Origin of the sequence: Legionella saoudiensis (assembly GCF_001465875.1) — a bacterium.
GTDB classification, from domain to species: Bacteria; Pseudomonadota; Gammaproteobacteria; order Legionellales; family Legionellaceae; genus Legionella; species Legionella saoudiensis.
The window spans coordinates 519,042-576,712 of sequence record NZ_LN901324.1; the positions used below are offsets into that span (position 1 = coordinate 519,042).

Sequence of the window (57,671 nt, forward strand, 5' to 3'; positions counted from 1 at the left end):
AGTTAATTCAAATAAATCATGGTCACATTGATCGGATAAATGTTCTTGGGCTTGCTGCACACTAATCTTATCATTTGGTGCATAAGTTAAAACCAACTTCTCAATGACTTGTGCGCAAGCCAGCATGTTACCTTGAGTATAATGATGAATAACATCGGGCACTAAGGGATCGAAGGTAAATGTATTAGCTCGTAGCTGATTTGCAATCCAACTTTTCATGTTTGCTGGATTTAAAGGGTATGCTACTGAAAGAATAGCTTGCTCGTGAGAGGCTAACCATTGCAGTTGTTTTGCGGGTATATTAGGAGCGCGAATAATAATAAAGCAACGCGTATTAATTGAGTTTAAATAATTAGTAAGAATCTTTTTGCCAGTGGCATCCAGCGATTTTTTATCAAAATAAATATTTAATAAAACGGCATCAGAAAATAAGGAGTAGCTATTGGCTTCTTCCTGGACATTATTCCAGTCTTCTGCAGATTGAATGGTGATGACTTTCTCATCATATTCATAATTTTTTTTAATTGCTGCTTTTATCACACCTAATGAGTTATCAAGAAGGTAAGTATCCTGTCCAACCAGCATATAGAATGGGGCAATTTTTTTTTGTACCTGCTGAGCAAGCATTTGCTGTTTAATTTGCATGGTATTTCACTAGTTAATTAACAGGCTGAATTCCATTGACATTTAGTTCTACATCACGATGACTGAGCTGGTTAAGCAGTTGGATGGCAGCATCTTGCTTCATTTCACTTATTAATATGGCCTCTTCATCGGTAGAGCCCAAAATACGATCATTATTTATGGTAATTTGACGCGTGACTTGCACTTGTTTAGGTACTTTTAGTATTTTTCCCTTGCGGGTTTGCAGCATAAACTCAATGAGTAAGGTGACTGTAAATTGTCTGGGATTGGTACTTGCGCCAACACTAATGATTTGACGCGAAATAAGCTCACGATTGATGACTAGCCAATATTTAGCTAGAGCTGGATCTGATTCCACATGAACATTATATCCTTCTAGTTGCGCTTGAAGTATTGCAATAAGTTCCTTATCTTGCTCTTTAGTAACAATTGCAACATCATTGAGCCAACTTGGAATATTCAGCATACCACGAAGGTGAAAGCCGCATGCGCAGAGCATGAGGCTTAGCATTAATGGTATGAATAATTTTTTCATTAGGCAACAACCAGGTTAATTAATTGCCGATGGGCTACAACAATTGCTTTTTTAACAGTTTTATCAGCGATAAAGTCATGAGCATGCTCTTTCGCTGCTTCGATAAGAGCATCTTCAGCCGCATCAACGCTTGCTGTAAATTGGGCTCTTAGCTTACCGTTAACCTGAACTACAAAATCAACTTCTTCAGTCTTTAATGCCCCTTTATCAACTCTAGGCCAATTAGCATCAATGATTGCCTTTTCAAAACCTAATTGCTGCCATAAATGGTGGGTAATATGAGGGGTAATTGGTGCAAGCAAGCGTAACAAAATACTCATGCTGGAGTGAATAAAGAATTTATCCTCTTCAGTTTCTATTGAGTATGCGGAAATTTCATTAAATAGCTTCATGCAACCAGATACAACTGTATTAAATTGATTTCGGTCATAGTCATGAGTTGCTTGAGCAAGAATCTGATGCACCACATGCCGTGATTTTTTCAAACGACTATCGGCTTGTTGCCAATTCACATGCCCATTGCCGCCTAGAATAATATCATTAATATCAACGAACATATTCATGTGCTGGTATGCATAAGCCCATACTCGTTTTAAGAAACGGTGAGCTCCTTCAACCCCAGCATCAGACCATTCGAGCGATTGTTCCGGAGGCGAGGCGAACATAACAAATAAACGCGCTGTATCTGCACCATAAGTGTCAATGAGTTGGTTAGGATCAACAATATTACCAACAGACTTAGACATTTTATGACCGTCTTTTAATACCATACCTTGAGTCAATAAGGCTTTAAATGGCTCATCGGAATTTACTAAGCCTTCATCGCGCATCAGCTTATGGAAAAAGCGAGCATAAAGTAAATGCATCACTGCATGCTCAATCCCGCCCACATATTGGTCTACAGGAGTCCAATATTTAGCACGATCATCTAACATAGCATTTTCTTGGCCTTTACATGCAAAACGTGCGTAATACCAGGATGACTCAACGAAGGTGTCAAATGTATCGGTTTCGCGAGTAGCGTCCTGTCCACATTTGGGGCAGGGTACATTAACGAACTCGGGGCATTGGGCTAAGGGTGAGCCTGTGCCTGTAAATGATACGTTCTCAGGTAAAACTACCGGTAAATCAGAGTCTGGAACTGGGACAGTGCCACATTGCTCACAGAGAATCATTGGTATTGGGGTACCCCAGTATCTTTGTCTGGAAACGCCCCAATCACGTAAGCGATAATTAATGGTTGCCTTACCCGCATCATTCTCTTCAAGGAAGTGGGTAATGGTTGAAATAGCTGTAGTTGAATCTATCCCATCAAACTGGCCTGAGTTAATTAGGGTACCTTCGCCGGTGTATGCTGATTTTTTAAAATCATGATCTGCATCGCCAGCAGGCTTAATTACTTGTTTGATTGGCAGATTATATTTTTGCGCAAATTCCCAATCTCTTTGATCGTGAGCAGGAACGGACATTACCGCCCCAGAACCGTATTGCATTAATACGAAATTGGCGATCCAAATCGGAAGTTCTTCGCCGGTAATTGGATGAACTGCGGTCATGCCTGTTGCAATTCCACGTTTTTCCATGGTAGCCAGTTCTGCTTCTGCCATTTTGGTGCCTTGGCAGCTAACAATAAAATCGGCTACTTCTTGGCTGTTCGTTGCTGCTTCTTTCGCAATAGGGTGGTCGCTGGCAACTGCAAGATAGGTTGCGCCCATTAATGTATCAGGACGAGTAGTATAGATTTTCAACCGCTTGGGATAGTTATTAACGTTGAAATGGATTTCTGTACCTGTGGAGCGGCCAATCCAGTTACGCTGCATTTGTTTTACTTGAGCAGGCCACTCATCTAAAGTATCTAGTGAACTTAATAATTCATCGGCATAGGCGGTGATTTTAATAAACCACTGAGAAATTTCTTTGCGTTCAACTAGGGCACCAGAACGCCAACCGCGGCCATCAACTACTTGCTCATTTGCAAGAACAGTTTGATCTACGGGATCCCAGTTAACTACAGCATTTTTTTTGTAAACTAAACCTTTCTCATATAGGCGAATAAAGAACCATTGCTCCCAACGATAGTATTCCGGCGCACAAGTGCAAATTTCACGACGCCAATCATAAGCATTGCCTAAACGCAAGAATTGCTTCTTCATCGATTCAATATTCTGTTTAGTCCATACTGCAGGATGGATGCCATTTTTTATCGCAGCATTCTCGGCAGGTAGGCCAAAAGCGTCCCAACCAATTGGTTGCAGTACGTTTTTCCCTAAGGCCCTCTGGTAACGTGCAATTACATCACCAATGGTGTAATTACGGACGTGCCCCATATGTAACGTTCCACTGGGGTAGGGAAACATGGATAAACAATAAAATTTCTCTTTGTTTAAGTCTTCAGAAACATTGAAAGACTGTTTTTTATGCCAATACTGTTGAGCTTGTTCCTCAACTTCTTGTGGTATATAGGTATTATCCATGGTTCAATATTATTTAATAAGTAACTTTAAGATCGCTAAGGATAACTCCTCTTGTGCTTGCCAGCAATAGAAAATCGGGCTGCCGCATGCATAAAAATTTCTTGACATTTTATAGGCATCACGTTAGGACTGGCCAAAAGGGCGGCTATCTTTAATTCTCGGCGAGTCACGATTTCAAGTTAGAGAAGGCCTGGAAGTTAAATTTGGAAATTATTGCTTAACTATAGGCCCATAGCGCGGTCTGAAGTTTCTTAATTTACCAGAAAGCATTAAAAAACTTCACTCTAAGGCATCATGGAGTTACGCCTTTTGCCGAAACCACATCAATAAAGTAAATGATAGAAATACCGCACAAAAGATAAACGCCGGCATTTCACTCCATCTAATCCAAGGAGTTACTCCTACCGCCGGGTAAACGCTACCTTGTAAAATCCCAGCGCTAAAGGGTGGAAGCATTTCGGTTATCTCGCCATTGGCATTAATTACAGAAGAGAGTCCATCATTATTTACTACAACCTGATAGCGGCCGGTAAGAACTGATAAAATCTGGGCCATTTGTAGTTGTTGATAGCTAGCCAGGGAGTGGCCAAACCATCCATTATCACTGATAGAAACAATCCACTGAGCCTCTGGCATTTGCATTCTCAGGATATAAGGATAGGCAATTTCATAACAAATAAGGCTTGCAATCGGGTGGTTCGCTATTTTAACCAGTGATTGGTGGATTTTTCCTGGAACGAGATTAGCATCTGGCAAATTAAACCAACGATTAATCGTCTGCAAGGGTTTGGGAATATATTCGCCAAAAGGAACAAGTTGTCTTTTTAATACTTTTCCTTTTCCTAATCCTAAGGTAATGACCGAATTATAGTAATTAGCTTCACTATCATTGGTAGGTTGTAATATGCCTAACATAAGGGCACTATTTGCTTTGATTGCCTTATCATTGAGGTTATGCAAGTACTTATCCAAATAGCTTGCGGGCAGTGGTAGTGCGGATTCTGGTAAAATAATTAATTGCTTACCCAAAAGCTTATTAATTGCCTGCTCATAGTGTTTTAACATATTCCAAAACAAGGCTTCATCCCATTTATCACGCATGGATAAGTTAGCCTGGACTCCTCCAATAGTGATGGGGTCTTTTTGTATTTGTGTCCAATTAATATTTTTGAATGCAAAAGGGCTAAGCATCATTAGAATAAAGACAACCACGTAGAGAGAGCGTTTTTTGGAGTGCTCCTCCTGCACTGTAAGCACCAAAAAAGCTGAAAGAAAGGCACAAACTAAGCTTAAGCCATAAATCCCTAAAAGAGGAATTAGGTATTTAATTGGTGTATCAATCAGAACGGTACCCACAAATAGCCAAGGAAAGCCACTAAATAAAGTCGCTCTAAGGTATTCACTGATACACCATAAAACAGCAAAAAGCACAGCAGATAATAATTTACCGTGTTTGAATTCAAGAATTTTGAAGGAATAAGCAACCAGTGCCGGGAAAAGTGACAAATACATAATAAAAATTAAAGTCACTAGCCCAGAAAGAAAATAATTTAACTGGCCATAGTCATGAATACTGACAATAACCCAGGACACGCCTAGGCCGAAGTAGCCTATCCCATAAAAAAAACCGAGGTATGCGCTTTGTTTCTTAGAACAATTTTTTAAACTTGCATATAAGAAGGCCAGGCTTAGAATCGTTAATCCAGGCATGTGAAAGGGAGCAAAACCCAATGCCGCTACCAGCCCTAGAATGAGCATCAATAAATATTTAATGTAGCCAATACGTATGGAACTACTTAGTGGGATGGAATTGGCTAAAGCAGTTTGCTTCATATGCTGTCATAAAATTGGAAAATCATAAGATAAATGAGTACTGTTTTCAGGTCAAGAAATTTGAAAAAGCTATTTTGAATATAGATTAACACGGCTCACTTTGCAATTAGCAAGTTTTTGTGTAGGATGATCCCCGACTTACAATGGAGAGGGATTTATATGTACAATGTCATGATTACGGGTGCAGGGAAAATTGGTAGTTTAATTGCCTGTTTATTAACGGAAAGCGGCTCTTATCAAGTCCATTTAGTCGATGTTGATTTTAATGGGTCTGATGTAAAGCGATTACTCAGTGCTTTACCCAAAGTAAAAACAGTAGCTTTAGACGTTACCGATGAACAAGCCACAAAAGCCTATATGGAAAAGAATAATATTGTGGCGGTTATTTCAAGTTTACCTTATTTCTTAAACACACATGTTGCCTCAGCAGCCAAAGCAGCTGGAGCTAATTATTTTGACTTAACTGAAGATACGTCTGTTACTGACGCAGTAAAAGCAATTGCTAAAAATGCTGAAACTGCCTTCGTTCCTCAATGTGGATTAGCCCCAGGGTTCATTAGTATTGCGGCAAATAGCCTTATGCAAGAATTTGAAGAGTGCCACCATGTTAAAATGCGTGTAGGCGCATTGCCTCAAAATGCAAATAATGCATTGCATTACTCACTAACCTGGTCTACTGATGGGGTAATCAATGAGTACGGAAATCTTTGCTATGGTATTAAATATGGCAAGGAAGTTACCTTATCTCCTTTAGAAGGTTTAGAGGCGATTCAAATTGATGGTTGTGAGTATGAAGCATTTAATACTTCGGGTGGTTTAGGTAGTTTGGCAGAGTTATATGCTGGCAAAGTGCAAACTATGAACTACAAAACAATGCGCTATCCTGGGCATTGTCAAAAAATGAAGTTCTTAATGAATGACTTACGCTTAAATGAAGATAGAGCAACCTTAAAGCGTATTTTAGAAAATGCCATTCCCAAGACTTATCAAGATCTAGTCATCGTTTATGTTACTGTCGAAGGGATGAAACGTGGTGAGCTGACTGAAAAGAACTACGTGAAGAAAATATACCCACAAGTTATTGCAGGATTAGAATGGTCTGCAATTCAAGTAAGTACCGCCTCTGGTGTTTGTGCCGTAGTTGACCTGGTATTAGGACAAGCTAATGAATACAAAGGCCTGGTTTATCAAGAAAACTTCCAATTATCGGCAGTATTAGAAAACCGTTTTGGTCGTTATTACGCTTAAGGCAACAACGTAACCCCTATTAGACGAAGTCCTAATATGGGTATCAGTGCCACAATATTCCCGTATTAGGACTTTGTCTAATACGGGCTACAAATTTAAGTCAATCCCGTTTTATCCTATATAAAAAGTTTTCAAGGAGTTATACATGGAATTATTAAGGCAATTACACATTCAAGATACCAATGCCGGAGCTTTTAGTGGCCAAGGCTGGCAGAGCACGGTCCATGCAGATACTTTTTCCTCTTTTTGCCCAACTAATAATGAAAAGCTCGCTGAAGTTGCTTCTTGCACTATGGATGATTATGAACAAGTGATGATTCGTGCACAAAGTGCTGCTCAAGCCTGGAGAATGGTTCCCGCTCCAAAGCGTGGGGAAATCATTAGACAAATCGGCCAAATTCTCCGTGAGAAAAAAGATTTACTTGGAAGCCTGGTTTCTTTAGAAATGGGTAAATCGAAACAAGAAGGGGATGGTGAAGTTCAGGAAATGATTGATATTGCGGACTTTGCAGTAGGCCAGTCACGCATGCTTTATGGTAATTCCATGCATTCTGAGCGCCCTAATCATAGAATGTATGAGCAATGGCACCCTTATGGTATTGTTGGTGTTATTTCTGCCTTTAATTTTCCGGTGGCTGTTTGGGCTTGGAATGCTTTTTTGTCTGCCATCTGTGGGAATGTGACTCTATGGAAACCTTCTGAAAAGACGCCACTTTGTGCGATAGCAGTTCAGCATCTATGTAATCAAGTTTTAAAAGCAAACAACTGCCCAGAAATTTTTAGTTTAATCATTCCACAAGGACATGCGGTAATCGACGCAATGGTTAATGATAAGCGTATTCCTTTAATTTCTTTTACAGGTTCCACCGCTGTAGGAAAACAAGTTGCTGCAAAAGTTGCCGCCCGCTTAGGGAAGACTATTTTAGAGTTGGGTGGTAATAATGCCATCATTCTTGATGAATCAGCGGATTTACACTTGGCAATTCCAGCGATTGTTTTTGGTGCTGTGGGAACAGCTGGTCAACGATGTACTACCACACGACGTTTATTTGTTCATGAGTCGCAGTACGATTTTATTATTGAAAAACTGCGCTCTGCCTATGAGCAAATAACAATCGGTGATCCTTTAGATACTCATAATTTAATGGGCCCTTTAATTGACAAACACGCAGTAGAGCAGTTTAAAAAGACGGTTGCCCGTGTTAAAGAGGCTGGAGGTAAAGTCGTATTTGGTGGCGAGGCTTTGAATCAATCGGGCTCTTTTGTACAACCAACTTTGGTTTGTAATGTAAAAAATGATTGGGATGTTGTGCAAGAAGAGACTTTTGCGCCTATCTTATATGTGATGTCGTATCGTTCTTTAGATGAAGTGATTGAGATGCATAATAATGTTCCTCAAGGTTTATCTTCTGCAATGTTTACTCAAAACTTAAAGCATGCAGAGCGCTTTTTAAGTGCTTGGGGTAGTGACTGTGGGATCGCAAACATCAATATAGGTACTTCCGGAGCTGAGATTGGCGGTGCCTTTGGTGGGGAAAAAGATACGGGTGGGGGGCGTGAGTCGGGTTCAGACTCTTGGAAGGCTTACATGCGCCGTCAAACCAACACGATTAACTGGGGTAATGAGTTGCCATTAGCTCAGGGTATTAAATTTAATCTATCTTAAATTATTGGTCCTGCTGCGCAGGGCCTTGAGTGTGAATGATATTCATTAATTAATGAGGGAAAAATAATGCAGGAACCATTTTTCATAAAAAAAGTCGCGGTTCTCGGTGCAGGGGTTATGGGCGCACAGATAGCAGCACATTGCGTCAATGCTGGAATAGAGACTCTACTCTATGATCTGCCTTCTAAAGATGCGAATACCAATGCATTAATTGACAAGGCAATTGCCAATTTAACCAAATTAAAACCAGCTCCGCTTGCTACAGCACAAACAGCTGCGCTGTTACAAGCACGAAATTATGAGCAAAACTTAGCTGAGCTGGCTGAGTGCGATTTAATTATTGAAGCAATTGCAGAACGTTTGGATTGGAAGGAAGATTTATACAAACGTATTTCCCCTCATTTAACTAAACGCTCGATTTTAGTTAGTAATACTTCAGGACTTAGTATTAATACACTTTGTTCTGTATTACCCGAAGCACACCGAAAAAATTTCTGTGGCGTTCATTTTTTTAATCCCCCACGTTATATGCATCTTGCGGAACTTATTCCAGCAAATACTACAGATGCAAAATTAGTGGACCATTTAGAAGCTTGGCTAACCAGCTATTTAGGTAAAGGCGTGGTTCGCGCTAAAGATACCCCTAACTTTATTGCCAATCGTGTGGGGGTGTTTTCTTTATTAACTACTTTGCATCATGCCTCTGCCATGAATATGGGACTCGATGAAGTTGATGCATTGACTGGCCCTTTATTAGGTCGACCCAAATCTGCAACGTTCCGCACTATGGATGTGGTGGGTTTAGACACTATGGAGCATGTAGTCCGCACCATGCAAGAACAATTAAAAGAGGATCCTTGGCACTCAAGCTTTAAGTTACCTGAGTGGTTATCCGGGTTAATTAAAGAAGGGCATTTAGGTCAAAAATCGGGCCAAGGTATTTATCGAAAAAATGGTAAAGTGATTGAAGTGTATGACATTCAATCAGCAAGCTATCGCCCATCAAAAGCAGAAGTAAGTGACGAGCTTAAAGCCATCATGGGAAATGCAGACCCTGTTGCGCGTATGCAAGGTTTAATGACCTCTAGTAATAAGCAAGCTAAGTTCTTAGCCGCGTGTTTTAGAGATCTATTCCACTATTGTGCTTATCATCTAGAAGCAATTGCTGATAACGTAAGAGACGTAGACTTGGCAATTCGCTGGGGTTTTGGCTGGATGCAAGGACCATTTGAAACGTGGCAATTATCCGATTTAGCCAAAACAACTCAGTTTATTAATGAAGCCATTAAAGACAAAGCGACACTAAGTATTGCACAATTACCCGGATGGCTTTTTGAAATCGATGCGTTTTATAAGCAAGAAGGAGCTTATTCACCACACCAAAATAAATACCAACCGCGAAGCGAATTGCCTGTCTACACGCGTCAGTTTTTCCCTGACCGCGTAATTAAAGAGCCAGCGCGTACAACCCCTGTCCTTTATGAAAATGATGGGGTACGTTTATGGCATTTACAGGACGATGTTGCTGTTCTTAGCTTCAAGAGCAAAGCCAATACTTTAGGGCAGGCTGTTTTGGACGGCTTGGAAGCATCCTTGGATGTTGCTGAAAAGCAATGCCGTGGGCTTATTATATATCAACAGGACGCGGCAAATTTTAGCTCTGGTGCTGACTTACGCTATGTCATGAAACTGATCCAGGATAATAAGATGCAGGCGCTTGATGACATGATTGCACAATTTCAAGCCGGAGCGATGCGTTTAAAATACAGCTCAATTCCAACAATTGCCGCCTTAAGAGGTCGGGCTTTAGGTGGTGGCTGTGAATTCATGATGCATTGTGACGCAGTTGTTGCTGCATTTGAATCATATCCTGGTTTAGTTGAAGTAGGTGTTGGGGTCATTCCTGCTGGTGGTGGATGTAAGGAAATGGCGATGCGTGCTGCCAATATTCCTCATGCTGATTTAATGGCAGTTATCCAAAGCTACTTCCAACAAATTGCTATGGCGCAAGTAGCTGGCTCCGCTACCGAAGCAAAACAAATGGGGTATTTACAAAGCACCGATACGTTTGTAATGCATGCGGATGAAGTTCTTTATGCTGCGTTAAATAAGGTTAAATTGATGCATGCGGAAAATTACCTTCCACCTTTACCAAGACAGTTTAAAGTCGCAGGAATTGAGGGACTGGCTAGATTACAAACAGGTTTAGTGAACTGGCTAGAAGGTGGATTTATTTCACAGCATGATTATTTCTTATCCACTGAATTAGCAAAAGTACTTTGTGGTGGCAACCTCAATCAAGGGACGTTAGTTGATGAGGCTTGGATGTTGAAATTAGAGCGTGATGCCTTTGTTACTTTAGCCTCAACGCCAGCAACACAAGCTCGTATCAGTCATTTATTAGAGACTGGTAAGCCATTACGTAATTAAATGCAAAATTATCTCCTCTCAAAGCTTAGTCGAGAGAGGAGGAAGCAGAAGGAAGATTAACCAATGACTAATGTATACATAGTTGATGTATTAAGAACTCCAGTAGGAAAGGCACCACGTGGTGTCTTTAAACATACGCTGCCTGATGACTTATTAGCACATACCATAAGAACCCTAATGAGTCGCCACCAGGATGTTGATTGGGAAGAAATTGGCGATGTTGTGATTGGTTGTGCTATGCCCGAAGCAGAACAAGGTATGAACGTAGCACGTATTGCCTCTTTGCTTGCAGGTATGCCACAGTCAGTTCCTGCAATGACAATTAACCGTTTTTGCTCTTCAGGAGTGCAAAGTATAGCAACTGCTGCAGCATCGATCCGCAGCGGTGAAATGCAACTGGCTCTTGCGGGTGGCGTTGAAAGCATGTCTATGGTGCCATTAGGCGGAAATAAGTACACAGCAAATCCTGCAATTTTTAATGATGAACACGTTGCTATTGCTTACGGGATGGGGATAACCGCGGAAAATGTAGCTAAGCAGTGGGAGATTACTCGCGAACAACAAGATGAATTTGCTGCTGAAAGTCATAAAAAGGCAGTTGCTGCACAATTGCGCGGTGACTTTAAAGCCGAAATTACGCCAGTGGAAATTACAGTGCGACAACCGGACTTAGCTAATTCAACAACAAATATTAAGAAAAAGATGATTGCTGATGATGAGGGCCCCAGAGCTGATACCTCTTATGAGGTGATTTCTAAATTAAGACCTGTTTTCGCGTTAAAGGGCACAGTTACAGCCGGCAATAGCTCACAAACCAGTGATGGAGCTGGTATCGCATTACTAGCAAGTGAAGAAGCAGTCCGTAAATACAATTTAAAACCAATGGGGCGATTATTAAGTTATGCGGTAGAAGGTGTGCCACCCGCAATTATGGGTATTGGACCTATAAAGGCTATTCCTGTTGCCTTAAAGCGTGCAGGATTAACACTAGATCAAATCGACTGGATTGAATTAAACGAAGCTTTTGCCGCTCAAGCTTTAGCAGTGATTAAGGATCTAGGCTTACCTCGTGAGAAAGTTAATCCTTTAGGTGGTGCTATTGCATTAGGACATCCTTTAGGGGCGACTGGAGCAATTAGAACAGCAACCTTATTGCACGGCTTACGTCGTACTAAAGGTAAATATGGTATGGTAACTATGTGTATCGGCACAGGTATGGGGGCTGCTGCAATATTTGAAGCATTATAATACTCATATTTTGGAAAACCTGGTTGCTGTGCAACCAGGACTTCCTTAAACAGCAGCTTCAGTTTGCAAAACTGCTCCTGTTATCAACAACTAATGGTGCTTACTTAAGACTTTTGAAAGCATCACCAGGAAGCCTGAATACCGAGAACTCCCCTGAATAAATGAACCTCCAGGAGAGCCTAAGCGAAAAAAGCGGTCTTAAATATGAAGGGATTAATTCTTATCGCGGAATATAATGCGACCTTTAGATAAGTCGTAAGGAGTTAGTTCCACTTTAACTTTATCACCAGTTAAAATTCTAATGTAGTTTTTGCGCATGCGACCAGAAATGTGAGCAGTAATAATATGCCCATTTTCTAATTCAACACGAAACATAGTATTGGGCAGGGTATCTATAACTGTGCCAGCCATTTCTATATGATCTTCTTTTGCCATAGGTCTCTCAAATGATTACCAAATTGATTAATTAATGTTTTCAAAATGAAAACATGACTCTCCGGCAAGTATACTGCTAAAATGAAGACAATGGCAATTATGCAATGCCGAAATTTAAACTATAGGTATAAATTGTAAATTAATAGTACTAAATGGGTGTTCTCCTGTAACCCAGGGCTCACATATTTATGATGTTGAAAATTATCCAAGTTGTATTGTTTTAATCTAAGGTTTCGGCTACCATTGTTCCCTTTACTATAAAACTGTATTTTTTGCCTCCGATTAAATGGAAATTGCTAATACTTTATAAAACAACTGGAGCATCAAGTGAACCGTATTTTGCTATTTATCCTAATTAGTATTGCTGGTGTTGTTAATGCTGCACAATTTGGGCCTAGAGTAAAACCTACCTGTCCAATTCCTAGAATATCCATGAATGTGGATGATTTTCGAATAGTGTCTACAGGGGCTACTTCAGTAATTGAAGATGAGAAGGGCCGTGAATGGAATGTGTACATCTACAGTAAAAACATAACGATAAATAAAGAAATCATTAAAGAAGTAATTTTCAATCCCGCAAATGAACTACCTCGACAAGCAAATGATGTATTTGGTGCTTGGTTATGTGTTTATGAAGGGAAAGCTAACGATGTAACATTTGAAGGCAGTTCAAGTTATATAACACCCTAAGTTAAATTTATCGGAGTAGCCTGGTTGCTTGCAATCAGGTTTTCCTAACTTAAGAAATTTCGCAATCGCTAGGAGAATGAGGCTTGCCAAACTCCTTGCCGAGTCGGATACTCCAAAGTATCTTTTAACAAGCGCATAAATTCACTCCGACTAATAATTTCCGCACCTAAGCTTAGTAAATGTGGCGTAGGAAGTTGGCAATCAATAAAATCAAAGCCCCACTCTTTCATTGTTTGGCATAAATAATATAAAGCAACTTTTGATGCATCCGTGACTTTATGAAACATTGATTCACCAAAAAAAGCATGCCCAAGACTAATACCATATAATCCACCAACTAATTCACCATCAAGCCATACCTCAAAAGAATGGGCAAAACCCAGCATGTGCATTTGTGTATAGACGTCAATCATATCGTTAACAATCCATGTATTATCTGCACGACCTGAGTGGGTCGCACAAGCACATATCACTTGGTGAAATACTGTATCAATAGTTATTTTAAATGGTTTTTTTAGCGATTTTTGTAAACTATGTGATACCTTAAATGCAGTAGGGCGCAAAATAAGTCTTGGATTTGGCGACCACCATAAAATAGGCGATCCCGGGCCATACCACGGAAAAACGCCTTGTGAATAAGCTTGCAAGATACGTTTGGGGTTCAAGTCGCCACCGATAAGTAATAATCCTTGTTTATCGCTGGTTTCAGGATCTGGAAATACGAAATCTTCGTTAGGGTCTATTACCATTTGTACAATTTCTCCATGGAGCCCATAAAATCCGTGATTGGAAGTATATTGAATATATTCTACAATTACTATAAATAAGCAAGGGGAAATCAATTGCAATTAGACTATCTTTACAGTTTGGGAAATATTTTAATTCTTCTTAGTCTGAGCTGCAGGAAAGTTCTTTTAATCCGTATTATCTTTGCTTTATCAGATACTTCATTTCTTATGTATGGAGTATTAGCTCACATCCCCCCAATGGCTTATTGGGCCATTGCTTCCTTACTTATTAATTTCGTACAAATTGGTTTTTTGATACGGGATATGATGCCTAAATATTTAAGTGATGAATTACAATCAATAAAAAAAATATTTTTTGACAGCATGCAAACTAGTGATTTCTTACGCTTAATTAAATTAAGTCACCGGGGGACAGCAAGTAATTCAATCGTGTTAGAAAAGAATAAGCCAGTAAAAGCCTTAATGTTGATTATTAAAGGTCAAGTATATATTGATATTCAAGATTCAATCTTAGAGCTGGGGCCGTATCATTTTATTGGTGAAATGAGCTATTTTAGTGATGGTAATGCCAGCACGACAATCCATGCACGGGAACCGGTAGAGTATTTATATTGGAATTACAGCGACTTACGACGTTTACAAATCAAAAACCCTCCCTTATTTATGAAAATGATTGAAGCTATGGGGAAAGATATTATGTTGAAAATGTTGAACCGCAATAAAGAAACTCCCAAATCGGCAAATCAATAAATTTAGCGGTTATCATTATTAAAAGAGAGGCTCCCCTGTAGAAAGGGGAGGTGGGACGCTTATTCGAGTTCCAGATCCAAATACTGCTCAGCATCAAGGGCTGCCATACAGCCAAAACCTGCAGAAGTAATTGCCTGACGATAAACATGATCAGCAACATCGCCGCAAGCAAAGACTCCAGGTACTGATGTACTGGTCGCCATCCCATCAAGCCCGGATTTAATAGTAATGTAGCCATCCCTCATATCGAGTTGATCTTTGAATAGCTCTGTATTTGGCGTATGACCTATAGCGATGAATACCCCATCAACATCGAGTTGTTCTGTCGAATTATCACGAACGTGACGAATCTTGGCACCAGTAACTTTTTTTCCATCACCAATTACTTCATCTAAGGCACTGTTCCAAATAATTCTGATGTTACCACTTCGTGCTTTTTCAAATAATTTGTCTTGCAGAATTTTTTCTGCACGCAAACTATCACGGCGGTGGATTAAGGTAACATGAGAGGCTAAGTTAGATAGATACAATGCCTCCTCAACCGCGGTATTTCCACCACCAATAACACAAACTGCCTTGTTACGGAAAAAGAAACCATCGCAGGTTGCGCAGGCAGAAACCCCTCGACCTTGATAGGCCGATTCGGATTCTAAACCTAAGTAACGAGCAGAAGCTCCAGTGGCAATGATTAATGCGTCACAGGTATAAGTTTCACTATCACCACGCAGGGTGAACGGCTTTTTGGATAAGTCAGCGCTAACTATATGATCATAAATAATTTTTGTATCAAAACGTTCAGCGTGTTTTTGCATGCGATCCATTAATGCAGGGCCTTGCAACCCTTCAATATCCCCTGGCCAGTTGTCCACTTCAGTAGTCGTGGTCAATTGTCCACCAGGTTGCATGCCAGTAATTAATACCGGATTGAGATTTGCTCTTGCGGCATAGACTGCAGCAGTGTAACCTGCAGGCCCTGAACCCAAGATGATTAAGCGGTGGTGATTGCTATCGCTCATCGATTCTGCCTTCCTTAATATTTTGTGTTAAGATGGCGGGCATTATGACATAAACAAACCTATGAATATACCTATGGCAAAACAACAATCGGGAAGAAAGGCTGGCTCCCTAAAAAAAACCATGCCAAGTTTCATTATCAAGCGCCTTAGTGAAGGCAGTTTTATCTTGTCTTTAACGGGAGCTTTATTTGTTCTTTTATCGTTAATGACGTACCAATTTACAGATCCAGGTTGGTCGCATGTAACACGCGCAGGAACAGCGGTTGCCAACTCAGGCGGACAAGTAGGAGCGTATATTGCGGATGCTCTTTATTTTGTTTTTGGCTATTTTGCTTATTTATTACCGGTTGTTTTTGTTTATATTACTTGGTCAATACTTCAAGATCTACGTGAATTAAAGATCCTTGATCTTCGTGCATTATCTCTACGTTTAGGCGGTTTTTTGCTGATGGTTGTTGGGGGTAGTGGTATATTAAGTTTTCAAGCACACTGGAATCGCTTAGATCCGATGCATGGTCCTGGAGGGCTTATTGGCCAAGCCGTTGGTAAGGCATGGTTTAATATGCTGAATTTACATGGCGCAGTGCTGGTTTTATTAGCTATGTTTTTAGTGGGAACAACCTGGCTTACGGGAATATCCTGGTTACAGGCAGTTGAGCTAATTGGTTTTTACACACTATCATTGATCAATAAGGCTTATGCCTCAGTGAAAAAGATAATCAGTACAAGTAGTGAATGGATTCAAGCGTATAAAGCCCGCAAGCCAGCGGCAGAAGCTAGACCTGTTCAAGAAAAAGCGGCTCCTAAATTATTTAACTCTAAAGCTGAGCCAGAAAGAGAGCAAAATGCTCCAGTATTAATGGCTAATATAGAAAAATCCGTTGCTCCAAGGCCTGAGTCAGTGCGGCCAGAAATAACCAGGCCCGAACCTGTTAAGCCAGAGCCAGTCCGAGCTGAAGTGGTAAAACCTGCACCTGTGGTTGTTGCCGCTCCTCAACGTGATTTAAAAGAAATCCGCGCCCCTAAGCTGCATAATCCAGGTACTTTACCTGGATTAGATTTGCTGGATAAAGGAGAGCCTGGAAAGCCAATGGGTGGATATACTCATCAAGAGCTGGAAAATGTTTCTCGAGAACTAGAGCAGCATCTATTAGATTTTGGGGTGCAAGCTGATGTGGTTGCTGTACATCCAGGTCCAGTAGTTACTCGCTTTGAATTGCAATTAGCTGCGGGAGTTAAAGTCAGTAAGTTAACGGCTTTATCTAAAGATTTAGCGCGCTCTTTATCTGTAATTTCCGTACGTGTGGTCGAAGTGATTCCTGGAAAAACGGTTGTTGGTTTGGAGTTACCCAATCATTCGCGCGAAATGGTTCGCTTGTCTGATGTCTTATCTGCCGATGTATACCAACAAGCTCATTCACCAATTACCTTAGCTCTTGGTGTAGATATTGCGGGACATCCAGTTGTTGTTGATTTAGCTAAAATGCCACACTTATTGGTTGCCGGAACAACAGGTTCAGGTAAGTCAGTAGGGATTAATGCCATGATTTTGAGTATTTTATTCAAGGCTACTCCAGAGCAAGTTCGCTTAATCATGGTGGATCCAAAAATGTTGGAATTATCAGTTTATGATGGTATTCCACACTTATTAACTCCAGTAGTCACTGACATGAAAGAAGCAGCAAGCGCCCTGCGTTGGTGCGTTGAGGAAATGGAACGTCGCTACCGATTAATGGCCTCTTTGGGCGTAAGAAACCTTGCAGGTTTTAATACGAAAGTTGCGGAAGCTATTGCCAATGGCGAGCCCTTAACGAACCCATTATGGAAGCCTGTAGATTCAATGGATGAAACGGCTCCTCTATTAGAAGCATTACCGCATATCGTTGTGGTTATTGATGAACTTGCTGACATGATGATGGTTGTCGGTAAAAAAGTAGAGCAGTTAATTGCGCGTATCGCTCAAAAAGCACGTGCAGCCGGAATCCATATGATTCTGGCAACTCAGCGTCCATCAGTGGATGTTTTAACAGGATTGATTAAGTCCAACATTCCCACACGAATGTCATTCCAGGTTTCTTCAAAAATTGATTCTCGTACTATACTGGATCAGCAAGGCGCAGAACAATTACTAGGACATGGGGATATGCTGTATTTAGCTCCTGGAAGTGGAGCTCCATTGCGTGTACATGGCGCTTTTGTTGATGATAAAGAAGTGCATCGTATTGCAGATGATTGGCGTGCTCGTGGTGAACCGGATTACATTGAAGACATCACGAGAATAGGTGTCGATGGTGACGAAGGCGGTGGTGCTTTGGATGGGGATAGCCAGGCTGAAGATGATGATCCACTTTATGATCAAGCCGTAGAGTTTGTCATTCAAACACGTAAAGCCAGTATTTCTGCAGTACAGCGACGATTGAAAATTGGTTACAACCGTGCCGCACGTATGGTTGAAGAAATGGAACGTACAGGGATTGTTGGCCCCTTAGATGGTGGCTATCGTGATGTCTTAGTAAACTCAGTAACAGAGGATTGATCATGAAAAAAATACTGCTTGCAGTTCTTATGAGTTTTTCTGCCGGTGCGTTTTGTGAAACGGCTGAGGAGGTATTACAAACTAAATTAAACGGCATTCGTTCAATGACTGCCAGTTTTAAACAGGTCGTAAAAGCGAAGGAGCGTGTGGTTTCCCGCTCTTCTGGGACTATGGCGCTGCAAAGACCTGGTCATTTCCGCTGGCAAACTAAAGAACCGATGACCCAATTAATGGTTGCTGATGGCCAGCGTATTTGGATTTATGATAATGATCTTGAGCAAGTTACCGTAAAAAAACAAGAAAAGGGCCTAGGAGGCACAGCTGCTTTATTTTTAAGTGGTTATGACAATACGGTAACCAGAGACTTTATTGTGGCTCAAAGTGGTTCAGCTGATAATCCTACTTTTGATTTAAAATCTAAATCACCTAAGGCTAATTTTCAGAGAATGAAATTAGTATTTCATAAAAATCTGTTAACTGAACTGGTGTTGTATGATCAGTTAGGGCAGGTGACTACAGTACAGCTAGCACAAACTAAATTAAATCCTCAATTGGCTGGTTCTTTGTTCCAATTCAAGCCGCCAAAAGGGGTTGATGTGGTACAGCAATGACCGAGTTTAGGAAAAACTCCTCTCTTCCATTGGCCGAGTTATTACGACCGAAGCATATTGATGAGTTAATCGGTCAACAGCATTTGCTCGGGGAGGGAAAACCCTTACGACTTAGTTTTCTGGGTGGCAAGCTCCACTCCATGATTTTATGGGGGCCACCTGGGGTTGGTAAAACAACCCTGGCGCGGATTACCGCCGATGCTTTTGATTGTGAGTGGATCGCACTTTCAGCTGTTTTCTCAGGTGTTAAAGACATTCGAGCAGCAATGGAACAAGCCCAAGAGAATTTAGCTCAAGGCAAACACACCATTCTATTTATTGATGAAATTCATCGTTTTAACAAATCTCAACAAGACGCCTTACTACCTTATACTGAATCGGGTTTGGTTACTTTTATCGGGGCCACAACGGAAAATCCTTCCTTTGAGGTAAACTCGGCATTACTATCACGAGCACAGGTTTATGTGCTAAAGCCATTAACTAATGAAGAGTTAAAACAATTATTTGAAAAAGCACATCAAAAAGCTCTCAACGAAATTCCATTCGATGAAGCAGCAACCGCTATCATTATTGATTTTGCCGATGGTGATGCACGAAGATTATTCAACTGTATGGAGCAGTTGCAAACCGCCTGTGCAGCCGCGAAAGTCACTGAGGTAACGAAGGATTTTGTGATTAACTCCTTAGCCCAGAACATGCGCCGATTTGATAAGGGTGGTGAGAATTTTTACGATCAAATTTCTGCCTTACATAAATCAGTGCGTGGCTCTAATCCGGACGCTGCACTGTACTGGCTTTGCCGTATGTTAGATGGGGGAGTTGATCCTCTATACCTATCTCGACGCATTATTAGAATGGCATGGGAAGATATTGGCTTAGCCGATCCCCGAGCGATGCAAATTGTAAATGATGCCGCAGAAACTTATGAACGATTAGGCTCGCCAGAAGGAGAGTTAGCTTTAGGCCAAGCAGTAATTTATCTGGCAATAGCTGCTAAAAGTAACGCAGGCTACAATGCGTTTAACGAAGCCATGGCTTTTGTAAAAAAAGACAAATCGCAAGAGGTGCCTATTCACTTACGTAATGCTCCCACACGCCTAATGAAACAATTAGGTTATGGACATGAATACCGCTACGCTCACAATGAGCCGCATGCTTATGCCGCAGGAGAACGCTATTTACCTGAAGGCATGAAAGAGCCTAATTGGTATCAGCCTGTGCCACGAGGTTTGGAAATCAAAATTGCTGAAAAGATAGAATTTTTAAGGAAGCTTGATGAGGAATATAAATACAAAAAGCCCTGAAATAATTCATTTTTAAATGTGCCAGAAAGAAGCTTATTTATGAGCAATCCTAATACATCCTCTAAAGAACTTAGAGTCTTCTGCAGGGAGAAGAGCCTCTCCATTTGTTAAAGAAGGATAAAAACGTTGGTCTGCTTTAAGAAGTTCTCCCACATTACTAATTAGCCCATCAATATCATTTGAGTTGTGAAAAAATGAAATTTCTATGTTTTGTGCGATATGTTGAATAATTGTATTAGAGCAAAAATGGTTATCTTTAATAAGTTCACTAAGCATATCTACGCATATGTCCTTAAATTCACGCATTGCTTCCATGATGCTGGATTTTCTAGAGTTGGGTGAAAAAGAACGGGTCGTAGGGTATTGTAGCGAATAATAAACAGGTAATGGCTTATCTGAGTTAATTTTAAAATATGATGGCCCCATGATTGTAGGCAGTTGGTGTTTAAGGCCATAACTATTTAGAAATACATCTTGAAGTATTTCTAAAGGAAGTAAGTCATGATTCATTTGAGGTGAAAAACCTGGTGTTTCACCAGTCATTATATCAATTAAATGTTTGAATGAATCAAACAAGTAGGGATTGGGCTTTTGATTCGTTGTTTCCAACAGCAAGGAATAAGCCGTCTGGTAGTGCGGGATATGCCTTAAATACATTGCTGCTTTAGCAAAAATGGTATAAAAATATCGTCGAACATCAAACCAATCCGGGTCATTTTTAATGTGATGTATCCAATTTTCGGAAAAATAGATTAGGCTGGAGTACCATGATTTATCTATTTCAGGGCAATTTAATATGGTTTTAAATAAATTAAAATGTTCATATAAAGAGCCGGGTGGTTTAGTTTTTATTTTTAAGTCACGACACAGCTTGGTTATTCTTGATTGACATCCAATACTGGGAAGCATAAAAATAGATCTTCCGCCAGAAATTGCTGATAAAACCCCCATGGGAGAATAATTAAATTTACTCTGAACATCTACAATACGGGTGTAACTAAAAAATTCACCAGGAGATTGGATCCGAACGGGAAGCGTTAATTTTTTTTGAGGTAAATCAACGTACCATTCAAATTGTTTATCTATAATCATCCCCAAGGGGGAGCTACTTTTACCATATCCGAGATGTAAATTTAGCTCATTCGGAAGTCGCGGATCATTTAACCTGAACAGAGTACCATTTTCTAGAGGCAGGAATTGGCTGTGTTCATCACCAATTAACTCTCCATAGGGAAAATTAAGTATATATAGTGGAAAATCTACCCCAGGATTTAATCGGTCTACAAGCGTATAAAATTCAAAATTAGCATTTTTAATTTTATCTTTAATTTCATGCCAATAAACTTTCCTGGTCCCGATCATATATTCTTCTAATTGGTTGGATTTAGCTCTATTATTTTGCCCTCTTATTTTATCATAAAATAATCGCAATAGAATTTGTAAATGTAAACTTTTTACGTTTAGTGGTTAAATATTTTAATCAATCATTTGCAAAATAAAAATATGAAAAATATAAATATAATAATTATCGGCAATCAATTCGCAGAATTTTCTAATGGTCAGAATATACTCACTTATGGGCAATTTCGATGCATGCTCAAAAAGGGACTTCCAGACAACCAAGTGAAATATCAAATATATATAGGCCAAGGTCTAAGTGATTCAATGATTGATTCAATTTATAAGATGCTTAAGAGCTTTTCATGGACTGAGCGATTTTCGTTTATTGGTTTGATGCAGCGTAATAGACGTGCTGTTAGTTATTTTAATCATAAACAATGCATTATTTCAGAGCCAGAAAAAATATCGGACTATTTATTTAGATGCTATTTAATGCTGAATGAGCAAGATACAACGCATTCGACTGAGCAGCATATACAGGGGTTGGCTCTTTTAGAGGCAGCCCAGCAAATGGTTGAATCTATATCTGCAAAGTTTTTTATTTCTCCCTTAAGGAGTGAGAAAAAAAGTTTTGTTCTAAATCAAGTAAATTCAACTTTTTGGGAATATGTTTTTCCTTTAGATGTGGAGTTTATCTGTAAATTAAAGCAATTCCGTTATGGTCTTGATGGTAACTTCAAAGCTGATGCAGCTATTCAAGTGAAACAAAACAAAAAGATAGTGATGCTGTTGATATTGGTTTTAGCATTATGGAAAAGGCTACGCTTTTAAATATTGAGAATCATATGGGGACATCTTTAGTAAATGATCTAATAAACGGACCTTGTTTACGTCTAGTTGAGCAACTTATAGCTTTGATAGGTGAATTGTGGCTCTTAGATAATCGAATAAACAAAAAGGAGTAAGAAATGAATAAAGATCTTTTATTAACAGATTTAGCTACATTGCTCATGGTTGATAAGAATTTGCTAGTAGATTCTATTTACTTAAACAATGAACTCTATTGGGATTCACTTTCTCTAATTTCAACGGTTGCAGCCATTTATCAGCGCTATGGTGTAACTGTTCAAGGAGTCGAATTGATGCAGTGTGAAACTATAGGCGATATTTTCTCATTAATAGGAAAGAGAGAACAAGCCGCCTGCGCTTAATAGCAGTTTAAAATATGATAAAAAAATAACTGTTAATTTAATTATTAGTTAAGGTGAGTAATATATAATCATAATTACTAGGGTTCATTATGCCTGGCTAAAAATGATAAAAACGATTGAGCAAGTCACTGCTTTCTTAAAAAAAGCAACTTCTTGGTATGAACAACGTAATACTGAGCAAGCTGTAAAAATGCTTTACAGCAGGCAAAAATACCTTGCTGGATTTTTTAATGGCTTTAATACTTTTTTAGATCATTTCGCTAAATACGGAGCTGTTATAACCCTTGCCTTATCTATTACCTCCTTTTTGGGGCTGTCTATGACACCAGCAGGCTGGGTGATGGTTGGCTCTGCAATGCTGATAGGTGGTGTGGTTTTAGCCGGAAATGGCATATACAGCTACCTTAATAAATCGAAACAGCTGATGGAGGCTATTGAGACCAGAGATGCACATGAAAGTCAAATCCAGGAACTTGCAAAAGAAATTGAGCTCCAATATGCACAACATGATGTATTAGAAAAAGAACTGAAAATACTTCAGGAATCTGCAAAAAACTTAAACCTTTCTCCTGATTTAGAAATTGCAAGTACTCCACCTGTTAAGGTTAATATAAAACCTACAGAGGGCGTTAAAAATATTGAAAAGGAAAACCCATTTGTCCAAGGCTTAAGAAAATTAGTTGCCTATGCAGCAGTACCTTTTATTGCTCTGGGGCAGCAGTTTATGAAATTAGTTCCCCTGTTTAAGTTATCCACAGAATTGGCAAATGCGACCTCACCGATACAAAAAAGATTAAGAGAATTTGCTGCCCTTTTAACTTTTGTAACTACTTCATTTACCGGACTTTTTGCTTGGGCGTCCTCTTTGCTAGGTGGGGGAATTACACAATTAAGTTTCCTGCAGACGCTTAGCGCATTAGCAGCTTCATTAACCCCTATTGGTTTACAAATGATTTGCGCTACTATCTTATTAATTTCGGCAAGCCTACTTTTAAATAAGGTTTTCTTCCAAGATCCCTTCGATCAATTAACTAAAGAGCTAGAAGAAAAAAGGGCAGTCCATATTGATAGTTTGAACCAAAATCAACTTTTATTGTCTCAAATTGAATATAAGAACGAATCTTTAAAAGAAAAAGTTAAATTACTAACGCTGCAAATAGATTTAAAATTACAAAATACAAAAAATGAAGAATATAATAAGAAACCTACAGTTGAAGCGGATGAGCAAATTGAGCATGCTCCAGACTCCAACGATGCGAGTAAAATAGACCTTAAGCAAAAGTTAATCGGTAATATTCAACATCTTCAACTAGCTCTTCAAAAATATCAAGAACAATTAAGCAAATTAGAACAAGAAGAAATGTTAGGAGCTAGCGATAAAAACACTTCCTCCAAAGAAGAATTAAAACTGCAGGAGCTACCAATTCCAGCCTCCTTACCTGATGCCACCACTGAATTTAATGTGCGAAAAATCGTGGAGTCAGAAAAAAGCCCTCTTCGAAAATTTAGTATTTTTAAGGATAATATAGCGTTATCTGATGAGGATAAAACTCTAACTCCTAAAAATAGGGCACCCTAATTTTGTAAGTCAGCAAAAAAGCTCATATCTCGGGTAAATAATTGTCCTAAACAATACCTTGACCATCTGGCTTGGTCGTATAGTTCTGTTAAAGATAGGAATTAATATAGTAAACAGCCGCAAATCCCTCGTTGTTTTTACTAAGAAATAAGCCAAAAAAACTTAAATTCTATTTATTTCCCCGTGCTTTGCTCAATTTATTATCACACGGTATTCAAAATTAATTCCATGATTTTAAAAGCATTTTGCTTTCCATTTAAAATTTGTTACAGTCTTTAAATACACATAATCATAATGTCTAGTATGCATTATTCAAATTACCAAACTTGTGCAGTAAGGCCTCAGATTCCTATATCTGAATGGGATATTTTATCGAGCCTTCCGACTGCGTTAGTTATTATAAATTCTCAAGGTAGGATTGTCTGGTTGAATCCACCTGCTGAGGCAATGCTGGGTTATGGTTTACTGGGATCATTATGGTTGGATGTTTTATTACGTGCTTTTGCTCCACGAGCCGATGATGGGCATGAGGTTTCTTTGGCTGATGGTCGGCGTGTGCATGCCGCTCTTGCTACTTTAGATAGCTTGCCAGGTATTTTAATTAGCTTGACGGACGTCACCACAACGCGCGATTATGAGAAAGCGAAAGAAAATGATAAGCGTTTGGTTTCTATTGGTACAATGACTGCTCAATTAGCACACCAGATTAGAACGCCTTTAGCTTCAGCTATGTTATTTACCGATCATCTACATAGCCTTACCGATATTGATGAACGGGCGCAAAATTGGCTTCATCGCTTAAAGGAGTGTCATAGCAGTATCGAGCAGCAGATTCAGGATTTGTTGCTATTTGCTCGAGGCACCACAATAGAACCTTCACGGATGGATATGAATTATTGGTGCTCGCAATTAATCCAGAGAGCCCAACCTTATGTTACCTCGCATTCGATAGTGTTTGAGGTAAATAACCAATTAATTTCCCAAGAAGGGATGATTCATGGAGAGTCATTAATTGGTGCAGTTTTAAACTTAGTCATTAACGCTATACAATCCGGGGCAACAGAGGTTTACTTAACCCTTGCTTCTATGGATAATTTGGGTATTCATATATCTGTTGAAGACAATGGGAACGGAATGTCGGAGGAAGTGAAAAGCCATGCTTTTTCACCTTTTTATACGACTAAGGCCCAGGGAACAGGTTTAGGTTTAGCTGTAGTTTTTGCAGTAGTAAAGGCTCATGGAGGAACCGTGAGCTTAGAGTCTATGGAAGGGGTAGGTACGCAGGTTAATTTGTATTTGCCATAATCTTAAAACTTGATTTTTTAAGATGGTGCGTAAGCCTTAAGATAAAATCAGGGCCGTTTACATTTAATTTCATTAAATGAGTAAAATGTATCAGGTCTTAGCTTGGAAAAAGGGATTTTTATTATGAGTCATGTTCTAATTGTTGAAGATGATCCAGTCTTAAGAGAAGCCTTAGCTGAAACAATGACCATTGCTGGACATACCTATATCACCGCTAAGGATGGTAAAGAGGCGCTTGTGCTGCTTGAATTGCATAATCCAGCTGTTGTTCTGACTGATATACGCATGGATGGTTTAGATGGTAATCAAATATTAAATGAAATTCAAAAAAGGCGTCCTGGTTTGCCTGTTATTTTGATGACCGCTTATGGTTCAGTGCAAGATGCTGTTGATGCAATGCGCCGGGGCGCTGTTGATTACTTACAAAAGCCTTTTAGCGCCCAAATACTTATTGAGAAAATTAACCAATTCATTAAAGTTGAGCGAGATGTCGATACTGGCGAACCTATAGCCCAGGATCCCAAAAGCCAAGCTTTGTTATCTATGGCGTTAAAAGTTGCACAATCTGACGTAGGGGTAATGATCAGTGGCGAAAGTGGAACAGGGAAAGAAGTACTTGCTCATTTCATTCACGACCATTCATCACGTAAGAAAAAGCCATTCATTGCGATAAATTGCGCGGCAATTCCAGAACAGATGCTAGAAGCTACGTTATTTGGCTATGAAAAGGGATCATTTACAGGGGCTTATAAATCTACTCCTGGTAAATTTGAACAAGCTCAGGGTGGAACCTTACTTCTTGACGAAGTTAGTGAAATGCCCTTAAGTCTACAAGCAAAATTATTACGAGTCTTACAAGAAAAGGAAGTTGAACGCATTGGTTCAAATAAAACGATTAGTTTGGATGTAAGAATTCTTGCGACAACAAATAGGCAATTAAAGGATGAAGTGCAAGCGGGACGTTTCCGTGAGGACTTATTTTATCGACTGAATGTGTTTCCATTACAGTGGCACCCTTTAAGAGAGCGAAAAAATGATATTATTCCTTTGGCCAATTACCTAATACGTAAACACTGCCATCATAAGCAGCCAATTGTGCCTGTCATTAGTCCTGCAGCACAAAAATCTATGCTTGCATACGCTTGGCCTGGAAATACTCGCGAATTAGATAATGTCATTCAACGAGCTTTAGTATTACAAACGCAAGGCATTATTGAAGTAGAACACTTACAACTTTCATCGGTCGCTATTCAAGAAACAGAAGTTGCCGCGGCGAGTAGTAAAAATTTGCAAGCTCATGAATTTGAACTGATTGTTAAAACTTTAATGGAAAATAATGGGAATCGGCAAAAAGTCGCTGCATTATTAGGAGTTAGTGAGAGAACTTTACGTTATAAGCTAGCAAAAATGCGTGAAGAAGGGTATGTTGTATAGGTTTCATGTTAGTATATTAGTGAAAACATAGGTTTACGTTCAAAGTATGTTAAACCTGATTTTTCATTGAACTAAGCTGAATAGTTACCATGTTTTTTAAGGCGGAGCTAAACAGCGAGCGTTAGGGACTAAATGCGTTCGAGGTTTAAGTTTTATAGATATAATATGTATGTTATGTAGAGGAAGACGAAGGAATGAATGACATTAATACCGTTGGCCTGTTTGATCAAATGCAATCAATGGCAGCAAAGGCTGAAGGCGCAATAGTCGATAGGGAAGTAAATCAATCTTCATTCAGTGCAATTTTTCAGAATGCGTTAAATCAAGTGAGTGATTTAAGCAATAAAGCCGATTCTTTAAAAAGCCGTTTTGAACTTGGCGATCCCAATGTAAGTATCGGCGAAGTAATGATAGCAACTCAAAAATCAAATCTTGGGCTTGAGGCCGCGTTGCGCGTCAGGAATAAATTTTTACAAGCATATCAAGACATTATGGGCATGCCAGTATAGACAAATCATAACTCCCACGTTATTTTACAGGGTAGATTTTACAGGAGTTTAGTATGGCATTGGCTGATAATGCTTCAATGGTGGCAGCAAAATTTGCAAGCTTATCTATACCGCGACAAATTGGTTTATTAATCGGTTTGGCTGCGAGTGTTGCTATAGGTTTAGCAGTAGTTTTATGGTCTCGTGATCCTAATTATGTTCCTTTATATACTCAAATGAATGCCCGGGACACGGCTGAAGTCGTATCGGCGCTTGAGCGCAATGGTATTGAATTTAAAATTGATAATAATAACAGTACCATTTTGATTCCATCTGAGAAACTACAGGCTACGCGTCTGAAGCTGGCTGCAGAAGGTTTACCTCGCGATCCCGTTGGTTCAGAAGAGTTATTTACTAGCGGTAATGCATTTAATAGCAGTCAGTTCATGGAGGTTGCGCGCTATAAGCAGGCCTTGGAAGCGGAGTTGGCTCGAACTATTAGCAAGTTTAATGACATTAAAGCTGCACGTGTGCACTTAGCGATTCCACGTGAATCTGCTTTTGTACGCGATACACAGCAGCCCAGTGCTTCAGTTTTTATTGATGTTTACTCAGGACTTGAGCTCAAAAAGCAAACAATTGCTGCCATTGTTAATTTGGTTGCCTCCAGTATCCCTAATTTATCAGCTAGCCGTGTTACGGTTGTAGATCAAGATGGTCAATTACTCAATGAAGGGGGCGGGCAGACTTTATTTACTGAGACGGAACGTTTCTTAGATTACAGACAGAACCTTGAGCGTCAATATGCACAAAAAATTCAAGATATTTTGACCCCATTGTTAGGTTTTGGTCGTGTGCGCGCTAAAGTGTCTGCGGACATTGATTTTACCAGCTATGAACAAACTCAAGAGTTATTCAACCCAGAGCAATCCTCTTTGCGTAGTGAACAAACGCTGCAAGAGAAACGTAATTCGAATAGTGATGCGCAAGGCGTTCCTGGTTCATTATCTAATACACCGCAATCTAATCCGGCGCTTACGGGTAAAAATCCTAATGCCCCAGCAAATCAGCAGCAATCCTCGGAGGCGACACAAAATACTGATGTACGTACGCAAAGTACCAGGAACTTTGAACTGGATAAAACTATTAGTCACACTAGAAATCAACCGGGTTCGATTAAGCGTTTATCCGTGGCTGTGTTAGTAGATAATCCGGCAATAATGGATGAAAAAACTAAGAAAATGACGAAGAAAGTCCTATCTGCCAAAGAAATCGATCAAATCAAGTTGTTGGTGGCTGATGCGATTGGTTTAAATGCAAAACGTGGCGATAGCTTGAACGTAATCAATAGTGATTTTGTGAAGCCAGATCCTATTGCTCCAATGCCGGAAGAACGCTTTTGGCAGAAAGAAATTTTCTGGTCTATAGTGAAACAAGTTGTTGGTGCGCTATTCATTCTGTCTATAATCTTTGGGGTTTTAAGACCAATGCTTAAAACCCTGGCAAGCAATAAGGGAGTAGGTGGAGATATACCTCTTCTTGAAGAGCAGCCAGAGACTCAAGGGGAATTACCTTTTGATGATGGAATTAATGTAGGCGACGCACATGATTATGAGTCACAACTAAATTTATTACGCCAAGTTGTAGATAAAGAACCCAAGCGTGTTGCGCAGGTAGTTAAAACTTGGGTTGATCGAGGGTAAGCGATGGATGGAATAGAGCGTGCGGCCATATTGCTACTAAGCATGGGCGAAAAAAATGCGGCAGAGGTTTTAAGACATTTGGAGCCAAGACAAGTACAGAAAGTTGGAATGGCGATGGCTGCGCTAAATAATGTCAGTAAAACGAAAATGCAAAATGTTTTAGCTGATTTTACTAGCGCTATAGGTGATCAAACGAGTTTGGCTGTAGACACAGAACATTATTTAAGAACCATCCTTATAGAAGCTTTAGGGCTGGAAAAAGCAACGCCATTCATTGATCGTATTCTGGTATCAGACAAAGACAGTGGCCTTAACCGTTTGAAGTGGTTGGATGGGCGGTTAATTGCCGATGTTATTCGTAACGAACATCCGCAAATTATCGCCACTATTTTAATTCATCTGGATAGTGAACAGGCCGCTGAGGTAGTCAGTTATTTCAGCGTAGAAAAGCGTTCAGAAGTTTTATTGCGTATGTGTAATATTGATACAGTAAAACCGGAGGCGATTAGTGAGCTTGGACAGGTAATTGAAAAACAACTTAGTGGTCAAAAAGTAAGTAAATCAGCTTCAGTTGGGGGGATCAAAAGTGTTGCTGATGTTATTAACTATTTTGATGGCGCGATGGAAGAAGAGGTCCTGGATAAAATTAAGGAGTGGGATTCTGATTTAAGTGAAAAAATTCGCGATAAAATGTTTGTATTTGAAAATTTAGTCGATATGGATGATCGCAGCGTGCAAACTTTATTACGTGATGTTTCCCAAGAATTATTGAAGTTAGCTTTAAAAGGTACCACCGAAATAACTAAAGAGAAAATATATTCTAACATGTCCAAAAGAGCTGCTGACCTATTGCGTGAAGATATTGAGCTTCAAGGTCCGGTCAAGGTCGTGGATGTAGAACGGGCACAGCGAGATATACTCACCATCGCCAAGAGTTTAGCTGAAGAAGGGAAGATTGCGTTAGGCTCTAAGGGTGGGGATGAAATGATTTAATTTCGAATGTGAACGCATTCACGAAATGGCATTAATTTAATTAAATATTAAAGGGTAAATGTAGGCTGGGCTGTTAAGCCCGGCAATCGCAGCTCATGCTAACCCCAATGCTGGGCTTAACAGCCCAGCCTACAAACAAGCTGCAAATTTTATCGTTTGCAAGCGCAATGATGATCGCGCTATAAGGGACTAAGGGTTTTACATGGCAAATAAATTTGAGCCTTATCATACAAAACAAACTAACGATAACGATTTTAGTGTATGGGACTATCAGTCAACACAAAAAAAAGAAGAGGAAGCTCCTGCAGTTGACGAGCGAGAAGTCTTTCGAGCTGAATGCGAGCGTTTAAAGCAGGAAGCAATCAAAAAAGGCTATGAGCAGGGATTACAGCAAGCCCAAGCAGAAATTGATAAAAAAAAGGAAGAGCTTATTCGTTGGCTTGATTTAGTTAAAAACCCAGTAAAACTTTTGGATGAGCATGTTATCCAGGAAACATTACAAACTATTTTGTGGCTTAGCCAACATTGTATCGCTGTGGAGCTCTCTGTAAATCCAGAAAAATTGCGGGATTTACTTAATGAAATTAAAACTGAATTGCCTACCTTAAATAACCATCGTATGCTGGCTATGCATCCATCCGATGTTGAGTGGCTGAAGGCTGAAATCACTGAAAATGAATTTCCAGGCTTACATGAAATTTTGGCCGCAGATCCCACATTAAATCGCGGTGATTTCTATTTAAAAGGTGAACATAGTGAATTGGATGGTCGTATTCATACTCGCTTTGCCACTCTTTTTTCTAAATACATCACTAAAGATAATTTAATGCCCATGAAGGTCCAGGATTGATTTATGGAACAATATGAATCCCGCCTGGTAAAAATTATGGCTGATGTACGAAATCAAGAGCATTCTGGCCTATTACATTGTGGACGGATAAGTCGCGCTGTGGGCCTTACTTTAGAGGCAAAGGGCTTTAATCAGCCAGTAGGGGCTCGATGTTTTATTAATGTCAGTGAATCTCATTCAATTGAAGCTGAGGTTGTCGGTTTTGGCCAAGATCGTACCTACTTAATGTCAATTGGAGCCATTCAGGGACTTGCTCCTGGGATGATTATTGCGCCTACTGGACGTGTTGCGCGAATTGAAGTGGGTTGGCCTTTGCTAGGGCGTATCGTCAATGGTTCAGGAGCAATTATTGACGAAGGTGCTCCAATTGAACTTACCGAAACCTATCCATTAGAGTCTGGAATAATAAATCCGCTTAAAAGAGCTGCTATAGATACTCATATGGACGTTGGAATCCGCGCAATTAATGGCTTGCTTACTGTTGGCCGTGGTCAGCGCATAGGTCTTTTTGCAGGAAGCGGGGTAGGTAAATCAGTATTATTAGGTATGATGACTCGCTTTACAAAAGCCGATGTAGTTGTTGTTGGTTTAATTGGTGAGCGAGGTCGTGAGGTTAAAGAGTTTATTGAATGCAGCCTAGGTGAAGAGGGCTTAAAGCGCGCAGTGGTTGTTGCGGCTCCTGCGGATGAGAGTCCCTTAAGACGGCTGCATGGAGCAAAGGTTGCCACCAGCATTGCTGAGTATTTTCGTGATCAAGGCAAGCATGTACTTTTGCTGATGGATTCTTTGACTCGTTTTGCCCAGGCACAGCGTGAAATCGCTTTATCTATCGGTGAGGCGCCTGCTACAAAAGGTTATCCTCCCTCAGTATTTACCAAACTTCCTAAGTTAGTGGAGCGAGCAGGAAATGGGGAGCCTGGAAGCGGGTCTATTACTGCATTTTATACGGTCTTAACTGAAGGTGATGACTTGCAAGATCCAATTGCTGATGCCGCACGCGCTATTTTAGATGGGCATATCGTTTTAAGTCGCTCTTTAGCGGAGGAAGGACAATATCCCGCAATCGATTTAGAGGCTTCAATTAGCCGGGTAATGCAAACAGTAGTTTCTGACGAGCAAATGAAAAATATGTTGCTGCTGAAAAAATATTTGTCTCTTTATGAAAAGAATAAAGATTTTATTTTGTTAGGGGCCTATGTAAAAGGTTCTGATCCTAATTTAGATAAAGCAATTTTAGCGCGAGATAAAATTAGAAAATATATGGAACAGGGAATGAATGAACAGGTTAATTATGAGGAGAGTGCCCGTTTATTATCCGAGTTGGCTAAGTCATTTAGGTAGGAGTTAGTTTATGAATCAGCGATTGGACCGCTTGATGCAATTATGGGAAATAAAAAAGGAATTAACCAACACTGCATACCAACAATTGTTACATGCACAAGAGCAATTTAGTAAAAATAAAGCAAAACATGACCAGTTAGTTGGTTATCGGCAAGATTATTTGCAACAATTAGAAACAATGGGTGAACAGGGTGCCTATGTGCGGCGCTTGCGAAATCGTATCGACTTTATTAGTCATCTCGATATGGCTTTAGCGCAATTAAATGGCCATTTAGCTCAACTTGCCAAGGTAAGGCGAAGTGCAGAATCAGCGTATAAGCAAGCCAAAATTTCTGAAGAAGGCGTTAATTTATTAATAGAGCGTCTTAAAAAGACGCAAAAATTTAAATTGAACCAGCAAGAACAGAAAGAAAATGATGAGTATGCACAAAAGCAGTGGTATAGTAGAGAACTTAACGACGAGTAAAAGCGGATACAGTGAATAAGATTATTAAAAAAATTTGGATGACCCTTGCCATCCTCATTATTCTTATGGCTGTTTTGTCCAGCGTGTTTCGTTCGTTAACTCCTTGGGCAAAACAATATAAAGGTGAGGTTGAGCAGCATCTGTCAATCCTTTTAGGCCAACCTGTGACCATTCAAACTATGGAAACTGGATGGTATTGGTTTCAACCCGTACTTAAGTTAAAGCAAGTCACATTCGGTGGCGACTCTAAAAAATCATTTCATTTAAATAAATTACTCGTAGGGATTAATGTTTTTCGCTCAATATGGAACTGGCAGATTCAACCTGGCGTTCTTTATATTGATGATATGCATCTGACCCTAAGAGAAAAAGGGGATCATTGGACTATTGATGGTATTAGTACAGATACACTTAATAGTGAGGACATGACTCCTGAAAAGACAAAACAGATCCTGGTTTGGTTATCCCAACAAGAGCGTTTAATTATTAAACGCGTTTCCATGTATTTTCATTTTAGTGATGGTGGTTTGATTCCCGTTGATGGGCTCAATGTTTCCGTCATGAATAGTGGGGGGCATTATAAATTAAAGGGCAGTGCCAGACTGGAACAAACGAATAGCACTGATTTTCAATTACTCGGGGATGGCTATTTTGATCCTGATAATTTTGGTGAAATTGAAGGAAAGTTTTATTTCTCTGCGCAAAATATTATGCCGGCCCAATGGCAGAGCCTCTTTCCTAATGCGACGGAACATTTAGAGGGTGGAAAAGGGGGCTTACAATTATGGATGGATGTGCATAAAGGCTCAGTCGCATCAGTACAGGCACAAGTAAAGTTAGAGCATTTAGCTTGGCGCTTATTAAATAAAGAAAAAAGCCAGTTAGTACAATCCTTTTTTGCTAACTTGTCTTGGAAACCAGACGATAAGGGATGGCAATTACATGGCGATCACATCCAGTTACGTGTTGGTGGCTTAAATTGGCCTGAAAACCAGCTTTTGGTCAAATACAATCATGAACAGCAAACGTATCAGTTTTTTATTAAAAATATCATTATTGAATCATTACTTTCAGATGCAGTGAATTGGCCTAAGAGCATTCAAGGCGTGTTGCAGATAAAACCTCAAGGTGTTTTGCATGATACTCAAGTTTTAATGCAGCTTGCAGATCCATCTTTCCAAATCCCGGTAATTCCGCAATTACCGGCTAGCGCGGCTAATGAGCCCGTTAAAATATGGATGCAAAAGAATGAAATAACCTATGTATTAACTCGCTTTGAACAGTTAGGATGGAATGGAAGTCCGAAAAAGAAAATACCTGAAGTAAGAAACCTTACTGGTGTAGTGAATTGGCAACCAGAAGAGGGACGCTTGGAATTGGATTCAGAGAACACGCTGCTTGCGATACACGGCTATCCTGCACAAAATTTAACTTTGCTTAATGGGGCTGTCGATTGGAAAGAGTTAAGTGATGGTTTACGCATCAGTGTCGATCGTTTCGTATTAAGCAAACCAGAAATTACATTAAGTGCCCAAGGCGCTGTGGATCAGGTAACGCGTGATTCTGTTGGCGCTATCCGTTTAAATGCTGAGTTTTCAGGTAAAAATTTTGAGCAATGGGCTCCATTTCTTCCTAAAAAACATATGAAAGCCAAATTGTATACTTGGCTCACCCGTGACTTGAAGCATATCGCTGAAATTAGTGGAACTGTGAGCTTGAATGGTATGGCTCAAGACTTTCCTTTTGATGAACATAACGGTGAATTTATTATTACAAGCCACGCAAGTGGTGGTGAGCTTTACATTAATCCCAAATGGAAGATAATTAAAAACATCGAAGGGGATATTCAGTTAACTAATCGTAATTTAAATATTAATATTATCAATGCGGATTTCCAGGGGGTTCCTGTTAATCAAATGAATTTACGTATCGATAATATAGGCAATAATAAAGAAAATCTAATTATCACTGGCAGCATCAACGCACCTGTACAAAAAATGGTGAATTATGTGATGTCTTCTCCATTAAAAAATAAGTTAGCCCTACTAAAGCAATTAACAATAAAAGGTTTTGCTCAGTTAAATCTCCATTTACAAGTGCCTTTATATCCTGAAAATGACAAGGTATTAGCAAAAGGCGATTTAACCTTTAAAGATAATGAAATTACCGTAAACTATGACTTTGTGAAGTTTTTGTTAAAAGGCGTAACCGGGGAATTATTCTTTACTGATGACGGAGTAAGCGATAGTTCCTTAGTCGCTAACTCATTAGGACAACCTCTTAATATTAAGATCCAGTCAGTGAAAACACCAAAACCCGCAACCTCAATTGCAGTAGAAGGTACGTGGACCGTTGAGTCCTTAAAAACTCGCCATAATGCGCCATTTCTTGCTTTATTAAATGGTTCTTTCCCAGTTAAAGCTATCTTAAAATTAGCAAATAAAGCTTCTGAGGCAGATACAATTAAGTTAACCTCTTCATTGCAAGGTTTGGCTGTTAATTTGCCGGCGCCTCTGGGGAAAACGCATAAGGATACGCTCCCGTTAGAAGTAAATGTAGATTTAAATCCAGACAAATCAATACGCCTAAAATCTAATTATGATGCGCGTTTAAGTTCGGATTTATTATTTAAGACGACTAATGGCATCTTCGATCTGGATTCAGGTCAGTTGCGTTTAGGCAGCGCCAAGGCAATGAGTCAAAAATTACCAGGATTAGCTGTAGTCGGTTCATTAAAAGGTTTTGATCTGGACGAATGGAAGAATGTGTATAACCACTATACATCGGCTCAAAATGCCGGCCCTTCGCTATTTAATAAGCTACGAATCATTAATGTTACTTTGGACAAGTTTAACATTTTGAAACAGCAATTTGATGCATTAACTGTAAAGGCAAAGCTATTGCCCAATAAGGATTGGTCTTTTAGTCTGAATCAAAAAAATATTGCTGCAGACTTATTGTATCGGGTATCAGCAAATGAATTGAGTGGTCATGTCCAACGTTTACATCTTGAGAAGCTAGATACCAAAGATCTCAAATCAGGCGAGGCTGCAACAAAAATGCATCCAGATCAAATCCCTAATCTTAATCTGCGAGTTGATAACTTATCCGTGGGCGATGTGCTTATTGGAGATGTAACCTTAAAAAGCCAGTCAACCGCGAAGCGATGGTCATTGAATTATTGTCGTATTGATTCTCCTGTATATCAATTTAATATTGAAGGAGCATGGACTCAGACAAAAACAGCAGATCATTCAGCGTTCCATTTAAAGCTTGAGATGAATAACTTAGCGAAAAGCCTCGAGCGCTGGGGCGTTAACCCGACAGTTCGAGCAAAAAAAGGATATATTGAATTTAAGGGGGGCTGGAATGATGATTTAGCTGGTTTTTCCTTAGCGAAAATAAATGGTGATATGTTTTTACAGCTTAAAAATGGCAGAATCACTGATTTAAGTAAATCGACTGAAGGAAAATTAGATTTAGGCAAATTACTGAGTATTTTAAGTTTGCAAACAATACCAAGGCGATTGCAACTTGATTTCAGCGATTTAGCGCATCAAGGATACAGTTTTGATATCTTTCAAGGGAATTTTTCGATTCACAAGGGGAGAATGACAACTCAAGACAGTTATATTGATGGGCCTGTTGCTTATGCAAGTATGAAGGGTGATTTGGATTTAGTACGACGAACTTATGATATGAATTTGAAAATATCTCCGCACATTACTGCCAGCTTACCTATTGTGGCCACAATTGCAGGCGGCCCTGTTGCTGGAGTTGCCACTTGGGTTGCAACAAAAATTATTAATCAGGGCATGCAAAAAATCTCTGCGTACAGCTATAAGATTTCTGGTCCATGGAAACAACCAGTAGTGCAACAACTAACGATTGTTCGAAAAAAGAATAATTCGATTCAAACAGGGCAAGGGCCCCTGAAAGTCCAACCCAATCTAGATTAAATGGCCGTGAGCCTGGTTGCTTGTAATTAAAGAGATATGGCTCGCCAAGCTAGAAAAAATTTCCTCCGGGCCTTCTTCCGCCTTTGTCTATGGGGTTTGATTCAAATTTCTCCGTGGGTGAGGGGGAAATAATCCACCATAATATTTTTTATTAAGATAGTAGAATTATCAGCCTCTCCTAGACTAAACTTAGCTATGAAAAGATTAATTTTTCAACAGGATGTGTATATGTTGCCTACCAAGCTGTAACCTGTAGCAACATTCTTCACAATTTAGGCTACACATAAAAATGAAGGTTTTAAATGATTCACTTTGTTTTGGGCCGATATTGGAATATTTGTTTACTAAAGGAAAGCCCTGAAAATACACCCTATTCGATTATCCGGGTATTTTTAAGTGCTATTATCTTAGCCGTCATTATGGTAATTGAATGGAACTATTCTTATTACAACTCCTCAGGGGACTTGGGGTGGTTGTTAATTATTGCTACTTGTTTACTGTTATCCTATGCAATTTATACCTACGCCGTATTATTTTTAAAAGGATTTACTTCAAGATTAGTACAAACACTAACAGCATTATTTTATACTAGTATCATTATTCACATTCTGGTGGCACCATTGGTATTTTTTGCCCCGTATTTATCACATATACATATAAAAACCCCAATTCTCTTATTTTTAGGTGTCCTTTATCTATTTATGAGTATTGGATTATCTGTATGGCAGTTTGTAATTACTGCACATATTTATAAATACGCGTTGAGCATTTCACCGATACAGTCAGTGCTTACCGCTTTTGGTTTAATGGCTGTTAACATTTTAACTGTTTCTTCACTACAATGAGAGAATTATGCATTTACATATTTTAGGGATAAGTGGGACCTTTATGAGCGCACTCGCGTTACTTGCACGCGATTCAGGTTATACCGTTACTGGGAGCGATGCCAATTGTTATCCTCCAATCAGTGATTTGTTAACTGCCAAAGGTATTACTTGGACTGAGGGATATGATGATGCCAGTTTGGCCCTAAAAGCAGATGTAGTTATTGTTGGAAATGCAATTAAACGTGGTATGCCAGTTCTTGAAGCAGTTATTGAGGCTGGAACAAATTATACTTCCGGTCCACAGTGGTTTGCAGAAAATATTTTATCTAAATACCAGGTTATAGCAGTTGCGGGCACTCATGGAAAAACCACTACAACGTCTATGGTTTCTTGGATCTTAGATCAGGCAGGATTAAATCCTGGATTTTTAATTGGTGGTGTGTCTTCAGATTTTAAAACCAGTTCGCGACTTGGTAGTGGTAAATGGTTTGTTATAGAGGCGGATGAATACGACAGTGCCTTTTTTGATAAAAGACCGAAATTTATGCATTATCGCCCACGAATCGCTATTCTAAATAACCTTGAATTTGATCATGCAGATATTTATCCTGATTTAGCAGCTATTCAGCAGCAATTTCATTATTTATTGCGTACTATTCCAGCCAATGGCGTCGCCATTAAACCACGTGATGATAAGGCATTGAATGAAGTGTTAGCGCGAGGTCGCTTTTCTCGGATTGAGGAACTTGCTTTACATGGAGATGCGGATTGGAGCGCTAAACTCATTGAGGAAAATGGTAGCTGGTTCAAAGTACTGCATTGTGGTGAAGAGGTTGCGGAAATCAATTGGTCCCTAATAGGTCGTTTTAATGTAGAAAATGCCTTAGCTGCTCTCGCTGCGAGTGTAAATGCAGGAGTAGACCCTAAAGTGGCGGCAGAAGCTTTGGAACGCTTTACACCAGTAAAACGTCGGTTGGAAGTAAGATCAAATAAGTATGGAATCACGGTTTATGATGATTTTGCGCATCATCCTACAGCAATTACCCGAACAATTGATGCTTTAAAGCGAAGCAATCGACATCACCGTATTTTCGCAGTTCTGGAATTTGCTTCCTATACTATGCGCACAGGAGTCCATGCCACTGAAATGGCGCAAGCTTTAGCCCCAGTTCAGGGCGCTTATGTATTAGAACCACATGATTTTGATCTTACTGAAACTATTGGTAATTGGACATGCCCTTATCGTATTTGTAAAAATACTGAGGAAATCGTTCAGGAAGTTACTGGTAATGTGCAAGAGGGGGATGCTATTTTGGTTATGAGTAATCGGGGATTTAATGGTATTCATCAGCAATTAATTAACTCTATTGATGCCCGTTACTCTGGGATTTCTTGCTAGATATTAGTGCTGTAAAGGTCATTTTATATAATTAAGAGATGACCTTTTGCAGCTCAATCCCCCATGAAAAAATGCGAATGATTCTTTTTCTGTTCAACTAGTTGAATTAATAGTTGCAATATTTCAGATTGATTGTTATAAAAAAAGAGTGCCCTTAGAGATTAATGACACGCTGATATTCCTATGCTCTGAACAAGTTAGAGGATAGAATATAGCAGGCTAAGAAAAGAAGAAAATCCTTAGGAATTAGGGTATGAGCAAAAGGAGATTGTATGACATTAGAAACTGTAGGGTATGAATTTCTACGACTTAATATTCAAAATTTAAATAGAGAATATTCTAATTACTTAGCCCGTTATACAATCGAGATGACCGAAGCAGAAAAGAAAGAGGCATCTGAAGTAACAAATGACCCTCTTTCGATTTTACTTGCTCGAGTGAACAGGCACGTTGTTCAATGTCAGACTGATCGAGCCAGTGGTCGAGATGTATTTCCTCAATTGACCGATGAGATACGACGCTCGGTGGAAAAGAAACCGGAAGATAGAAAAAGAAATACCCTTTATTTACTAGGCGCATTAATCCATCGCTACTTAAGAATCGAAACTGAATATAAAGACTATAACGAGTCTAGATTAAATCTCTATACATGGTTTAGCAGCAAACCTCTTTGGAAGCCTACTCATAGCCGTTTATATAATGCAATAGTGAGTGCATTGGGGTTGAGCGATGCCAATAAACTCGATGACTATACCATAATTAATGCCTTAGAGGTATTTAAAGAAAATATGGAGATGGAAATTGAAGTTGAGGTACTCGTAAATAAAGAAAAAAAGTTAGTCAAAAAAAAGCGATATGAAACATATGAGCATTTTAATACGGCCGATCCAAACTTTAAGACTAATCTAGAGAAAATGATTTCCGCTCATAAAGAGAGTGGCAAATTGATGGTTCGACAGTTTGGAGCTATTGATTTTCTGCAATCGTTAATGAAGAAGCTTGATCAGGAAAACCAACCCGTCGAACGAGAGATAAATGAATGGTGTGCGAGTCTGGCTAAGACCCACAAAAACTTTAATTTATTAAACAAAGAATTAATTGAGCAGCATCTTAATCAATATTACCAATCAAAACCTGAAAAAAGGAATGAGAAAGAGCATATACAGTACTTGCTTGAGGGGATATTGAGTAATGAGAACTTCATCGCAAATAATGATCATACTAAGTTTTTGAAAGAATTAGTTACCTCCAATACGGATCCTAGTCGCAATATTTGCTGTGGTGCATATATTTTATTGATAAAGCAAGGGAATTTAGATAAAAAACTAGTTACACAAATGACGGATGCTTTTGGTTTTAGTGGGAAACTCACAATCGAAATTCAGATAGCTTGTCTTAAGGCTTTTAAAGCTTACGCGGATGCGGTTGCAGAGTCTGAAGTGCTTGCTCAGGAAAATGAAGTAAAATTAGATTATAAATTTTTTGGTGCCTCAAAGACTATGATTAACCAGACAACGCAATTAATCGTCGAGTTAGGTGAGGAAACGGTTCATTCTTTAGTTATGTAGCTGAAGGCTCAGGAGTTTTAAACGTACGTCATCCCAAGCATTCATAAGGGATGACGTACCACTAACTTAAATCGTAAACTGCATCAAACCATCCTGGTAACTAACCCGTATAGTATCCCCAGACTTAAACTTCCCTGACAATATTGACTGCGCTAATGGATTTTCAAGTTGCTGTTGAATTGTACGTTTTAAAGGACGGGCCCCATACACCGGATCAAACCCAGCCTCGGCCAAATGTGCAAGAGCCTCAGCACTAACATCAAGATGCATTTCTTGTTGGCTCAAACGCTTACGTAGGTGCTCAATTTGGATGTCAGCAATTTTAGCAATCTGAGCTTTGGCTAAGGAATGGAACACCACGGTATCATCAATACGGTTGATGAATTCAGGGCGGAAATGTTGACCCACCAGCTCCATAACGGCACTTTTTACCTCTTCATAGCTGTATTTACTACCCATTTCTTGAATGACATGAGAGCCTAAGTTTGAAGTCATAACAATGATCGTATTGCGGAAATCTACAGTACGGCCTTGTCCATCAGTGAGACGCCCATCATCCATTACCTGCAAGAGAATATTAAATACATCAGTATGCGCTTTTTCTACCTCATCAAGCAAAATGACCGAATAAGGGCGACGTCGTACGGCCTCTGTTAAATAACCGCCTTCCTCATAGCCTACATAGCCTGGAGGGGCGCCTATTAAACGTGCGACGGAATGTTTTTCCATGAACTCAGACATATCAATACGAATCATAGCCTCTTCAGTATCAAAAAGATAAGCTGCTAAGGCTTTACATAATTCGGTTTTACCTACACCTGTTGGTCCTAAAAATAAGAAAGAACCTATAGGTCTATTCGGATCTGCTAAACCGGCACGAGAACGGCGAATGGCATTGGATACAGCATTAATCGCTTCCTCTTGTCCAATTAGGCGTTGATGTAATACTTCTTCCATTTTTAAGAGTTTTTCTCGTTCGCCCTCCATCATTTTCGAAACAGGGATTCCAGTCCACTTCGAAACCACCTCGGCAATTTCATCTTCGGTGACTTTGTTACGGACTAATTTAGTTTCTTGCTCTTCACCCTCGGCAACCTGAGTGAGACGTTTTTCTAATTCAGGAATACGCCCATATTGTAACTCAGACATACGACTCAAATCGCCAGCACGCCGAGCCATTTCCATTTCTTGTTTGGCATTTTCCAGAGCTTCTTTTATTTGAGTAGCTCCTTGCATTGTTGCTTTTTCAGCTTTCCAAACTTCTTCGAGATCAGAGTAATTTTGTTCGAGCTCATCAATAGTATTTTGTAGATCATCCAACCGTTTTTTGGAGGCTTCATCATGCTCTTTTTTCAGCGCCTCACGTTCAATTTTCAATTGGATAAGGCGACGCTCTAATTTATCCATGCTTTCGGGTTTTGAATCGATTTCCATACGGATAAGACTTCCGGCCTCATCAATAAGGTCAATTGCTTTATCCGGTAGTTGTCTATCAGTAATGTAACGATGGGATAAAGTAGCTGCGCCAACAATTGCTGGGTCAGTAATTTCCACACCATGATGCACCTCGTAGCGTTCTTTTAAACCTCGCAAAATAGCGATAGTATCTTCAACAGTAGGCTCATTAACGAGAACTTTTTGGAAGCGGCGCTCTAAGGCTGCATCTTTTTCAATATATTGGCGATATTCATCTAGGGTAGTGGCACCAATACAGTGCAACTCGCCGCGAGCTAAAGCCGGTTTTAACATATTCCCAGCATCCATAGCACCTTCGGCTTTACCTGCACCGACCATAGTATGAATTTCATCAATAAAGAGGATAATTTGGCCTTCTTGTTTTGCCAGATCATTGAGTACAGCTTTTAGGCGCTCCTCAAATTCACCACGGAATTTTGCGCCGGCAATCAATGCGCCCATGTCCAGGGAAAGTAGACGTTTATTCTTTAAGCCTTCTGGCACTTCACCATTGACGATGCGTTGAGCTAGTCCTTCCACAATGGCTGTTTTACCCACCCCAGGCTCGCCAATTAAAACGGGATTGTTTTTAGTGCGGCGTTGCAATACCTGAATGGTTCGGCGAATTTCATCATCACGTCCAATAACAGGGTCTAATTTACCTTGCTCGGCGCGCGCAGTTAAATCCAGTGTATATTTTTCTAGCGCCTGACGTTGCTCTTCCGCGTTTGGATCATTTACTGCTTCACCACCACGTAGCTCATTAATGGCATTTTCAATGGCTTTGCGCTCACCGCCAGCTTGTTTTAATAAACGAGCTAAAGCGCTGTTTTCTTCACTTATGGCAGCTAAGACGAATAACTCGCTGGAAATAAAATTATCTTTCTTTTGCTGAGCTATTTTATCCGTAAGATTCAAGAGACGGTTTAACGAGTTGGAGATATGTACATCGCCGCCAACTCCAGACACTTTAGGGAGTTTATCTAAGGCTTGCTCTAAAAGGGTTCTTAAAAGCGAAATATTTACCCCTGCTTTACTAAGCAATGGTCGGCAACTCCCGCCTTGTTGATCCAATAATGCTTTCATCAAATGCTCAGGTTCAATGAAGTTATTATCTCCGCCTAAGGCTAAAGATTGAGCATCAGCCAAGGCCATTTGAAATTTTGAGGTCAATTTGTCCATTCGCATATTTATTCACCTTATTATATGGGTGTTATTTCTATCTTATCTACCGTAAAATGAGGTTTAATTTAATTATTTCAAGCGATTAATATGACAACAGCAATTACTTCTAACTCTAATTCTAATCCTGATTCGCAAGCTTTGCTTAATCAAATAATTATAGACTATATAAAAGAGCAAAAACGCAAGCGCAGATGGCGCTGGTTTATGCGGGTAATCTACTTACTTATAGTTCTTTTTATTGCCTACCAATTAATGTCTAGTGGTAATGAGGAAGCTGGTTCTAACACAAAACCGCATGTGGGGTTAATTGATTTAAATGGCGAAATCTTTGATGCGAAACCGGCGAATGCAGATGACTTTGCCAAAGGAATGGAATCTGCTTATAAAAATTCAGGATTAAAATCATTAATCATTCGCATTAATAGCCCAGGCGGCAGCCCAGTACAGGCAGAATATATGTACAATGCCATTAAATATTATCGCCACAAGTATCCAGACATTAAAATTTATGCCGTATGTGTTGATTTGTGTGCTTCTGCTGCTTATTACGTAGCTGCAGCTGCGGACGATATTTATGCGAGCCCTGCAAGTATGGTAGGTTCAATCGGAGTTATTTATAGTGGTTTTGGCTTTGTGGATGTTATGAATAAGGTAGGAGTTAGCCGCAGGCTGCAAACCTCAGGGGCAAATAAAGGATTTTTAGATCCATTCTCTCCAGAAACTGATGCGCAAAAACAAAAGTTACAAGTAATGCTTGATACAGTTCATGAGCAATTTATTAATCGGGTGAAAGAGGGACGAGGAAGCCGCCTGCATATTGATAACGATACCTTTTCAGGTCTTATGTGGACGGGCGAGCAAGCCTATCCTTTAGGTTTGATTGATGGGTTTGCCAGTAGCGGTCAATTGGCTCGTGAGGTTATCAAAATTGATTCATTAATTGATTATACACATAAACAGAATATTTTTGACCGCGTCACTAAAAACTTAGGTACAGCTATGGCTGATGAATTACCCTCAAGTTTAGGGATTAAGACAGGAATTAGGTAGCTATCATTCACGTAGCCCGTATTAACGCTGCGTAATACGGGTATTTGTTCCATGTCTTCATTTAGAGTCTTTGCTTTCCAAGTTCGGAAAGAGAAGGGCAAGATTTTTATTTTTCCTCTAAAGCAGTGATTTGCCATTTCTGAGATGAACTCGTGCTTTTAGGGGCAGGTGCAACCACTATTGTTTGTTTCAGAGGAGGTTGAAATGGGCCAGATGCTGTTGCCCATTGATAGGTAATTTGGAACGTCCAGGTGTTTGCGTTTTGCTTTATTTTTTTAATTTCATAAGCAGTAATCCATGGGCTGGAAGTTCCAGAAACCCAGTAAGGCCAATTGCTCTTATATTTATTTTTTAATGTTTCAGAAAATAACATAAATTGGACTGCGCCGTTGCGAGTTTTATTTGCTTCGGCAAACAAATGCGCCACTGCTTCTGGAGTTTTGGGGGCTAAGGCTTTTTCTAACATCGCAATTCGAGCAGCATCTGCTTCGGAAGAAGAAACTTTACCGCTATTAGCATAGGCCGCAACAGAAAATAGAATCATAAAACAACTTGGAATTACAAATGATTTTAAGGCGTTCATAATAAGGTATCCTTATCTAGCAAGATGTAAACAGCCCATAATTAATCATAGTAAAATAAAGTCGCGGTAGACAAGATCGGAGCGTAGGGTAAAGCTGAAGCACGAATGCATTCCCGGAGATCCCTCGCAGCACTCGGGATGACGTGTCTTTGAAAAGCCTTAAGAAGGCCGTCATCCTGAGGAGTTTATGACGAAGGATCTCCTGAATAGAGCACGAATGCATTCCCGGGCACCTTCAGAAATTCCCTCGCGGTTTTGGTAGGATGACGTGTCTTTGAAAAAGCTTTAAGAAAGCCTGGTTGCGAGCAACCAGGTTATATTAAAATTAAGAGTTTTGTACCGTTATCTTAACGTAGGAGAAATTGTTTGTAATAGCGCTTTAAAAACCTTTGGTGTTCCAGCTACTACATCGCCATGCTTTAGGAAGTCTTCTCCACCTTGAATATCACCGATTAGACCACCTGCTTCTCTAACAATTAGCGAGCCTGCTGCGATATCCCAAGGACGTAGGCCTAACTCCCAAAAGCCATCTATACGGCCGCTAGCAACATAAGCTAAATCAAGCGCTGCTGAACCCGTTCTTCTTACTCCGGCACATTTGCCAAACAGGGCTTCAAAAGCAGGTAAATAGCGTTGTCCAATAGTTGCATCACGAGAAGGGAAACCTGTTCCTAAGAGTGAAGCACTTAATTGAGTTTGATTTGATACACGTATTCTACGATCATTTAAGCGAGCTCCACGTCCGCGACTGGCGGCAAAACATTCATGACGTAATGGATCGTAGATAACTCCATGTTCTATTCTACCTTTGATTTTTAGGGCAATAGAAACTGAGAAAAAGGGGAATCCATGTAGGTAGTTCGATGTACCATCTAAAGGATCAATAATCCAAACTGCGTCCTCATCAGCACCTTCTTGCATTCCGCTTTCTTCAGCCAGAACTCCATGATCGGGGTAGGCTTTACGGATGGTATTAATAATTGCCTGTTCCGCTTTAATGTCTACCTCGCTAAAAAAATCATTAGGCGCCTTAGAAGTTACTTTGAGATGATCCACTTGCTCCATGTGGCGAATAATAATTTCCCCGGCTTGACGTGCCGCATTCACTGCAATATTTAAAAGTGGTTCCATGGATTTCTCTTGAATTTACAAAACCGGTGATTCTAGCATATTTTTTTTGTACAAAGGTAACTTTTTCACTTACATGTTGCCTTAATGGGATTCGGCTAGGTGCAAAAGCACTTAAATGATATCATATACGTCTCTTTTGCATTAAGTTAAATCGTTTTTATGAATTTAAGTTCAATTCGTATCATTTTAGTTGGTACATCACATCCGGGTAATATTGGCTCAACTGCTCGCGCTATGAAAACCATGGGCCTAAGCTCCCTATATCTGGTAAGTCCTAAGTCTTTTCCTGACATGAAAGCACGCGAAATGTCGGCTGGTGCTGATGATCTTTTAGAAACGGCAATCGTTACAGAAACACTGGATGAGGCTTTAGTCGGCTGTCAGCTAATTTTAGCGACTAGTGCAAGGCCACGCGGACTTTCTTTGCCTGGGTTAACTCCTGCTGAAAGCGCTGAATTGGTGAGTAAACAAGCGGATGCAACGCAAATTGCAATTGTATTTGGACGTGAGTATGCAGGCCTTACTAACGAAGAACTGCTAAAATGTCATTATCACATTCATATTCCAAGTAACCCTGAGTACAGTTCACTTAATTTATCTCAGGCGGTACAAATTGTTGCTTATGAATTGCGTATGAAACTGTTAGCGCCTAAGGCTGAGGTTGCGTTACGTGCTGATGATTATGCCACCGCTGATGAAATTGAACAGTTTTATGAGCACCTAAGGGAAGTGTTTATTGAAATTAAGTTTTTAAAGGAAGCAAATCCAAGACGCCTGATGCAACGTGTAAGACGGTTGTTTAATCGGGTGAATCTGGAGAAGATGGAAGTTAGTATTTTACGAGGTATGTTAAGCCAAATACAAAAATCACTGGAATGGGCTAGCAAACGGGGTAAAAGTGAAGACGGAAATTAAGGTTCCTATTTATCTAGATTATATGGCAACAACCCCCGTAGATCCACGGGTGGTTGAGCGCATGGTGCATTTTCTAGGTCCCGATGGGGATTTTGGTAATCCTTCTTCGGTTACGCACGATTTTGGGCGTAGGGCAGCTCAGGCAGTTGAACATGCCCGCAGTCAAATTGCTGAGGTGATTCATGCTTCTCCCCAAGAGATTATTTTTACCTCCGGAGCCACAGAGGCAGATAATTTAGCGATTATCGGTGCTGCACATTTTTATCAGAGCAAGGGTAAGCATGTAGTCACCATGAGCACTGAGCATAAAGCAGTGCTGGATAGTTTTTATCGTTTAGAAAAGGATGGTTTTCAAGTAACTTATCTTGAGCCTCAGAGCAATGGTTTGCTGGACTTGCAGCAATTGGAGCGAGCTTTACAGCCAGATACTATTCTCGTGTCGATTATGCACGTAAATAATGAAATTGGTGTGATTCAAGATATTGCGGCGATTGGTGAATTATTAAAAGATAAGGGCATCATTTTTCATGTGGATGCTGCACAAAGTGCAGGGCGCCTTGCTATTGATATGAGCTCCCTTCCTGTCAATTTAATGTCTTTTTCAGCGCATAAATGTTATGGACCTAAAGGGGTTGGTGCATTATACGTTCGGCAGCGGCCTAGGGTTCGCTTACAGCCACAAACTTTTGGTGGTGGACATGAAAATGGTTTGCGCTCAGGAACGCTGGCGACGCATCAAATTGCGGGTATGGGTGAAGCTTTTGCTTTAGGTGAGCGTGTACGCGAAGAAGAGCAAGCACGGCTTTTGCTTTTTCGTCAACAATTGTGGAATGGTATTAAGCATTTACCTGGAATTCAGCTAAATGGTCATGAGCAACAACGGATAGCGGGTAATTTAAATGTTAGTTTTAAAGGATTGGATGGTGATTCTTTATTACTTGCCTTGAGTGATTTGGCTGTGTCTACTACTTCGGCATGTAGTTCGGCAAGCATTCAACCATCTTATGTGTTAAAAGCCATTGGGTTATCTGATGAGTTAGCACAGAGTTCGATTAGATTGTCTTTAGGACGTTTTACCCGAGAAGAAGAGGTAGAGCATGCAATCGCTGTGATTAATGCTCAAGTGGCCCATTTACATAACATATCCCCATTATGATGTATAATAAAACAGTACTTGATTATTTTTTTTCACCTGAGCATGTTGGTACTATAGATTTAAATGATCATTCAGTTGTTGTTAAAAACAATCAAAAGAAGCAAGGAACTATTGAGCTCTATATGCAATGTGGGTCGGAAAGGATAATTCAACATATTTGTTTTAAAACGAATGGAAATCCTTACCTTATTGCTGGTTTAGAGTGGCTATGTCGTCAGGTAGAGGGTAAGCTAATTGATGAATTACCGCCAATTGACTATCAGTTATTGGTAAATGAGCTGGATTTACCTGTAGCTCAGTACCCCTTGGCTTTACGAATTTTTAGTATTTTTAAAGAGACTTTAATTTTGATGAATAACAAGTTGCTTCAAAGTAAGCAGCATACCTAGAGGTATATATAATGAGTGTAGTAATGCAACGTGCAGTAAATGAGCTGACACCGGAAATCAGTTTCACTGAATCAGCAATAAAACACTTGGTTTCTTATTTGCAAAAAAATACGGGACATATGGGCGTGCGTTTGTCCGTTAAAAAAACTGGGTGTTCAGGTTTTTCTTATGTTGTCGATTATGTCCAGGCTCCTGCAGAAGGTGATTTGGTAATGCCTTTGAATGAGGACTATGTGGTTTGTGTGGATAAGGCGAGTTATCCATTCCTTAGAAATATGAATGTTGATTATGTGAAGCAAGGATTAAATTATAAATTTATTTTTAATAATCCTAATCAAACAGGGCAATGCGGTTGTGGTGAAAGTTTTACTGTTGAATAGTTGATTTTATTATGTATGCAATCTAAGAGTTCAGCGCCACGAACTCTGGGTTGCTTCGTCGCTATGCTCCTCGCAATGACGAGATCTCCTCCGATTTAGAAAGTCTATTCTTTAATTAGGTTCAGTAGCCGTCATTAAGAGTGAAGTGTGGCTCCACAGGGCCCGTGAGTAGGTTGCTTGATTATTTCGCCCCTTGCATCGATAATCAATCTAACATTAGAAACCCAATTCTTTAATCAGGTCTTGCAATCGTCATTCGAACGTAGTGAAGCAACCCAGGGTTCTGTGCTTCGAATGTTGATATTGTTTCATTTTCGATGGAAGTTGCAAACTTTCATAAGGAATCGTAGGGCTCTAAATTAAACTACGTTGCATTTAGGTTACTGCTTTTTAGGGTATGCACTAAATATTTAGCACGTGGTGTATTACTTAATCCAAACCACTTAATAATAGATTCTTAGAAAAAATTAAAACTCCTCTTTTCTCATCTATTATCTGCCAAAAAAATTAAGAAATCTTAAGGAAATTATTTTTTTTCTTAAGGTTCCCTTAAGGAAAATGGGAAATTAATCATTGAAAAACAGTCTGTTAGTACAAAAAATTATCTTAATGAACATAATAGATGAAATTAAATCGCGAAATAACCTTGGGATTTGTCGCGTTAAGTGATAAAATTTTTTTAACTTAATATTTCCTTAATAAATGAATATCATTAAAACAATGTTTACACTCTTTGAGATGTTTGATACTATATAGACCATGGTGTTCAGTGAGAGAATCTACTGAACATAATTTTATTTGTTAATTTGTACTAGGAGACTTAAATGAGTACAGAAGTTATGGTGCAAAGCAGCGAGTCGCTTTCGCATCAAGTCATTCATGCTGTAAAAGGCTATTTAACCAGCGTTAATAATAAAGATGCTAACTTAAATTTATATCAATTAATTGTTGAAGAAGTTGAAGCTCCTTTATTTAGAACTGTTATGGAATTAACTCGATACAATCAATCTAAAGCAGCTCGTGTTTTGGGTGTAAGTCGTGGTACTTTGCGCACTAAACTAAAGCGTTATTTTGATGATGAGTTCATCGGTACTCGTGATTTCTAATTGATATTGCGTGTATAGTTGTAGTTTTTTGTGGTTTTTTCGTATTGTGCACTTATTTATGGTGGCCTTTAGCTAAGCAGTCTGCTACTATTGGTAACAGAGTTGGTTAGACAATCGCTCTCTACCTCGGTAGGGGGAGGAAAGTCCGGGCTCCATAGGGTAGAGTGCCAGGTAACGCCTGGGAGGCGTAAGCCTACGGAAAGTGCCACAGAAAATATACCGCCTCTTCGGAGGTAAGGGTGAAATGGTGCGGTAAGAGCGCACCGCGCGTCTGGCAACAGACGTGGCAGGGAAAACCCCACTCGGAGCAAGACCAAATAGGAATCCATTTGACTGCAATGTCATGACGTGCGACCCGTACGGGATTCGGGTAGGTTGCTTGAGGCATGCGGTGACGTATGTCCCAGATGAATGATTGTCCAAGACAGAACCCGGCTTATCGACCGACTCTTTCTTTTTTCATTCATATAATCATTGTGTTGTTGTTACGTTGGGCTGCAAAGCCCAACGGCGAACTTATCTTCTCAACTTCTAAAAAACTACTTTTGCTTAAATTTAAGGCCTAGATTAGGCTGTATTGAGCATTTCCAGAGAAAAAGTGGAAAGTGCATGGCGAAGCTTCTCATAATTAAGCGGTTTGATTAAATGTAAATCAAAGCCTGCTTTCTGAGCGTGGTCTTTGTCTTGCTCTCTACCATAACCCGTCAGAGCAATAAGATAAGGAGATATAGGGAGATTTTCTTGCCGAAGGGCCTGAGCTACCTGATAGCCATTCATTCCTGAAAGACCAATGTCGCAAATCACAACGGCTGGCTGGAAAAGGCGGATTAACTCTACCCCTTGAGCCCCGTTATGAGCCATCTCTACTTCATAGCCCTCTATATCGAGCAGCATTTTCAGGCTGTCTGCTACATCCTGATTATCTTCAATTATTACAATTCGGCATTTTTTGCCTTTTAAAAAAAGAGAATCTACTTTTTCTGAGGATACGTCTGGGAGTTGGGGGGTAATTGGCAGATAAATGGAAAATTTTGCTCCCTTATCTAGGCCATCACTATGAGCGGTCACTTGGCCATCATGGAGTTCCGCTAAGCCTTTAACTAACGCTAACCCTAAGCCTAAGCCACCGCGGTGACGATCTAATCCTTGATCTGCTTGGCGGAAGGCCTCAAAAACTGTAGGAAGGATGTGTGGTTCAATGCCCACACCGGTATCTTGAACGGCGATGATGGCTTCGTGATCTTTTTCATTATATGTAAGAGTTATTTTAACCTGACCGCCAGGATGATTGAATTTATGAGCATTATGTAGCAAGTTTCCAATTGCTTGGGTCAGGCGAGTTGAGTCTCCTTCGAGCCAGATAGGTTTGGGAGGAAGATGGATTTCCAACATCATGCCTTCTTCTTCAAAAATTGTTGCGTAATCTTGTGCTGTATCATGAACAATTTGGGTGAGGTTACATCGTTCTTTGCGTAACAAAATTAACCCACGGGCAATACGGGTTGAATCAAGCAAATCATCAATCAGTCGTACTATATGCGTCACCTGGCGATCAATCATGTCATGCAATTGCCCCCATCGAGGATCGTCAGGTTTAACTAAATGCATTAATCGCACCGCATTTTTTATCGGTCCTAAGGGGTTTCGTAACTCATGTGCCAGCATACCTAGGAACTCATCTTTGCGACGATCTGCCTCTTCTGCTGCTGTGCGTCGCGCTCGCTCCTCTGCTTGCAAAGCTGCTTGTCGCCGCATCTGCGACAACTCGATAAAAACACGCACTTTCGCTTTTAGAATTTCAGGAACTACTGGTGTTGGCAAATAGTCAACAGCTCCACTCGCATAACCCTGTGCGACTTGGACCTCATCTGTAAAGGCGGTGAGAAAAATAATTGGAGTGCTGGCGGATTTTTTGCGATTGCGGATAAAGGTTGCTGTTTCAAATCCATCCATCCCGGGCATATTGACATCGAGTAAGATTACAGCAAATTCATGTTGCAAAACTAGTTTTAAGGCATCTTCTCCAGAGCGCGCCATAATAAGATTTTGCCCTAGCTCCTCTAGGATACTTTGATACACTACCAACTTTTCTGGCAGATCATCAACGAGAAGAATATTGAGAGGCTCCGTCTGAGCATGATTGTCCTCGGGGCCCGACAAGGTAGTTTTGTTCGGATCCATAGTTAAGTTATACATAATATTCCTTATTTATGAAGCCACGCACGCAGGATCATCATCAATTGGTCAATATCGACAGGTTTTGACAAATAGTCCCAGGCTCCTGCTTCGATGCATTTCTCTCGATCTCCCTTCATCGCCTTTGCAGTGACGGCAACGATTGGCAGATTCTTCAAATTCTCGAATTTACGGATTTCTCGAATGGTTTCCATACCATCCATTTCAGGCATCATGATATCGATTAGAACAATATCGATCTCCGAATCTTCACAGACAAGACGAATGGCATCTCGTCCATTATCGGCAGAAAGGATGTTCATCTTATGATCTTCAAGTATTGTTGCCAGGGCGAAAATATTTCGCGCGTCATCATCCACGATTAAAACTTTCTTTCCAATTAATAGCTGATCTGTTTGATATAGCTTTTGGAGTTTTTTGCTAGAAGTTTCTGTTAATTTACTTATAGGAAGATGAAGATGACTGGTTACCAAATTCAGCAGTCGATCCAGTGAACTGGCGCAGAACAGGGGAGTTGAGCCAATTTGCATGTTGTGACTTACTTTTTCATTCTTTTTATCATCATAGACAATAATAGGCATTGAATGAATTAATAAAGCTTCCTCTTCTTCGGATTTTTCGGAAATAAAGTCTTCTGCTATATGCATGAGCTTTGGCCCCGCAATAATGCAGTCGATTTTTTTCTGGCTTAAAATATTTCGAGCTGATTTTATATCACTTGCTGTGATTGTTTCGAGATTGTCTATAACAAGTTCTTTTTTAATTAAGGTTTGTTGGCTTTCGTCCGGTTCTGCGATCAAGATACATTTTTTCTTTAACGTTGAAAAATCCCTTAACGTAACAAAAAATTTATCGAGAATGTCACGGCTTTGTACTGGTTTGGTGATAAAAGCAAAGGCGCCTGAATCTATGGCTCTCGTGCGCGATTCGTCAGCCGATATAATGGAAACCGGAATATGCCGCGTGGCTAGATCATTCTTTATTCGTTCGAGCACGCGCCAGCCTAGCATGTCAGGCAAATGAATATCAAGCAAAATGGCGTCTGGTTTATAATCGTTTATCATAGCAATTGCAGCTGCCCCCATGGAGGTCATTAATACCTTGAATCCTTTTTCGCGAGCGGCATCGATCATAAAACGTGCAAATACCAAATTATTTTCCACGATTAGCAGAAGATGATCATTGGGTTGAATGAACTCACGATCATCCCCCAATTCATTAACAAGAGGTCTTGATTCTTGTTCATGCGTGAAGGGTAGAGGCTCCTCTTTTCTTGGGAGAGATATATTAATTTTCTGCTGTAGCGTTTCTTTGATGAAATCTCCGCTTGTGGCGGCTTTTCGTAAACGGGCGGAAGAATAGATTAGGGGAAGATACAGTGTAAATGTACTGCCTTGCCCTGGATGTGAGGTCAAGCGAATTTCGCCACCTAGTAAACGAGATAATTCCCGGCTAATGGCCAGGCCAAGGCCGGTACCTCCGTATTTACGACTGGTGGAACCATCTGCTTGCTGGAACGCTTCAAATATTATCATTTGCTTGTCTGCTGCAATACCGATACCCGTATCAGACACTGAGAAAGCTAAAACCTCATTAACTCGATTCAGCTCCTCATTATCCGTTCCCCAACCGCTGGTGGCAGGTTCAATAGCGAGGGTGACTTTACCTTGATGGGTGAACTTGAATGCATTAGAAAGAAGATTTTTAAGAATTTGTTGTAGACGTTTGGGATCAGTATACATAGAGCGTGGCAGGCGTGAATCCATTCGTACAACGAAATCGACGTTTTTGGATTCAGCAACATGCTTGAAGGTACGTGCAACATAACTTTGCAAATCATCCATACGTAATTCACTGCTTTCAACCATGACCGTACCTGACTCGATTTTGGATAAATCGAGAATGTCATGAATCAGCATAAGCAGGTCATTACCTGAGCTATGGATAATTCGGGCATAGTCCGTCTGTTTAGACGTCATATTACCTTCAGGGTTTTTGCTTAATTGGTCGGATAGGATAAGCAAAGAGTTTAGGGGCGTGCGCAACTCGTGTGACATATTAGCAAGGAATTCGGATTTATATTTGGATGTTAATGCCAACTGTTTTGCTTTGTCTTCTAGCTCCTGGCGGGCTTGTTCTACTTCGCGGTTTTTATGTTCTACTTCCTCATTTTGCTGTACGAGAAGACGGGCTTTCTCTTGCAGTTCTTCATTAGTATTTTCCAACTGTTCTTGTCGAGTTTGTAATTGATGCGCTAGGGATTGCGACTGGGTCAGCAGATCCTCTGTTCTCATATTAGCTTCAATAGTGTTCAGTACAATACCGATTGATTCCGTTAACTGATCAAGAAGTGCATGGTGCGATGGGTTAAAGCCTTCAAATGAGGCCAGCTCGAGAACACCCTTAACTTGCCCTTCGAAGATCAGCGGCAAAACAAGAACGCTTCGAGGAACTCCATATCCCAAACCGGATGAAATACGGATGTAATTATCCGGTATATTATCTAATACAATTTTACGTTTTTCTAATGCACATTGCCCGATGATGCCTTCTCCAAGACTGATTTGTTTCCCGATTTTCGATTCGCCTTCGGAAGCAAAACTAGCCAATAGGGTTAGGCGAGGATTCTTTTCCTTATTATCCAATATATAGAATTCTGCTTGCTGGGCCTGAACAACAGGTGATAATTCGGATAGGACCATCCTGCCCACGTTGGTCAAGTCGCGTTGTCCTTGAAGCATTCGGCTAAATTTCGCTAGATTCGTTTTTAGCCAGTCTTGCTGCATATTTTTCTGAGTTGTGTCACGCAGATTCCGAATCATCTCGTTAATCGTATCTTTAAGAACGGCTACCTCACCCTGAGCGCCTACTGTGATCGATCGGGTTAAGTCTCCTTTGGTTACGGAGATAGCCACCTCAGCAATTGCTCGAACCTGTGTTGTTAGGTTTGCAGCGAGCTGGTTCACGTTCTCAGTCAATCCTTTCCATGTTCCAGAGGCGCCCGGAACTTTTGCCTGGCCCCCCAACTGGCCTTCAACACCTACCTCACGTGCCACCGTTGTTACCTGTTCAGCAAACGTTGCTAGCGTGTCTATCATGGAGTTAATCGTGTCCGCCAATTCGGCAATTTCGCCTTTTGCTTCTACAGTTAGTTTACGCTTTAGATCGCCATTAGCTACTGAGGTCACAACCTTGGCAATACCGCGCACCTGACTTGTTAGGTTGTTGGCCATCATGTTGACTGAGTCGGTTAAATCTTTCCACGTTCCAGAAACACCCTCAACTCGGGCTTGACCGCCCAATTTGCCTTCGGTGCCCACTTCTTTTGCAACACGTGTCACTTCGGCGGCAAAAGAGTTTAACTGATCTACCATCGTGTTAACGGTATTTTTTAGCTCCAGGATTTCTCCTTTAACGTCAACGGTAATTTGTTTTGACAAGTCACCGGCAGCAACGGCTTTCGTCACATCAGCGATATTACGAACCTGGCCTGTCAAGTTGCGAGCCATGGAGTTCACTGAGTCCGTCAAGTCTTTCCAGGTACCGGCAACCCCTGATACATTGGCCTGCCCTCCGAGCTTTCCTTCGGTACCTACCTCACGCGATACCCGGGTCACCTCCGAGGCGAAGGAGCGCAGCTGGTCTACCATGGTATTAATTGTATTCTTGAGCTCTAGAATTTCCCCTTGCACATCAACCGTAATTTTGCGTGACAAATCGCCATTAGCAATGGCAGTACCTACCTCAGCAATATTACGTACTTGTCCGGTTAAATTACCCGCCATCATATTGACCGAATCGGTCAAATCTTTCCACGTCCCGGCCACACCTTCTACATTGGCCTGACCGCCAAGTTTGCCTTCCGTACCCACCTCGCGGGCTACGCGCGTTACTTCTGCTGCAAAAGAGGATAATTGGTCTACCATCGTATTAATAGTGGCTTTTAGCTCTAGAATTTCACCAGCCACATCTACTGTAATTTTACGAGACAAGTCTCCATTCGCAACCGCTTTGGTCACATCAGCAATGTTTCGCACCTGCCCGGTTAAGTTACCCGCCATCGAGTTTACTGAGTCGGTGAGGTTTTTCCAGGTTCCGCCCACTCCAGGCACATCGGCTTGGCCTCCAAGCTTCCCTTCTGTGCCCACCTCGCGAGCAACACGAGTTACCTCGGAGGCAAAGGAGCCGAGCTGATCCACCATCGTGTTGACGGTATTTTTCAGCTCTAGAATTTCTCCTTTAACATCCACAGTAATTTTTTTTGATAAGTCCCCATTGGCAACGGCCGTAGTTACATCAGCAATATTACGTACTTGTGCAGTCAAGTTAGATGCCATCGAGTTCACTGAGTCGGTGAGGTTTTTCCAGGTACCGCCCACTCCAGGCACATCAGCCTGGCCTCCGAGTTTGCCCTCTGTCCCCACCTCGCGCGCAACACGAGTTACCTCGGAGGCAAAGGAACCGAGCTGATCCACCATCGTATTAACCGTATTTTTCAGCTCCAGGATTTCCCCTTTAACATCCACAGTAATTTTTTTCGATAAGTCCCCGTTAGCAACAGCCGTAGTTACATCGGCAATGTTCCGTACTTGTGCGGTCAGGTTGGATGCCATGAAGTTCACTGAGTCGGTCAAATCCTTCCAGGTACCGGCGACATCCTTAACATCTGCTTGGCCTCCGAGCTTACCCTCTGTACCCACCTCGCGAGCCACACGCGTTACCTCAGCAGCAAAGGAGTTCAATTGATCAACCATGGCGTTAATCGTAATTTTTAATTCAAGAATTTCGCCTTTAACATCAACAGTGATTTTTTTCGACAAGTCACCGTTGGCAACGGCCGTAGTTACATCGGCAATATTACGCACCTGAGCGGTCAAATTACCCGCCATGAAATTTACTGAATCAGTTAAATCTTTCCATGTACCAGATACACCTTCGACTTGTGCCTGACCGCCAAGCTTTCCCTCTGTACCTACTTCACGCGCAACACGTGTTACTTCTGAAGCGAAGGAACGCAGTTGGTCTACCATCGTGTTAATGGTGTTTTTTAATTCGAGGATTTCGCCTTTAACGTCTACTGTTACTTTCTTTGATAAGTCCCCGCCAGCTACAGCGGTTGCCACTTCGGCAATGTTACGTACCTGGCCGGTGAGGTTACCAGCCATCATGTTTACGGAGTCGGTGAGGTCTTTCCATGTACCGGCTACCCCCTTCACTTTAGCCTGACCACCAAGTTTTCCTTCGGTACCAACCTCTCGGGCTACTCGAGTTACTTCGGAGGCGAAAGATGATAATTGCGCCACCATCGTGTTGATGGTTCGCGCTGTACACAAGAACTCTCCTTGCAGCGGCCGATCATCAATTTCCAATGCCATGTTTTGCGATAAATTACCTTGTGCCACCGCTCCAATTACGCGAGCAGTTTCTGAGGTTGGATGTACCAGATCATCAATCAGATCATTAACGCATTCCACAGAATCTCGCCAAAATC

Annotated in this window: 43 protein-coding genes and 1 other RNA gene (2 of these 44 cut by a window edge); 31 read left to right on the forward strand and 13 right to left on the reverse strand. The window is 40.4% G+C overall.

Annotated features, from left to right (window positions below; genetic code table 11):
- The 4 genes from holA to lnt all read right to left on the reverse strand — a co-directional run.
- Positions 1-645, reverse strand: the 5' portion of a protein-coding gene (holA, locus tag BN3124_RS11285) for a DNA polymerase III subunit delta (RefSeq protein WP_058534900.1). 381 nt of this gene lie to the left of the window's left edge; the window shows 645 of its 1,026 coding nt (coding positions 1-645); the start codon lies at positions 643-645; its stop codon lies beyond the left edge, outside the window.
- Between the two features lie 13 nt (positions 646-658).
- Positions 659-1,180 carry an LPS-assembly lipoprotein LptE gene (locus BN3124_RS11290; RefSeq protein ID WP_058534901.1) on the reverse strand — a complete coding sequence of 174 codons (522 nt, stop codon included), beginning with the start codon at positions 1,178-1,180 and terminating at the stop codon, positions 659-661.
- Positions 1,180-3,654, reverse strand: a complete 2,475-nt coding sequence (gene leuS / locus BN3124_RS11295) for a leucine--tRNA ligase (RefSeq protein WP_058534902.1) — start codon at positions 3,652-3,654, stop codon at positions 1,180-1,182. The genes BN3124_RS11290 and leuS overlap by 1 nt, the downstream gene beginning before the upstream one ends.
- Positions 3,655-3,954: 300 nt before the next feature.
- Complete coding sequence (gene lnt, locus BN3124_RS11300) at positions 3,955-5,487, reverse strand: apolipoprotein N-acyltransferase (protein ID WP_058534903.1); 1,533 nt, start codon at positions 5,485-5,487, stop codon at positions 3,955-3,957.
- 159 nt (positions 5,488-5,646) lie between these two features.
- Here lnt and BN3124_RS11305 point away from each other — a divergent pair, with 159 nt between their 5' ends.
- The 4 genes from BN3124_RS11305 to BN3124_RS11320 all read left to right on the forward strand — a co-directional run bounded on the left by BN3124_RS11305 (position 5,647) and on the right by BN3124_RS11320 (position 12,079).
- The gene (locus BN3124_RS11305) at positions 5,647-6,735 is read left to right on the forward strand and encodes a saccharopine dehydrogenase family protein (RefSeq protein WP_058534904.1); all 1,089 of its coding nucleotides are present in this window, start codon (positions 5,647-5,649) and stop codon (positions 6,733-6,735) included.
- Positions 6,736-6,880: 145 nt separating this feature from the next.
- Entirely contained in the window at positions 6,881-8,401 is a 1,521-nt protein-coding gene (gene amaB / locus BN3124_RS11310) for an L-piperidine-6-carboxylate dehydrogenase (RefSeq protein ID WP_058534905.1), read from the forward strand.
- Between the two features lie 66 nt (positions 8,402-8,467).
- Positions 8,468-10,831 (forward strand): 3-hydroxyacyl-CoA dehydrogenase/enoyl-CoA hydratase family protein, encoded by a 2,364-nt coding sequence (locus tag BN3124_RS11315; RefSeq protein WP_058534906.1) that lies wholly within the window; start codon positions 8,468-8,470, stop codon positions 10,829-10,831.
- Positions 10,832-10,894: 63 nt separating this feature from the next.
- Entirely contained in the window at positions 10,895-12,079 is a 1,185-nt protein-coding gene (locus tag BN3124_RS11320) for an acetyl-CoA C-acyltransferase (RefSeq protein WP_058534907.1), read from the forward strand.
- A 213-nt stretch (positions 12,080-12,292) separates the two neighbouring features.
- Here BN3124_RS11320 and infA read toward each other — a convergent pair whose 3' ends face one another.
- Complete coding sequence (infA, locus tag BN3124_RS11325; RefSeq protein ID WP_058499675.1) at positions 12,293-12,514, reverse strand: translation initiation factor IF-1; 222 nt, start codon at positions 12,512-12,514, stop codon at positions 12,293-12,295.
- A gap of 327 nt (positions 12,515-12,841) precedes the next feature.
- Here infA and BN3124_RS11330 point away from each other — a divergent pair, with 327 nt between their 5' ends.
- Positions 12,842-13,204, forward strand: coding sequence for a hypothetical protein (locus tag BN3124_RS11330; protein WP_058534908.1), 363 nt, complete (start codon positions 12,842-12,844; stop codon positions 13,202-13,204).
- 68 nt (positions 13,205-13,272) lie between these two features.
- Here BN3124_RS11330 and aat read toward each other — a convergent pair whose 3' ends face one another.
- Positions 13,273-13,953, reverse strand: coding sequence for a leucyl/phenylalanyl-tRNA--protein transferase (gene aat, locus BN3124_RS11335; RefSeq protein ID WP_058535881.1), 681 nt, complete (start codon positions 13,951-13,953; stop codon positions 13,273-13,275).
- A gap of 93 nt (positions 13,954-14,046) precedes the next feature.
- On the opposite strand from aat, the gene BN3124_RS11340 reads away from it, so the two are divergent.
- The gene (locus tag BN3124_RS11340) at positions 14,047-14,703 is read left to right on the forward strand and encodes a Crp/Fnr family transcriptional regulator (RefSeq protein WP_230849135.1); all 657 of its coding nucleotides are present in this window, start codon (positions 14,047-14,049) and stop codon (positions 14,701-14,703) included.
- Positions 14,704-14,762: 59 nt separating this feature from the next.
- On the opposite strand, the gene trxB is transcribed toward BN3124_RS11340, so the two are convergent.
- Positions 14,763-15,719, reverse strand: coding sequence for a thioredoxin-disulfide reductase (gene trxB / locus BN3124_RS11345; protein WP_058534909.1), 957 nt, complete (start codon positions 15,717-15,719; stop codon positions 14,763-14,765).
- Between the two features lie 73 nt (positions 15,720-15,792).
- Here trxB and BN3124_RS11350 point away from each other — a divergent pair, with 73 nt between their 5' ends.
- The 3 genes from BN3124_RS11350 to BN3124_RS11360 are packed head-to-tail and all read left to right on the forward strand — an operon-like array spanning position 15,793 to position 20,170.
- Positions 15,793-18,255 carry a DNA translocase FtsK gene (locus tag BN3124_RS11350; RefSeq protein WP_058534910.1) on the forward strand — a complete coding sequence of 821 codons (2,463 nt, stop codon included), beginning with the start codon at positions 15,793-15,795 and terminating at the stop codon, positions 18,253-18,255.
- Between the two features lie 2 nt (positions 18,256-18,257).
- Positions 18,258-18,866 carry an outer membrane lipoprotein periplasmic chaperone LolA gene (lolA, locus tag BN3124_RS11355; protein WP_058534911.1) on the forward strand — a complete coding sequence of 203 codons (609 nt, stop codon included), beginning with the start codon at positions 18,258-18,260 and terminating at the stop codon, positions 18,864-18,866.
- Positions 18,863-20,170 carry a replication-associated recombination protein A gene (locus BN3124_RS11360; protein ID WP_058534912.1) on the forward strand — a complete coding sequence of 436 codons (1,308 nt, stop codon included), beginning with the start codon at positions 18,863-18,865 and terminating at the stop codon, positions 20,168-20,170. Before lolA ends, BN3124_RS11360 begins: the two co-directional genes overlap by 4 nt.
- Positions 20,171-20,203: 33 nt before the next feature.
- On the opposite strand, the gene BN3124_RS11365 is transcribed toward BN3124_RS11360, so the two are convergent.
- Positions 20,204-21,532: a hypothetical protein gene (locus BN3124_RS11365; protein WP_058534913.1), complete on the reverse strand. Its 1,329-nt coding sequence runs from the start codon at positions 21,530-21,532 to the stop codon at positions 20,204-20,206.
- A 126-nt stretch (positions 21,533-21,658) separates the two neighbouring features.
- On the opposite strand from BN3124_RS11365, the gene BN3124_RS11370 reads away from it, so the two are divergent.
- From BN3124_RS11370 to BN3124_RS11440, 15 genes are all read left to right on the forward strand, one after another.
- On the forward strand, positions 21,659-22,342 hold the full coding sequence (locus tag BN3124_RS11370) for a hypothetical protein (RefSeq protein WP_149865256.1): 684 nt from the start codon (positions 21,659-21,661) through the stop codon (positions 22,340-22,342).
- 137 nt (positions 22,343-22,479) lie between these two features.
- Positions 22,480-22,722, forward strand: a complete 243-nt coding sequence (locus BN3124_RS11375; protein ID WP_058534915.1) for an acyl carrier protein — start codon at positions 22,480-22,482, stop codon at positions 22,720-22,722.
- A 103-nt stretch (positions 22,723-22,825) separates the two neighbouring features.
- Positions 22,826-24,301: a hypothetical protein gene (locus BN3124_RS11380; RefSeq protein WP_058534916.1), complete on the forward strand. Its 1,476-nt coding sequence runs from the start codon at positions 22,826-22,828 to the stop codon at positions 24,299-24,301.
- 303 nt (positions 24,302-24,604) lie between these two features.
- Positions 24,605-25,606, forward strand: coding sequence for a sensor histidine kinase (locus tag BN3124_RS11385; RefSeq protein ID WP_058534917.1), 1,002 nt, complete (start codon positions 24,605-24,607; stop codon positions 25,604-25,606).
- 123 nt (positions 25,607-25,729) lie between these two features.
- Positions 25,730-27,040 (forward strand): sigma-54-dependent transcriptional regulator, encoded by a 1,311-nt coding sequence (locus BN3124_RS11390; RefSeq protein WP_058534918.1) that lies wholly within the window; start codon positions 25,730-25,732, stop codon positions 27,038-27,040.
- Between the two features lie 194 nt (positions 27,041-27,234).
- Entirely contained in the window at positions 27,235-27,549 is a 315-nt protein-coding gene (gene fliE, locus BN3124_RS11395; protein WP_058534919.1) for a flagellar hook-basal body complex protein FliE, read from the forward strand.
- A gap of 53 nt (positions 27,550-27,602) precedes the next feature.
- Positions 27,603-29,231 (forward strand): flagellar basal-body MS-ring/collar protein FliF, encoded by a 1,629-nt coding sequence (gene fliF / locus BN3124_RS11400; protein ID WP_058534920.1) that lies wholly within the window; start codon positions 27,603-27,605, stop codon positions 29,229-29,231.
- Positions 29,232-29,234: 3 nt separating this feature from the next.
- On the forward strand, positions 29,235-30,224 hold the full coding sequence (fliG, locus tag BN3124_RS11405) for a flagellar motor switch protein FliG (protein WP_058534921.1): 990 nt from the start codon (positions 29,235-29,237) through the stop codon (positions 30,222-30,224).
- Between the two features lie 202 nt (positions 30,225-30,426).
- Positions 30,427-31,074: a flagellar assembly protein FliH gene (locus BN3124_RS11410; protein WP_058534922.1), complete on the forward strand. Its 648-nt coding sequence runs from the start codon at positions 30,427-30,429 to the stop codon at positions 31,072-31,074.
- A 3-nt stretch (positions 31,075-31,077) separates the two neighbouring features.
- Complete coding sequence (gene fliI, locus BN3124_RS11415) at positions 31,078-32,415, forward strand: flagellar protein export ATPase FliI (protein ID WP_058534923.1); 1,338 nt, start codon at positions 31,078-31,080, stop codon at positions 32,413-32,415.
- A gap of 10 nt (positions 32,416-32,425) precedes the next feature.
- On the forward strand, positions 32,426-32,881 hold the full coding sequence (gene fliJ, locus BN3124_RS11420; RefSeq protein WP_058534924.1) for a flagellar export protein FliJ: 456 nt from the start codon (positions 32,426-32,428) through the stop codon (positions 32,879-32,881).
- 11 nt (positions 32,882-32,892) lie between these two features.
- On the forward strand, positions 32,893-36,840 hold the full coding sequence (locus BN3124_RS11425) for a YhdP family protein (protein WP_269057626.1): 3,948 nt from the start codon (positions 32,893-32,895) through the stop codon (positions 36,838-36,840).
- A gap of 302 nt (positions 36,841-37,142) precedes the next feature.
- Entirely contained in the window at positions 37,143-37,685 is a 543-nt protein-coding gene (locus tag BN3124_RS11430; RefSeq protein ID WP_058534925.1) for a hypothetical protein, read from the forward strand.
- A gap of 7 nt (positions 37,686-37,692) precedes the next feature.
- Positions 37,693-39,066, forward strand: coding sequence for a UDP-N-acetylmuramate:L-alanyl-gamma-D-glutamyl-meso-diaminopimelate ligase (gene mpl, locus BN3124_RS11435; RefSeq protein WP_058534926.1), 1,374 nt, complete (start codon positions 37,693-37,695; stop codon positions 39,064-39,066).
- 272 nt (positions 39,067-39,338) lie between these two features.
- Positions 39,339-40,634 (forward strand): hypothetical protein, encoded by a 1,296-nt coding sequence (locus BN3124_RS11440; RefSeq protein ID WP_058534927.1) that lies wholly within the window; start codon positions 39,339-39,341, stop codon positions 40,632-40,634.
- Between the two features lie 66 nt (positions 40,635-40,700).
- Here BN3124_RS11440 and clpB read toward each other — a convergent pair whose 3' ends face one another.
- Complete coding sequence (gene clpB / locus BN3124_RS11445) at positions 40,701-43,277, reverse strand: ATP-dependent chaperone ClpB (protein WP_058534928.1); 2,577 nt, start codon at positions 43,275-43,277, stop codon at positions 40,701-40,703.
- Between the two features lie 84 nt (positions 43,278-43,361).
- Between clpB and BN3124_RS11450 the strand changes: the two genes are divergently transcribed.
- A complete protein-coding gene (locus BN3124_RS11450; RefSeq protein ID WP_058534929.1) occupies positions 43,362-44,324 on the forward strand; it encodes a S49 family peptidase in 963 nt (320 codons plus the stop codon).
- Between the two features lie 106 nt (positions 44,325-44,430).
- On the opposite strand, the gene BN3124_RS11455 is transcribed toward BN3124_RS11450, so the two are convergent.
- Both BN3124_RS11455 and BN3124_RS11460 read right to left on the reverse strand, forming a co-directional pair.
- The gene (locus BN3124_RS11455) at positions 44,431-44,907 is read right to left on the reverse strand and encodes a hypothetical protein (RefSeq protein ID WP_058534930.1); all 477 of its coding nucleotides are present in this window, start codon (positions 44,905-44,907) and stop codon (positions 44,431-44,433) included.
- Positions 44,908-45,249: 342 nt separating this feature from the next.
- Positions 45,250-46,038 (reverse strand): inositol monophosphatase family protein, encoded by a 789-nt coding sequence (locus tag BN3124_RS11460; protein WP_058534931.1) that lies wholly within the window; start codon positions 46,036-46,038, stop codon positions 45,250-45,252.
- Between the two features lie 159 nt (positions 46,039-46,197).
- Between BN3124_RS11460 and trmJ the strand changes: the two genes are divergently transcribed.
- The 6 genes from trmJ (at position 46,198) to rnpB (ending at position 50,439) form a co-directional block, all read left to right on the forward strand.
- Positions 46,198-46,953, forward strand: a complete 756-nt coding sequence (gene trmJ, locus BN3124_RS11465) for a tRNA (cytosine(32)/uridine(32)-2'-O)-methyltransferase TrmJ (RefSeq protein WP_058534932.1) — start codon at positions 46,198-46,200, stop codon at positions 46,951-46,953.
- Positions 46,937-48,109 (forward strand): IscS subfamily cysteine desulfurase, encoded by a 1,173-nt coding sequence (locus BN3124_RS11470; RefSeq protein ID WP_078061546.1) that lies wholly within the window; start codon positions 46,937-46,939, stop codon positions 48,107-48,109. The genes trmJ and BN3124_RS11470 overlap by 17 nt, the downstream gene beginning before the upstream one ends.
- A complete protein-coding gene (locus BN3124_RS11475) occupies positions 48,106-48,498 on the forward strand; it encodes an iron-sulfur cluster assembly scaffold protein (RefSeq protein ID WP_196398926.1) in 393 nt (130 codons plus the stop codon). Before BN3124_RS11470 ends, BN3124_RS11475 begins: the two co-directional genes overlap by 4 nt.
- 11 nt (positions 48,499-48,509) lie before the next feature.
- On the forward strand, positions 48,510-48,878 hold the full coding sequence (locus BN3124_RS11480) for a HesB/IscA family protein (RefSeq protein WP_058534933.1): 369 nt from the start codon (positions 48,510-48,512) through the stop codon (positions 48,876-48,878).
- 824 nt (positions 48,879-49,702) lie between these two features.
- Complete coding sequence (locus tag BN3124_RS11485) at positions 49,703-49,984, forward strand: helix-turn-helix domain-containing protein (RefSeq protein WP_058534934.1); 282 nt, start codon at positions 49,703-49,705, stop codon at positions 49,982-49,984.
- A gap of 98 nt (positions 49,985-50,082) precedes the next feature.
- Positions 50,083-50,439, forward strand: an RNA gene (gene rnpB, locus BN3124_RS16560) — RNase P RNA component class A.
- 112 nt (positions 50,440-50,551) lie between these two features.
- Here the strand turns inward: rnpB and BN3124_RS11490 are convergent.
- A complete protein-coding gene (locus BN3124_RS11490; protein WP_058534935.1) occupies positions 50,552-52,180 on the reverse strand; it encodes an ATP-binding response regulator in 1,629 nt (542 codons plus the stop codon).
- 8 nt (positions 52,181-52,188) lie between these two features.
- A protein-coding gene (locus BN3124_RS11495; protein ID WP_078061547.1) for a HAMP domain-containing protein crosses the window boundary here: on the reverse strand, positions 52,189-57,671 show its 3' portion. Its footprint extends 268 nt past the window's final position; the window shows 5,483 of its 5,751 coding nt (coding positions 269-5,751); its start codon lies off the right edge, out of view; the stop codon is at positions 52,189-52,191.

Excerpts from the sequence above, each read along its gene's own strand:
- clpB (WP_058534928.1), bottom strand. The coding sequence starts at position 43,277 with ATGCGAATGGACAAATTGACCTCAAAATTTCAAATGGCCTTGGCTGAT.
- aat (WP_058535881.1), bottom strand. The coding sequence starts at position 13,953 with ATGGTAATAGACCCTAACGAAGATTTCGTATTTCCAGATCCTGAAACC.
- BN3124_RS11390 (WP_058534918.1), top strand. The coding sequence starts at position 25,730 with ATGAGTCATGTTCTAATTGTTGAAGATGATCCAGTCTTAAGAGAAGCC.
- BN3124_RS11375 (WP_058534915.1), top strand. The coding sequence starts at position 22,480 with ATGAATAAAGATCTTTTATTAACAGATTTAGCTACATTGCTCATGGTT.
- BN3124_RS11460 (WP_058534931.1), bottom strand. The coding sequence starts at position 46,038 with ATGGAACCACTTTTAAATATTGCAGTGAATGCGGCACGTCAAGCCGGG.
- infA (WP_058499675.1), bottom strand. The coding sequence starts at position 12,514 with ATGGCAAAAGAAGATCATATAGAAATGGCTGGCACAGTTATAGATACC.
- BN3124_RS11350 (WP_058534910.1), top strand. The coding sequence starts at position 15,793 with ATGGCAAAACAACAATCGGGAAGAAAGGCTGGCTCCCTAAAAAAAACC.
- fliE (WP_058534919.1), top strand. The coding sequence starts at position 27,235 with ATGAATGACATTAATACCGTTGGCCTGTTTGATCAAATGCAATCAATG.
- BN3124_RS11290 (WP_058534901.1), bottom strand. The coding sequence starts at position 1,180 with ATGAAAAAATTATTCATACCATTAATGCTAAGCCTCATGCTCTGCGCA.
- BN3124_RS11385 (WP_058534917.1), top strand. The coding sequence starts at position 24,605 with ATGCATTATTCAAATTACCAAACTTGTGCAGTAAGGCCTCAGATTCCT.
- fliI (WP_058534923.1), top strand. The coding sequence starts at position 31,078 with ATGGAACAATATGAATCCCGCCTGGTAAAAATTATGGCTGATGTACGA.
- BN3124_RS11380 (WP_058534916.1), top strand. The coding sequence starts at position 22,826 with ATGATAAAAACGATTGAGCAAGTCACTGCTTTCTTAAAAAAAGCAACT.
- BN3124_RS11450 (WP_058534929.1), top strand. The coding sequence starts at position 43,362 with ATGACAACAGCAATTACTTCTAACTCTAATTCTAATCCTGATTCGCAA.
- leuS (WP_058534902.1), bottom strand. The coding sequence starts at position 3,654 with ATGGATAATACCTATATACCACAAGAAGTTGAGGAACAAGCTCAACAG.
- BN3124_RS11440 (WP_058534927.1), top strand. The coding sequence starts at position 39,339 with ATGACATTAGAAACTGTAGGGTATGAATTTCTACGACTTAATATTCAA.
- trxB (WP_058534909.1), bottom strand. The coding sequence starts at position 15,719 with ATGAGCGATAGCAATCACCACCGCTTAATCATCTTGGGTTCAGGGCCT.
- BN3124_RS11430 (WP_058534925.1), top strand. The coding sequence starts at position 37,143 with ATGATTCACTTTGTTTTGGGCCGATATTGGAATATTTGTTTACTAAAG.
- BN3124_RS11315 (WP_058534906.1), top strand. The coding sequence starts at position 8,468 with ATGCAGGAACCATTTTTCATAAAAAAAGTCGCGGTTCTCGGTGCAGGG.
- BN3124_RS11360 (WP_058534912.1), top strand. The coding sequence starts at position 18,863 with ATGACCGAGTTTAGGAAAAACTCCTCTCTTCCATTGGCCGAGTTATTA.
- amaB (WP_058534905.1), top strand. The coding sequence starts at position 6,881 with ATGGAATTATTAAGGCAATTACACATTCAAGATACCAATGCCGGAGCT.
- BN3124_RS11305 (WP_058534904.1), top strand. The coding sequence starts at position 5,647 with ATGTACAATGTCATGATTACGGGTGCAGGGAAAATTGGTAGTTTAATT.
- BN3124_RS11455 (WP_058534930.1), bottom strand. The coding sequence starts at position 44,907 with ATGAACGCCTTAAAATCATTTGTAATTCCAAGTTGTTTTATGATTCTA.
- trmJ (WP_058534932.1), top strand. The coding sequence starts at position 46,198 with ATGAATTTAAGTTCAATTCGTATCATTTTAGTTGGTACATCACATCCG.
- fliJ (WP_058534924.1), top strand. The coding sequence starts at position 32,426 with ATGAATCAGCGATTGGACCGCTTGATGCAATTATGGGAAATAAAAAAG.
- BN3124_RS11480 (WP_058534933.1), top strand. The coding sequence starts at position 48,510 with ATGAGTGTAGTAATGCAACGTGCAGTAAATGAGCTGACACCGGAAATC.
- BN3124_RS11475 (WP_196398926.1), top strand. The coding sequence starts at position 48,106 with ATGATGTATAATAAAACAGTACTTGATTATTTTTTTTCACCTGAGCAT.
- BN3124_RS11320 (WP_058534907.1), top strand. The coding sequence starts at position 10,895 with ATGACTAATGTATACATAGTTGATGTATTAAGAACTCCAGTAGGAAAG.
- BN3124_RS11485 (WP_058534934.1), top strand. The coding sequence starts at position 49,703 with ATGAGTACAGAAGTTATGGTGCAAAGCAGCGAGTCGCTTTCGCATCAA.
- fliG (WP_058534921.1), top strand. The coding sequence starts at position 29,235 with ATGGATGGAATAGAGCGTGCGGCCATATTGCTACTAAGCATGGGCGAA.
- BN3124_RS11490 (WP_058534935.1), bottom strand. The coding sequence starts at position 52,180 with ATGTATAACTTAACTATGGATCCGAACAAAACTACCTTGTCGGGCCCC.
- lnt (WP_058534903.1), bottom strand. The coding sequence starts at position 5,487 with ATGAAGCAAACTGCTTTAGCCAATTCCATCCCACTAAGTAGTTCCATA.
- lolA (WP_058534911.1), top strand. The coding sequence starts at position 18,258 with ATGAAAAAAATACTGCTTGCAGTTCTTATGAGTTTTTCTGCCGGTGCG.
- fliF (WP_058534920.1), top strand. The coding sequence starts at position 27,603 with ATGGCATTGGCTGATAATGCTTCAATGGTGGCAGCAAAATTTGCAAGC.
- BN3124_RS11410 (WP_058534922.1), top strand. The coding sequence starts at position 30,427 with ATGGCAAATAAATTTGAGCCTTATCATACAAAACAAACTAACGATAAC.
- mpl (WP_058534926.1), top strand. The coding sequence starts at position 37,693 with ATGCATTTACATATTTTAGGGATAAGTGGGACCTTTATGAGCGCACTC.
- BN3124_RS11365 (WP_058534913.1), bottom strand. The coding sequence starts at position 21,532 with ATGATCGGGACCAGGAAAGTTTATTGGCATGAAATTAAAGATAAAATT.